The sequence below is a fragment of the Paenibacillus sp. J22P169 genome (assembly GCF_059691995.1).
In genome coordinates this window covers 57,672-103,741 of record NZ_JCAUAO010000015.1, presented here as the reverse complement: position 1 = coordinate 103,741, position 46,070 = coordinate 57,672, and the positions used below count along the sequence as shown (strand labels likewise).

Here is a 46,070-nt window from a genome sequence, read left to right as displayed (position 1 = left end):
TTAGGCACGCCGCCAGCGTTCGTCCTGAGCCAGGATCAAACTCTCCATAGTAGAAAGATGACTTGCTCATTTGAAGCTAGCGAGATTTTGCAATCTCTTTTATAGTCGATTGCTCGACTGTGCTTACTCACTCGTTGTTCAGTTTTCAAAGATCAATTTCTTTCGCTCACTGCCGTGTTACCGAAGCAGCGAGAAGTAATGTACCATGTAGACTTTTTAATTGCAAGTGTTTTTTTAAAATTCTTTTTTACAACCAATCTACATCCTCATTCCACAAGGATTTTCCCTCGAAAAGAATGGCGGAATAGCAATATACCATGTATATAAATGCATTGCAACCCTCGTTTGAAAAAAAGTTAAAAGAAGACGACCGCCCTTCAAGATACAAGGGAACAGTCGTCTTCTCTATTAAGCGCCAATTACAACCACTTACAAAGGCACCACGTTGCGCCAGCTACGCAACGCCGTAACATCTTCCGCGCCTTCGGCCGCGTAAGCTTCACAAACGAAGCCCGGGACTTCCGTGCCGTCCCGGAGTTCAACCTTGCCGATCCCGAGCGGAGCCGGGATCGCTGCCGCAAAGCCGCCGAATGCCTCGAGCGGCATCTCCCAAATCTCCAGCAGGATGGCAGCGCCACCCTGCTGTTGCTTAATCATCCCCGGCTTCGCAGGGGATGTCGGCAGCTTCACAAGGCTGTACTTCGCAGCGGATTCATCCTCCCGGATGAACCGCGCTCCACAGCCTTGCATCTGTTTCTCCAGCGGGTAGCCACGCATGTGCAGCCCGCAAACCGCAACAAGCGTCGTCTGCGCAGCAACGAGGCTATCCTCTTTTGCACTTGCCCCCGCACTTACACTAGCAGCAACCTCCGCCTTCGCCACATCAACAGCAGTGCCCGCCACGAACAACTCCGCTGCCCCACAAATCAATCCTTCCTCTTCCGCCAACGCGAAGAGCGTAATCCCAAAAGGCGTCTCCGGCGCCGCGTCGCCCGCAGGCACAGCAACCGCGCACAAATCCAGCAGATTGCAATGGTTCGTGTAGCGCCCCATATCACGATTTGTACTGATCGGGTCCGCAAGCACTTGCTCGCGCGTCCACGTGCCTCCACAGGTTGGCATCACTAGCACGGCATCCTGCAACAGCTTCCTAGCTGTCAATTTATACCCTTGAAGCTTATGCATCGCAACAAATACCGATGCCGCATCGTACTCAGCAGCCGAACCAGAGCGCAATATCTTCTCCGTCACCGGATAAGCTACGCCAGGATTCGCTTCAATAAAGCTGCCGAGAGCTGCCCAGCGTTCAGCCACCCAAGGCCCCTCATATAATATCGCTGCAGCTTGCGCGAATACAGCCGTATCAACTTCAACAATTTGAACCCCTGCACGAAGACAAACTTCCTTCAAGTGACTAACAGATTTCCCCCATGCAGCGCGATACTCATCAGCGTAAGGCCCATAGAAGCCTAGCTCCCCCGAAGGGAGACAAACCCGCTTAGGCAACGCCGCCGGTTTTCGCACCACGTTGCGGGACCAAGGATCTTCCGCGTGGACACCCCGTGCCACGCTGTCTACGATAAGCGCATCCGCCAACGTATGCGCGAAGACCGTGACACAGTCGAGGCTCGCACAGGCTGGCACGACCCCCTTGGTCGGCCATGCGCCGAGACTCGGCTTATAGCCGACTAGGCGATTCAGCGCTGCCGGCACGCGGCCGGAGCCTGCTGTATCTGTGCCAAGTGAGAAAACCACTTGGCCACGGGCTACACTGACGGCTGAGCCGGAGCTCGAGCCGCCACTGATCAGTTCAGGACGCAGCGCGTTATGCGCGTCCCCGTAAGGACTGCGAGCGCCGACTAAGCCCGTCGCGAACTGGTCTAGGTTCGTTTTGCCTACAGGAATGGCGCCTGCCGCAATCAGTCTCTCCACGACACCCGCATGCTCATCCGGCGTAAACGCATATTCCGCGCAGCCTGCCGTCGTTGGAACACCGGCAAGATCAATGTTATCTTTGATCGCAAAAGGAATCCCCCATAGAGGTGCATCCTCCATCGAGAGAGATGCCAATCGATCCAAGTACGGCTGTATCGCATCCATCGTCGGTGGCGTAATCCATATATTCATGTCAGCGTCAGTAATAGAACGCTCTACAATTGTCGCCATGACCTCCTGTGGAGATAAGGCGCCCGCTTCATACTTTTCACGCAAATAAGATATGGTTAACTCTTTTTCCAACTCATCACTAATAACCCGTTCTTCGTCTGTTCGCTCTCCCATAGCCTTCACCTCTCCCTTTACGCAGATTGTGCAATACCCAGAATTAATTGTCCGGCATGCACTTGGTCGCCTGGTTTAACGCCAATCATCGAAACAAAGCCATCACAAGGTGCGTGCTGCGGGAACTCCATTTTCATACTTTCGAGAATCGCCAGTTGGTCGCCCTTCTTCACTTGCTCACCCGGGGTTACCAACACTTTCCAAACACTACCTGGCATAATGCCACGCACAGCAACGGTTCCAGCAGGCAATTCATCTTCTGGTGCAGCATCACCTGTCTCCTGCTCGGAGACATATTCAGCAAGCCCCTTCGCTTTCCAACTCTCACGTTCTTCTTTGAACGCTTCACGCTGCTGGGTACGGAACGTATCCGTTGTTTCTTCTATAGAGCTTAAGAATTGTAGATATTCACCTAAATCAAACGTCGTCTCTTGAATGTCAGCCTCATAACGACCGCGTGGGAAATCCTCACGCAGTTGCAATAGCTCTTCCGCACTTACTTCATAGAATTGGATTTGATCAAAAAATCTCAACAACCAAGGCTTACCCGCCTGAAAGCTCTCCGTTGAGCGCAGGCGATTCCACATTTGAATGGTGCGTCCTACGAATTGATAGCCGCCCGGACCTTCCATCCCATACACACACATGTAAGCTCCGCCGATGCCGACGGCATTTTCTGGTGTCCATGTACGAGCTGGATTGTATTTCGTTGTCACTAGACGATGACGAGGATCAACCGGCGTTGCCACAGGAGCCCCTAAATACACATCCCCTAACCCCAGTACGAGGTAGTTCGCTTCATATACAATCTTTTTCACTTCATCTATTGTGTCTAACCCATTAATCCGTTGAATGAATTCAAGGTTGCTCGGGCACCAAGGCGCATCCGGGCGCACCCCTTGTTGATAACGTTCAATTGCCAGCTGTGTTGCTGGGTCATCCCACGACAATGGCAAACGCACAATACGCGATGGGACACGGAACTGTTCCAAAGGAGGGAGCGCTGCATCGATCTCAACAACCTTTTTGCACGCCTCAGTTACTGTAATTTGCGACGGATCAATATGAATTTGCAAAGAGCGAATCCCTGGTGTCAGATCAAGTACTGGAATTGAACCACTTTCCACGATCGCCTGCATCAAAGCCTGCACTTGGAAACGCAGCAGCAAATCCAGCTCTAGCTCACCGTATTCAACTAGCAAGTTCTGGTCACCGCAGCAGCGAATCGTGATCGGGAAGCGACGGTTCTCTACCTCATGGAAAAGTCGCGGATATTCCGGTGTAATCTCCTCATTAACAGCAGGCAGCTGCACTTGCACCAATTGCTCAAAATGTCCCTCGCCAATCGCACGCAGGTTGCTCTCTTGCAGATCACGCAGGGCTTCGGCTTCCGGAAGCGTCAGCAAGTGGAAGCGTATCGAGTCACCAGGGTGCAGCTGACCCAGCTTCCAGAACTCGGCTGACGCCGTCGTCACCGGACACACGAACCCACCAAGACTCGGCCCATCAGGCCCAAGCAGAATCGGCATATCGCCGGTCAAATCCAGGGTACCTATCGCATAGGCATTATCGTGAATATTCGAAGGGTGAAGTCCCGCTTCCCCGCCATCTTCACGTGTCCATAGCGGAGCAGGCCCTTTCAAACGAACCCCCGTCCGCGAGGAGTTAAAATGCACTTCCCAGCTTGTTTCTGTCAATTGATCCAGATATTCCGTGCGCAAAAACTCGCCTGTACAATGCGGTCCAGGAACAACACCAATCGTCCACTCGCGTGTCATGCCAGGGCGATGATCTGGTGCTAATTCAAACTCATCCTGCACACGTTTCTCGCCGCCTTCATTAACACCTAACACATCGCCCGTGCGAAGCGCGCGTCCACCATGACCACCGAAGCCACCCAACGTAAACGTGGATGAACTGCCTAGAAGCTTCGGCATATCGAGTCCGCCGCCGATGAGCAAATACGTACGCATGCCTTCTTTGGCCTCGCCAAAGCTCAGCACTTGCCCTTTCGATGCGAACACCGGACGGTACGTAGCGACCGTCTCCCCATCCAGCTCAGCTTGCATATCCGCACCTGTTACGCAGAACCACATGTCACTGCGGAACTTGTAGGAGCCGCCACGCAGGGTCATTTCAAGACCAGGAGCATCATCGGTATTGCCTAGCAGCTTATTCCCGATACGGAACGATAGCGGATCCATCGGTCCGCATGGCGGTACACCCACATCCCAATGGCGAATACGGCCTGGGAAGTCTTGCACGGTTGTTTGAATACCGCCATCGACAACTTCAAGCGCTCGTTCAGTTGGCTCAAAAGTATTAAGAAGCTGCGTAAACACGTTGCCGCTCAGGCAAGCCTCTTCTTGCAGAAGTGCACGCACGTACTGCAGGTTGGTTGTTAAACCGTACATGCGCGTTTCAGCCAGCGCTTCTACTAATTTATGGATCGCGTCTAAGCGGTCTTTGCCGTGGACAATGATTTTAGCCAGCATCGGGTCGTAGAGTGTTGTTACAGTTAGACCATCTCGAACCCACGTCTCATTACGAGCTTCGTTAGAAAATACAGCGCGATCCAACTGACCCGCACTCGGACGGAACTGTTGGAGGCAGTCCTCTGCGTAAATCCGCGCTTGGATACTGTGGCCTTGCGGCTTACGGATCAGTGATTGAAGATCATTCAGTTCCAATGCCGCTTCACGCACCATCCACTCTACGAGGTCAATCCCAAGTACTTCCTCCGTCACACCATGCTCAACTTGAAGGCGCGTATTCACTTCCAAGAAGTAAAACTCACACGTTTCTGGATCGTAGAGGTATTCAACCGTTCCCGCACTACGGTAGCCAACTTCTGCCGCCAAACGCTTCGCCGACCCAAACATCGCCTCACGTACGTCGTCCGACAGGTTTGGAGCTGGACTCTCTTCTATTACCTTTTGATTACGACGTTGGATAGAGCAATCGCGCTCACCAAGCGTTACTACCTCACCTAAGGAGTTGCCGAAAATTTGCACTTCAACGTGACGAGCACGGGCAATATATTTTTCGAGGAACATGCCCCCGTTTTTGAAATTCGTTTCGGCCAAATGGCGCACACCGTCGTAAGCCGCTCGCAGCGTCGCTTCGTCAGCGCATACACGCATGCCAATACCGCCGCCGCCTGCTGTACTTTTCAAAATAACAGGGTAGCCAATACGTGCTGCTTCTGTTAATGCTTCTTCTAATTCGGTGATTAGCGGAGTACCTGGCAGCATCGGCACGCCTGCTCTTTCCGCAATCTCACGTGCGGAGTGCTTCAGTCCAAACATCTCCATTTGCTCCGGAGTAGGTCCGATAAATACAATGCCATGCTCGCGACAAGCACGTGCGAAATCCGCATTCTCACTCAAGAAGCCATAGCCGGGATGGATCGCTTGGGCACCGGTTTCAAGCGCTGTCTGCAGGATCAGCTCCGTATTCAAGTAACTCGACTTCGCTGGCCCCTCACCGATCAGAACCGCTTCATCGGCTCCATCCACATGTAAGCTATCTTGATCAGCAGCTGTATACACAGCTACGGATTGAACTCCCAGTTTGCGCAATGTACGCTCAATACGTACGGCAATCGCGCCACGATTCGCAATTAGCACTTTTGTAAACATCGTAACCACTCCTTCGCATTTATCTTCGTTATTTATCCCAGATGAGCACCTGAATCGGTGTCGGGTTATAGGCATTACAAGGATTGTTAAGCTGCGGACAATTGCTGATCAGTGCCATGGTGCTGCCAATGGACTCCATTTCGACATAGCAGCCAGGCGCGGATACGCCATCATCGAACTTCAAACCACCATCCGGTGTCACGGGTACATTCATGAAGAAATTAATGTTAGGTGCCAAATCGCGTTTCGTATACACACCGTCTTGCCCAGCCAATTGAAGCATGAAAGTATCTCGACAATTGTGCATGGACAACTTATCGTGCGAATAACGCACGGTATTACTTTGTGCCGAGCACGAGCCGCCAACGGTATCATGACGTCCGCAGGTGTCAGCTACGATTTTCAGCAATTCCTTACCTGACTCAGCTCTCAAGATGGAACCTGTGCTTAAGTAAATGTTGCTTTGCCCTGTAATTGTCGCCACAGCACTGTAGTGATCCTCTGGATTCTCCGCATCATAGAACAATGTGTCTGCTGCCTGGTTGCCTTCCAGATCCACGATCCGCATCACTTGTCCTGGCTTCAGGACACGCATCCAGCCATCTCCTGCCTGAATGACTTCACTATATATCGCATCCTCCACTTGACGAGGGCTTTCCACTCGATTAAATACTGCCATACTACATGCCTCCTTCGCATTTTCTTTTCTAATAAGAGCCTAGCAGTGTGTGATATTCCCATGTATTTTCAAAAGCTCGGCGATTCTCCGGGCGATAATTCAAGCAAAAGTCGTCTTCATTGACAGGTGATGCTGTTAGCACTTCGATTTTAACAGGCACTGAAGGATAACTTTCTCTCGGATCAAGCGGATTCGGCGTATTGGACAAGACTACTAATGTATCTAGCTCCGTCCTTAGCGTGACTGTTGCCCCTGCTGGACAGTGATCTAAGCTAAGCCGCATATCCCCGTTGTCATCAACGACGACTTTGGAAAATAGATTCACCACCGGCATCATATCCCGCATACTCAGACCATTACGTACAAGCTCAACAGCGAAGTTCTCTTGACCGCTTCGAAGCCAATCATTGCGCAGCTCCTGATAATTCGTCGCTCCGTACTTGGCATCCGTTGTCGCACGGCTTGTGTATCCGCTAAGCGGATCATGCCAGCCTACGCTGTCTTCCACGATACTCACCATCGCACGGCCGTTATCGCTCATTAGTACATTCCCACGAGTCAAATGCGCCGTATGCTGCGCCTTCAACGTATCCGGCATATTGTAACGCTCCGTCAGATCCTCCGCGTGGTACAACTGGATCGACACATTCGCACCCGCTTCCAGCGCAGTCAAACGAATCAACTTTCCTTTGCCAATTACCCCTGACCATTTGCCTCCTGGCCCTATGTCCTTACTCCAAATGTTCCCCATGCTATCGCTCTCCTTCGCTTTTTGCTTAAACAAAAAGGGAGACATCACAAGACCCATTGTCTTGGTGATATCTCCCAGGTTTTTATCCTTCCGTGTCACTCTCTCACAAGAGTGGTTTACTCTCGGACCAGCCCGGTTAGTACCGGCGGAACCCTAGTAAACAATCGTATTCGTTTGTGTTACTAAACATAACATCGTTGATGATATGTGTCAATAACTTCTAATTATTTTAGTTAATATATGCAAAATACTTCTCACAACCCTAAATATGTGTTATATTAACTTACATAAATGACGAATATCTAACATCATCAATAAAACAGTTAACCATCTTATACATAAGTAAAGAAACATCACATACAAAGTTTTCTAGGGTTCCGCGGGCGGACTATTCCCCGGTCTGGACCAAGAGGAAACGCACAGCTAGCCCTGTGTTCACGGAGGGATAAAAGCCCGGGAGATATCTGTAACCTAGATATCGCCTTGGCTTTTTTGCATACAACCTCTTCTGTGTTCACATTAATCACTGATGAGGGAGTGTTATCGCATGACCAATGAAATCACACTACGTAAGTCTCTGAGCTTGTACCAAGTTGTTTACATGGGGCTCGCCTGGATGACACCTATGATTTATTTCTCCATCTATGGGATCGCGTATGAAAATGCACACGGAATGCTGACGCAAGCGTATTTACTCGCCTTCATCGCTATCTTCTTCACCGCGTACAGCTATGGTGTGATGTCGAAGGTTTTTCCTACTTCTGGCTCCGCCTACACCTACACCAAAAAAAGCATCCATCCCTATCTAGGCTTTCTCGTTGGCTGGGCTTTGCTCCTAGACTACTTCTTCTCCCCCATCATCGCGTGCTTAACCTTCGGCATTTACCTGCATGCTCAGTTCCCTTCCATTCCTGCTTATATCTGGATCATCGGACTTAACATCGTCCTCGGTCTTATTAATATCATTGGCATCAAATTCTCTGCGAATATCAGCAAATTGTTCGTCTGGATTCAAATCATCTTTATCGCTGTGTTCTGCTTCTTCCTTTTCCGCAACTTATCCGGCGTTGGTGAGATTCACCCACTTCAGCCTTTTCTGCAAACGGATGTGCCTTTCTCCACCATTCTCGCTGGCGCCTCTATTATATGCTTCTCTTTCTTAGGCTTTGATACAGTAACGACGATGGCAGAGGAAACAGTCAACTCTGAGAAAACCATTCCACGAGCTATTATGATCATCATTGTCGCGGCCAGCATTCTTTACTTAGTGCCGTCATTTCTAACACAGCTTGTTTATCCGCATCTGACGTTCGTCCATATCGATTCTGCTGGTTTTGAAATTGTAAAAATGGTAGGAGGAGCAGCACTGAGCTCTGTGTTCCTCACCGTTTTGATTCTTGCGATCTTCACTCAAGGTCTATCGTCAGTTACCAGCGTCTCGCGTCTCCTCTTCGTGTTAGGGCGAGATAACGTACTTCCTAAGCGCGTGTTCGCGTTCCTTCATCCGAAGTTCAACACACCTGTCATCAACATCGTGATTGTTAGTGTCGTCTCGTTGCTCGCACTCGTAATCTCCCTGGATAATGCCGTGAAATTCGTCAACTTCGGCGCATTAACCGCCTTCTTCTTCGTAAATGTATCTGTCATCGCGCAAAAGTACATGAAAGAGCGCCAACGCTCACCGAAGCAAACGATATTGTATCTTGTGCTTCCACTCCTTGGCGCCGGATTTATCGGCTATCTGCTATCGTTGCTGGATAAAGATGCGTTATGGATGGGCGTAACGTGGCTGCTGATTGGGGTTGTGTACCATCTCATTCAAAAGCGTACCGCTCAAACCAAAGACGCCGCAATTGCCATACGCGCAGCAGGTTCAACTCCTCTGAACTAATGTCGCGTAGAAAGCAGAAGAACCTGAGAAATTTCTCAGGTTCTTCTTTGTTTACGTTTAGGTTCACTGTTTAACCCAAGAATCACGACTCGGTTACATCGTATCTTACCCGCCATTTCACCGTACAAGGTACAAGTACCAACTCGCCGCAAAAAATCCCTAAATTCACTACTCCACCATACAAGCACTAATCCAACCCTCTACCACCAACTAGCTAGTCACTACCCTCGCAACACGAATAGCTGGATAAACCCCAGCTATTCACCTATCCTACCATACAAGCACCACTCCTACCGCCAACTAGCTAATCCCTACTCCCTGACACGCAAAAAAATAGCTGGAAAAACTCCAGCTATTTTCTCTCGTATTCCTGTCTACAAACGATTAACGGGAAAACCTCCAGTTAATTCTGATCATTTCCTACGTTAGCTACCAAGAGCGTAGAATTAACTACATAATATCCATCTAATCCCGATTATCACCCGATAATGGCGAAATTAGATGTAGTTTTTCCAGTTATTCGCCGGCGCAGTAGGTAGCCGCAACGCGTTCCGAGGTCTGCGGCCCGAGATTGGCGTCTGGGGCTCGGGGTCCGAGATTGAGAATCCCCCTTTCACCCTTCACGTCGGCCCTACTACTACTTACGATCCGCCGGGAACACCAACCCGATCTGCTTGCGCGCCTCATCCATGATCGCCATTGCTGCGCTGGAATTCGCATGCGAATTTGTCGGGGACTCCAACTCGCCCGCCTTAATCAGTCGGCTAAACTCCTCCGCCTCATAGCGCATCGTCCTTACACTCTGCTCCTGAGTCAATTCCTCAACGGAGCCGTCGCGGTAACGAATTTGCACCTTTTCCGGTTGGTTAATCTTATCGATGACCATCGTCGCTAGCTCACCTTGAATTTCAGCTGGCAGGTAGGAGCTGGCGATTTTGGAATGCTGAATCACAGCATCCATCTCTTTATAACTCAGCAATAAGCTGCCCTCGCCATCAACGCCCGATTCTAACATCACTGCACTTGCCTGAACTTTGTCCGGCGCGCCAAACAACACAACCAATGGATAGATACAGTACACGCCTAGATCCATCATGGATCCATTCGAGAACGCTGGATTAAACGCATTCAGCACGGTGCCCTGCTTATAGGCATCATATCTGGATGAATATTGGCAATAGCTCGCAAAATAACGTCTTACTTTCCCAAGCTTATGTAAATTCTCTTGTACGACTTTAAAATTAGGCATCAGCGTTGATTTCAACGCTTCCATGAACACAACCTTCTGGCTGCGCGCAGCGTCAATCATCGCCGCAAGCTCAGCACTGTTCGATGCCGCAGGCTTTTCACAAATCACATGCTTGCCATGCTTCATGCAATGAACCGCATACTCCGCATGCAGGGAATTCGGACTCGCGATATAGACAGCATCAAACGTATCACTTTCCGCAAATGCGTTCAAATCTGTATATCGATGCGCTGCATCGAACTTATCAGCGAATTCTGCTGCCTTTTCCGCCGTGCGTGAGTAAACAGCGGTCAATTCGAACTCTCCTGTTTCGAGCGCCGCGTGTATGAATTCCTCTGTGATCCAGTTCGTACCAATAACTGCAAATCGTATCATATTTCCCCATGACTCCTTCATCTAGCAATATTCTATGACTTACCCTATCAAATTCAACCTCCGAATTCAATTGTCATGCCTTTTCCACTTTCTTTACAATCACTGAAACTTCCCATAATGCTTGATTTTCACTTTCGTTTGACAATGAATCTCTACTTCGGGGTACACCTCGCGCCAGTCCATAGCTTTCCATTCCTTATAGGGGACAATATTTTTAATAGCATTTCCCAGACCGAGACTATCCACATTATACTTCTGCATATCTTTCAACATCGTCTCCATGTGCGAGGTGATTTTCTCTCCAATTTTGCCCTCAAGCGCATGCCGATCTTCTTCCTTACTGATTTTCAAATCTCCCATGTACTCCAGAATAGTCCCGCTTACTGAAATTTTGAAATCCACTTTGAACGAACTTCCGCCCGTGCGCGCTGCATGAACCTTCCGTTTGCTAATCAATGAATCGAATAACACAAACTCCTTAGCTTCACTCGCTTCACTTAGACGCATTGGCAAGGAACCTAATTTGAAATTATCGCTAAGCATGGCAAAATAAATCGATTCCTGCTCGTCTACCCTCATCAGGAAACGGTCATCTCGAAATAAGGCAATCCCATCTATCTTCACATGGTCGCCAGCATCTTTAATGATGGGAGCAACAGGATCAACACCATCATCATAATAATCTCTTGTAAAATCATATAAGGTGACCTTAGGAATACTCTGAAATCTCACTTCTGATTCCATCATTCGATCAATATATTGTGCTGTTCGCAGGTAATTGCTGTAGTCTTTGACTAATAAGTCATGAGCATCTCCATTTACGACTGTCACTTTGACCCGCGGTGAAACCGAAGGATCTCTCACTAGCGTATCGATATCATCCCAAAACCCTCGTCGTGCTAGTGTCGATCCGAACAAAATATTACGCATCTGGCCGCTGACCAGAACCAGTTGAGTCTGCCTAGAAAGGTCCACCTTTGCACCTTTACTGCTATCGGAAACAGTCGTCAATACTTCTCTCGGCTTTCGACCTTCATCCACAGCTAGAGGTATGCTATTAGTAACCTTAAGCATACCCCCAGGCATCAAATCAAAACTTGTTGTATGAGTTATCCCAATCCTCTCTAAGATCCGTTGGTCACTTCCACAGCCCGTGATCAAGAGCAGCAAACAAGTAATCAGCCATTGAAACCAAGTCTTAAGCAAGCTGTTTTCGCCACCTTTGAATAGAGAGAATGCCAATTAAACAGATCGGTAGGACAAAAGAAAAAGCAATATTCAAATAAGTACAAATAAACAACCATTTACCGACCTCATCCAACACACTTGGAATGAACGAAATTAGAAATGTGACAGCCATCAAATATAGCATGATCCGCGCAGACGAACTATTTTTGAAAATCCGCTGCATACTCAAACTCGCTGCCCACTGATACATCACAATTGTAATGAGAACCCTGAAGACAAGAAAGCTAAAGAGGATATTCTCCGCTCTCTCGATAAAAGGAAATTTAATATAAGCGAGTAAGTCAATGAAAGGAAACATGATTAACTTCAACTGCTGCAAGCTATAGAAGCCGAAGCAAATCAGGGTCACACCCAAATAAACGATAAAGCTGAAGAAATTAGCTAGCTGTACACTCGTGAAAAATCGCGTTTTCTGCTGAACATAAGGGAACAACAGCGTACAGAGCTCATACCCCAAGAAAGAACCATATAGATTAAATGCGCCCTTCCAGTGCTCTTTACCCTCATGAAATATATAATGCGTGTATCTCGTTAACTTCAAATCATTATAAAACGTAATTTCCAAAAGCATCAACCACATCACCAGGAAGAAAAATACTGTACTCGCCTTAGCAATTGCATAAATACCTTTGACGATCAATAGATATGCAAGCAGGCTGATGACGAACATGAAAACCATCGGATTTGCGGTTGGAAATGCTGTAACTTGGAAAATAAGAACATATTCTTTAGCAACTAGACTAGCCGTAAATGACCATGTAAGCGCCAAAATGACATATGACGGATAAACAACCCACCTAGGCAGGCAGCTTTCAACAATGGTGAAAATACTTGCTCCCTTTCCCATCTTCCATACGATCCAGATCAGATAAATATTGAACGCGACTAGCGCAGCGATGATGACTAACATGAGCCAACCGTTATAACCAAAATATTCAGCTGCAATACGTGGTAAAGCAAAGATCCCCACACCGACTTGTATCATATGGATCAAAATGAAGATATGGAAACCGTTCAGCTTCTCATTCACGCACGGATCATCCTTATTTTCTCATTTTATTCTTCTTGGAATTGGTCGTTTTCACCTGACTCGGCCGTGTTGTCAGCATAGAGAAAGGACTACGAATAAAAATATCCTTCCAATCACTCCATTTTGTAGGTGCAAAGGGTGACAAATAGGATGTCCCTAAGCTCGTTAACCCACATAAATGGATCACAATATAGCCGATTCCCACCATCAGACCGAAATTCCCCCATATGCCCGCCAGCAAAATTAAACCAAAACGGATGAGACGAATCGATGCACTCATAACATAACTCGGAATAACAAAAGACGATATCGCCGATGAAGCAACTGCAATGATGAGAATGTTACTCGTAAGCCCCGCTTGAACAGCCGCTTGACCAATAACAATACCGCCAACGATACCGATGGTTTGTCCAATTTTGGTCGGCAAACGGGCCCCCGCTTCCCTCAGTAGTTCTATCGTAACCTCCATCAACATCGCTTCGATTACGGGAGGGAACGGCACTTTACTTCGCGATTCTCTTAAAGTTAAGATCAACGCCTCTGGGATCATCTCATAATGATACGTGGTCACGGATACATAGATGGCTGTAAAAGTAATGGTAATCACGAAGGCGATAAACCTGAGCATTCGGGTTGCAGTCCCGATCGACCATCTCTGATAATAGTCATCCGCAGAAGAAAAGAAGTCGAAGAAAGCCGTCGGAGCGCTAACCACTGCGGGACTCCCATCTACAATTGCCAGAATGCGGCCTCCAACCAATTTGGATACAGCCGTATCAGGGCGCTCCGTAATTAGGAATTGCGGGAATAATGAATACGGAAAATCATCGATATACTGAGAAAACATGTTGCCATCGTAGACAGCATCAATCTCAATCCCTCGAATACGACGTACAAATTCGTCCACCAGCTCCATATTCACAATACCTTTGATATAAAGAACGAATACGATGGTTTTGGTGACTTCACCAACTTCTAGCTTAATTACTTTCAAATGTGAGCTTTTCACCCGTCTTCGCACTAAAGAGAGATTCGTACCCGCCGTTTCTGTAAACGAATCATGCGGCCCTGTAATAATGCTCTCCGTTTCGGACTGCTGCACCCCCCTTGATTCAGGACCATAAACAAAGAATAAGTACACCCTTCCATTATGAAAAATAGCCACTTGCCCAGACAATACACCAATGACAATTTCCTTAGGGTCATCCGATTCTTCAAATTGAGACTGCTCCAAAATGGGGCTTAAATCATCCGTTTCCATATTCGATAATGGATCAATGACTTCCCGAGACAATTGCGTGTGATCAATCATATGGGGAATATAAACAATATCAACTTGGATACTAGGTATGTTTCGATGAAACACATCCATACAATCCTCAAATTGCTCTAGAATATGAGCTAATGATATCGACTCATCCGTATTGGCAGGCTCAGTTAAAGCAGGTATCTCAAACCGTTTAGGCTCTCTGTCCATTTTCCGCGAAAAGGAAAATAATAAACGATCCCATATGGCCATGCACGATCCCCTCCACCTAGAGCTTTCCTTTATTCTGAGCAGTTCTGCTTAAAATATTCCATTTCGCCCAAAAGTTGCGCTTTGGTATGTGTCTTGACACGAAACCAAATGGTTTCGTATAATGAGACATGTAACCAAACGGTTTCACATTGACGAAGTCGATGGAAAAGTGATTTTACGGGAAAACTAGGTGGATGGACATCCATTTGAAGGGAGATTGTCTGATGCAAGAAGAATTGCTGAAAAAGTTGCGATATAAGCAGGGACGAGCTCTCGTTATGGAGGCACCCGAAGGCTATGCACTCGGTGTCGAGGATGATGCGGAGCCGAATGGAACTTATGATTTTGTTCAGCTTTTTGTTAATAATGCTGCAGAAGTGGAAACATGGATCCATAAAGCGATTGCCTATTTGAACGAGGACGCCTTGTTCTGGATCACGTATCCTAAGCAAAGCTCGAAGATCAAAACGGATATTAACCGTGACAGCTTATTCGGGTTAGTCGGCGATTTAACAGACTATCGAGCGGTCAGCAATGTTGCGGTGAATGATACATGGTCAGCGCTGCGTTTTCGTCATAAGAGTAAGGTAAAAAGTAAATAACTATACTGCCACTGGAGGCCTTTTACTATGGAAAATCAAATACAATCCCTGCCTGATATTAAACAAACACTCGTCTTTAATGCACCTATTCAAAAAGTATGGAATGCTGTAGCCACGTCTGAAGGCATCGCAGTCTGGTTCATGCCAAATAATTTCATGCCGGAAATCGGCTATGAATTCCATTTGGAAGCTGGCCCTTTCGGTAAATCCCCTTGCAAGGTTACAGAATTAGATCCCCCGAATCGCCTAAGGTTCTCTTGGGGCAAGGACTGGTTCTTATCGTTTGAATTGACCGAGTTAGATGGCAAAACACAATTCACCCTCACCCATGGCGGCTGGGATATCGACAAGGTTACCGAATTCGGCCAACCGCATGATACGGTTCGCGATACGATGTCACAAGGCTGGGCAGGCATCGTCCAAAGGCTATCTGCTTACATCGAGGCTTAAGATGGCTATTCCCGCGCAAAAGCATGACGTCTTCCAGGCCATAGCCGATCCCACACGACGACACCTGCTGCAGCTTCTGGGAGATCAGGAAATGCCTGTCACTGTCATCTCCAGCCATTTTCCGATGAGCCGTACCGCAGTGTCTAAGCATCTTCGCATTCTAGCTGAAGCTGGCTTAGTGAAAGAACGCAAGGTTGGCCGCGAGACCCGGTACCGATTGGAGGCCGAGCCGCTGATGGAGCTCAAGCGTTGGTTATCGTATTACGAGCGCTACTGGGAAAATAAACTTAACGTGCTTAAACGTTTCGTTGAGCAAGATGAAAACACAGAGGGACTCTCGTATTCTCGCCTAGAGGTTGTGGACCCGGAGCAATAAAGTAGTGAGCCTCCCGTGAGGGAGGCTCATTTGCGTTTCGCGGGTTGTGGTTGCGGCGGAATCAGCTGCGACGTGGTGTGACGGGGTGTGGCGGACTGTGAGATGGATTAGATGGAAAAACTCCAGCTAATTACGGCGTATTCCTCTGAAATCACCAAATAGATGGAATTTATGTAGTTAATTCATAGGAATTCGGCGTATTGACCAAGTATCGAAGAAATTAACTGTAGGAAATACAGTTAATCGTTTAAAAGAGCCTATTCCCCACAAATTAACGGGAGGAAATCCAGTTAATTGCAACCTTCCCTCGGCGCACGAACTCCCCCTTTAAGTAACTAATAAAAAGTAATCTACTTACTTGACGAGAATAAAGCAAAGGCGTATCATTAGTTACATAAAGTAATTAAATATAATTAAGTACATTAACTATAAATAAGGAGATGTTCGCCATGATTTCACCGATTTTTGTAGGGCATGGTTCACCCATGATGGCTCTTCAAGATACCGCTTGTACGCAGTTTCTACTCGATTACGGTACAAAGTTGTCACCCAAAGCTATCGTGATCTTCACCGCGCATTGGGAAACTGAAGTGCTCACCATTTCCGCAACGAATGAGGTTTATGACACGATTTATGATTTCCGCGGCTTTCCCGATGAGCTGTTTCAGATCAAATATCCAGCCAAAGGTGACGTTGCTCTTGCTCAATCAATCGCGGAGCGCTTTAAGGCGAAGGGCATTCCTGTTCAATTCGATAGCACGCGCGGCTTAGACCATGGCTCATGGGTACCGCTGTTAAGGATGTTCCCTACAACACCTGAATGCCCCGTCATTCAAATTTCGGTGAATCCGTACTTGCCGCCAGCCGAGCAGTACCGGATCGGCGAAGCATTGCGCGGTCTGGATCAGGAAGACATCCTGATCATCGGCAGCGGCGCGACGGTCCATAACCTGCGCGCGTTGAACTGGGAAGCCACGGAGCCCGACGCTTGGGCGGTTGCGTTTGACGATTGGCTGGCTGCCAATATGCAAGCCCAGAACTTAGAGGCGTTGTTCAACTACGCCACAGAAGCTCCCAATGCGAAGATGGCGGTGCCGCGCCCAGAGCATTTCATCCCGCTTTACATCGCGATGGGCAGCGGCGACCCGCAGCGACCTGTCGAGATCATTCACCGAAGCTACGAAGTCGGCTCATTGAGTTATTTGGCTGTTTCATTTTAAGGACCGTCCCGCATGAAATTGGCAATGTTGCACAAGCTAACAAAACCAATTTCAACAAACAGAGGTGCTCTGGTATTGGCTTGGACATGGACAACTCGCATCATTCAAATCTTGTTAGCGGCAGCTTATATCATGTTCGGGGTTCTGAAGCTGTCCGCCCATGACCTGCAAACGGAAGTCTTCACATCGACATATGGGTATAGTGTAACCTTCATGTACATCGTCGGAGCCGTCGAACTCATCGCGGGCATCGGGCTTATCATCGGCTTATGGCAGCCGCGGACTGCCTTAATCTCTGCGGGCGTCATCGGCATGATCATGGCCAGCGCGATGCTGACGCATATCCGCTCCCATGAGGGGATGCGCACCTCGATACTACCGCTAATTTTCCTCCTCATGGCGATATTCGTCGTTGTGAGCAGCTCGCGTGGCGTGCAACGAAAACGTGAGTGGATTTAAAGTTTAAACCAAAAAGCGTGTGAGCCACCGGCCCGCACGCTTTTACTTTACCTTTTGCCACCTACTCTGGCTTCGTGGCTTCCTGCTCAACCCTTTGCATAAACGCCTGCACCACTTTGTTGTTGCTCTGCTTGCTGCCCAGCTTCAACATGGCTCTCCCGACAAAATTGACCCCTTTATTATGACCCTCATATATAAATTTCGTATTCTCCTGATCGATCTTAACTAAAGTAAAGGTAAGTTTAATCTCAAAAGCTTTCCCCAACACAAAGCTAATCGTCTTCCTCTTCTCATTCGCTCGATCTTCATACGCTAATGTTTCCACGATATACGTTTCCACACGTTTGCCTTCCCGATAGCTCTGCTGATGCTTGGCTCCCGCTTCTTTTTCACTCTTCTCAATGAGCGTATGCTCCTCTACTTTCGGCATAATTCTCTTGATATTTCTGTCCGAAAACAGTGCCCAGACTTTCTCGATTTCAGCCTTAATCACGATTTCTTCTTTCCATTCGATCATGTGTCCTCATCCTTCCCCGATGCCAGAAATTCATCGATTTCTCTAGCTTGAGCTTGAAGCTCTTCAACTTGGCTTTGTATCTGTTTTCTTTTCTGAACTAATAACTCGTCCAAATGGGCGAATGACTCATCCTCCATCACGGAACGCATTTCTTGTATCGTAAAGCCAAGTTTTCTCAATTTGATTAATAGGATTGCAAGAAAGTAGCTCCCATCATCGTAATACCGATAGTTGTTAATTGGATCAATCGATGCAGGTTCGAGTAGTTTAACTTCAGCGTAATATCGTAAGGTATCTTTGCTTAACCCCGTCATCTCAGAGAATTCACTAATCTTGTACATCTTTGCCCTCCCACCAAAATAATAAACCGTTGGGTGCACTACAGGGTCAATAGGTGGAATGAGTAATATGCTTATGTGCCATACTTCCACCAGCTCTATTTACTATGTTTTCCATCGCAAGCCTCCCCTGATCCGCAGAACAGCTAATATATAAGCAAAAAAAGAGACCCACAGCAACGGGCCGCGGGTCTTAAGTATATATATATTTAAAAGGGGGTCGAATTTCATTATAGGCCTCGAACCTTAAGGCGAGATGAAATTCAGATGTCATTTCCGTGACAAATGATTCCCTACATGTTACAGCTTGCACGTATTCTATTTACCCTAACTCATGCCGCGCACTATACGCTCACAAGTCTACTTCGCCTTGATTGGAATATAAATATCCATCTCCACAAGCTCATGCAGGTTCGAATGACAACGCTCATCATAATATTCAAATTCGGCGCTTCCCGCATGCTCATACCCCGAGTGAGGGAACCATTCCGAGAAGATCGCCTGCCATGTAGTCTGAATCGATGCTACAAATTGATCCTGCTTCACCTTTGGAGTCGTAAACACGGCATAATTTGCTTCCGGAAATTCGCGGCATACTAGATTCGCAGGAACGTTCTCGAAGCTCGTCGCCTCCATCCCAATGATGTAGGTCAAATCCCCGCTCTCCAAGTCGAAATCTGCACAGATCCCAAGCTCAACAGGCAGTCCTGTGTGAACACGGTTCGGAATGTGTTGCCCTAGCCCTTCTTGCATATACTTCTGCCAGAATGCCGGGATATCGCGGTGATTCTGCCCTTCCTTGCACGAGGTCTTCAATTCATATCCAATCAGCTTAAACCCAGGCTTTGTTTTCAATGCGTAGTTCATAGATATTCCTCCTAAATAGGGATTAAATTTCCGATCCAACACGTTCACTTTGGGATAGTTAGGTGGTCGTATGCCTTGCTTGCGATAGGCAAGCGGTGTACGTTCGAACACTTTTTTGAATGCCCGCGTGAAATTTTCATGGGATTGGAAGCCATTGTCGAGGGCAATATCGATCAATTTCTGCTCCGTATGTGCGATTTGATAAGCCGCTCTCGCTAATCTTCTTTTGCGAACATATTCCATCACCGCATCTCCCACCATGGTTTGGAAGACGCGATGGAAATGGAAGGCTGAGAAGCAGGCTACCTCGGCTAAACACTCAACGGACAGCGGTCCCGATAGATGTTCCTCAATATGATCCAGCGTCATCTGAATCCGCGCCTCATAATCGGTGTCCATCGCTTGCCCCCTTCAACTTAGTAATCTCAGTGTACGCTATTCGGAACTACGCTTCTTGATATTTCTTGCTCCTTATTTCCAGCTGCCTTTAGAAGGAACGGCATACGTCTTGTACTGATTCTTCCCATTAATTTCAAGGAGATTCAGCTGCAGACCGTAGGCACAACCGCCATCGATTCCGATTTTGTCCGTATCGAACCACACATCCGCTTTCCCATGAATGTCCTTCGTCGTCGTATGCCCAAACACTACAGGCTTCTTAACAACCGTCTTCTGCCCCAAAAATGGCGCACGAATCCAGATAAAGTCCCGCTCCGGCTGTGTTTTCCAGTCTGCATAAGCAGGATTAAGGCCAGCATGTACAAATATATGCGTATCATTCTCGTAATAAAGCGGCAGCTCCCGCAAAAAGGCAAGGTGCTCGCTGCAATTCGCTCGAATGCGTTCTTTTGCTGTTTTCAAATCAAAGTCCCTAACTCCGCTAAAGCTTTGAAACGTCTGTATGCCACCATGCTCAAAAAACTTCATTTCCGTCAAGTCATCGGTCCCGCCCATCACTTCCAAAAAGCGCTGATCATGATTCCCTTTGAGCGCTATCGCACCTTTCTCACGCACTAGGAACATCACATGCTCCACAGCCTCCCGACTCGCTGGTCCCCGGTCGACATAGTCTCCAAGCAGAACAAGCTGATCCTCTTCCGCATTAAACTTTACTTTATCTAATAATTCCTTAAATTCGTCGGCACAGCCGTGGATATCACTGACAGCTAGTAGTCGTTTCATTACTTGTCTCCCCCGATGCTGCGCTCCGTATCCAATCTGTCTTTTTTACGGGCATCTATTTGATTTAGAATGATTTGAATCTATTATTCTATTTTAACATAGTCGTCACCTCTCTTGAACGATTGGTAACTTAATAGAAAAGAGGACGTCCTAATAGACGCCCTCCCCAAGCTTAATTAATTGATAAACTGAACAAATTGCAAGAATCTCTTCAGCATTACCGCGGCTTCCGCTCTCGTGGCTGGAGCTGCCGGGACGAATTCTGTTTCGGTTACGCCATTTACAATGCCAGCACTTACCGCACCAGCTACGGCCTCTTTCGACCACACGCTCAATCCTTTGCTATCTGTAAATTTATCCAATTGCTTGAGGTCAACTACGGCTGACTTACCAGCAACTTTCATTGCTCGCGTGATCATGACCGCCATCTGCTCTCTCGTGATTTGTTCATTCGGTCTGAAAGAGCCATCTTCAAAGCCCTCAATCAAGCCAGCTTTAGCCGATGCGCCTGCTGTCCCCGCAAACCAACTGTTTGCAGGTACATCCGTGAAACGCGTTGATGCCTCTTCGTTTAAGCCTAGCGCTCTAACCAGAAGGGCCGCAAATTCGGCACGCGTAATGTGATTGTTAGGTCCAAAAGTGGTATCCGAAGTGCCTTTGATCACCAATTTGGAAGCCAACAATTCTACCTCGCTCTTCGCCCAGTGTCCTTTCACGTCTTCGAACGTTTTGAAAGATTGAACGACTGCGTAAATACTGTTACCTTGACGTTTGATCGTGACTTCTGTCTTGCCATCTACTGTTGTAACAATTGCAGGAACGAAAGTCATCTCTCCGGTTTCCGGATTATACATGACAACAGTTAACTGATTGGATTCTACGGTTTGAACAAGCGTAATCTTTCTCGGCACGTAAGTATTTCCAAAATTATCTACTATCGTCGACTTACCATTGCCTTCTGCAGTAATGGTAAAATCAACCGCTCCGGAAAGAAGTGATAACCCTGCCTCTTTGGCTTTAGCGTTAATTAAATCTGCTGCAGGACCCGTAACTTTTTCGATAGAGATATTGATTGTTACATTGCTTACGTCGGTACCAAGCGTCTTAGCTATACCTGTAAGATCCAACGACTTGGCAGGAAGATTATAAGTTACTTCATTGCTTTTAATAGATAATACCGTATCTGGCGCATCTTTCAGACCTGCCGATAAGGCGTCTGCTTCAATCTGAACCTTCGCTGCTCCTTCACTGCTTTTTACTTCAATATTAATTTTTTGATCTTCGGATTCTTTGGTTTTGAGCGCATTAAAAGCTTTGCTGAGCGTACTTCCATCCACCGTAACTACAGCTACGGTTTTTCCGTTGATCGTTTGAATAACCGGTGCGATTGTCACTTGAACACCATCATCGTTACTGATTGGAGCAGCAGGTGCCGTAGAGCCTCCAGTTGAGTTATCAGCTTTGCCAGGCACTACACCTACTACATTCGAATATTGACCTTCACCTACAGCGTTCGCTGCGTTTACCTTGTAATAATAAGTCGTGCCGTTAGTTAATTCGCTATTTGTGTACGTTGCACTTGTAACGTTTGTTGCAATTTTTTCATAGGAGCCGTTTTGAGCCATTCCACGATAAACGTTATAATACGTAGCTCCAGTAACGGTATTCCAACTTAAAATCGCTTTTGCGTCACTTGCACTGGCTATTAAAGCCGGTGCAGAAAGCGGTGCAATAAATTGAAGGAAAGTGCCCAAGATAATGCTGCCGTCTTCATTTCTCGTATACGATTCAACAGGTACTAAACTTGTAATGTTGGCATCTGTCAGTTGAATACCCGATTTGTTAACGGACTTAGAACCGTCAAACATGAAGTTATTGTCAGCTTTTAATTCCGCCGGGTAACTATCTTTGACAGATACCGTTTTTTGATAGGATACAAAACCATTGATTGTGAAATCAGTAGGTATGCCTGCATACGTTGTAAAGCTTAAGTTGCCTTTGGCATTGTTAAAGCCAATATTATTTTCAGCTCTGACACCTGGATTACTATTGCTTGTAAAGCCATTGGCACCATTGCCAAAAGCGATGCTGTTTCGAATGAGATGAGGTACGTGAATGCCTTCTCCACCAAGCTTGAAGCCATTCTTGTCGCCTTCACCTTTACTGCCAATCGTTAAAGTACCGTTATTATAAGCAATGCTATCCTCAATCGTAACAGCGCCTATCGCACCTGAACCCACTTTGGTATAAAGATCCCAACCGTCATCGATGTTATTGTGCGCAATATCACCTCTGAAAACATTGCCTACACCCGCTGTCAGTTTTGCAGCAAAGCCATCAGCATTGTTATTCGATGGATCTATATTATCGAAGGATTCATTGTTCAAAATCAGATTGTACGAAGGCCATGTCGATTTATCCGTGGATCCATCTGTGCTGCTGATCTGCAGTCCCGTGTCACCATTCGAATAGAATCGACTGTTCTCCACGATGTTGTAATTCCCGCCAACCGTAAAGCCTTTTGTATTGCCAGCCGAGCGTTTAAAATCAATCCCTTTAACGTACCAGTAATCCCCGCTTAATACAACGCCCTCAGATTTTCTAGCAAAGTCAATGACAGGTTTTGCCCCCGGAGCGGCAATGAGCGATTTCTTGGCATTGGCCGTACCATCGTTGCCATTCTTAATGTCTAACTTGGTCTTGCGAACATATCTGCCATCCTGCACAATGATCTTCTGACCTGCACTTACATAAGCAATAGCCGTGTCAAGATCTAGCGGGCTGGAGATGGTACCTGTTCCTGCACTTGTACCCGTTGGAGAGACATAAATGTCTCCGCCTTGACCAAACGTTTTCATGGTGACAGAGAAGGTTTTCACCAATCGACCATATGAGGTTAGAAGCTGTGTATCGTCTGGTATGAAAGTAGCGCTAAAATTCGTAGTTGTGTCCACCGCAACCGAAGTTTTCAGCGTAATCATTTTTCCAGCTTCAACAGTTCGATCTAGCGCAATCACGTCTTCACCTTTTTTGATCGTGACCGTACCGTTAACATTTGGCTTTATTGTTAAGTCATAGTCTGTCTTTGAAGTTTTATCCAAGGATAGGATTTGTAGATCAGGTGTAACTGCGGTTTGGGGTCCTACAACCTTAGGTGCATCCGCTTCTGCCGCTGTTACTTTCAACTTGATGTTGCTTACATCAATCGTCGCAAGTCGAGCTGCGAAGAACCCAACGTACATCTTGGAATCTTGGACGTTCATGATGTCAGGAACAAAGAACTGTGGAGGATTAATACCATCATTCAAATTCCCTATAAAACCACTATTTGTTTTTGCGAGCGTAAGTTTATATGGTACAGCAGGGCTAGTAGTAGCTGTCGCAGGTCTTTCATTTTTTAGCATAGTACTTTGAATCCCTTTGCTGCCTGTGCCATCCTTAGCTTCGACACCTGTTCTAACAAACAATTGAGTTCCAATCGGTTTGGTTGTTCCTCCACTGTACCCACCAACGGCTGCAATATTAGAAGCAAATACACTAGAATCACCAGGTGCTCCAATAGCATCTCTAGCCATAATCCCAAAAGATTCTTGGCCATCATATGGATTTTTAGCAAAAAGAGTCACTTTAATATCTGCCGATAACTCGAAGTTATCTTGAACGGCATCAAGTTCCGTATAGTAGAAGGATATACCATCATGATCACCGGTAACTTTTCCGCCGCCTTCTAGTGCTACAAGGTTTACAGTTCCATTTGCATTAGGCGTTATAGTATTGCTGACTGCAGTTGCAGATTGTCCGAATCTTATAGCGTTCCATTGTGTTTGCACAGGTGCTCGTACGACCACTTTATATGTAATTGGAGCAATACTTGTATCTGTAGGAACAACTCGTATCTCATACGTTCCTACGCTATTTTTATTATAAGCGGAAGAATCAATGGAAAAGCTCGTTAGAGTCTCTGTATCCAGATTATCGTATACTTTGGACACGCTTAATCCAGTCGTGACTAGATCTTCACCGATTAGATAAGTCGTTTTAGGATATTGGCTGACTTTGATCCCTGTTAATGCTTTTTGTATAACCGTAACGCTGGAAGAAGCTTGTTGTCCTCTATACGAAATGACAACTTGCTTTAACCCTGCAGTACTCGTATCAAGTACAGCGGAATATTCGCTAGACATCAGTCTTACTCTCGAATCACTATATTTCGCATAAACAACCATTCCGTTAGGTTTGAAAGCATCACCGAGATAATAAAGCGTTTTTTGCGGTGGTTGTGCGATTTCTAAACCAGTGAGCAAAGCATCTCTCACCGTCACGTTAAAGGTAGTCGTTTGTGCAGGAGTCTCCGTCGATCTGATCGTAACGGTTTTTGTCCCTGGGGTGTCGAACGTATACGTAGCTCCTGTAACTGTAGCATTCGGAATCGAGACTGTATATTTATCGCTTGTAAGATCAGATCTGCTACCTGAATCATATCCAGCTGTAACGACTAGACCCTCTGGATCAAATTGATCACTTGTGTAATATACCGTTTTAGCAGGAACTAATGTCGTATTCAATGCCGTAACGGTCAAAGGAGAAATGGTGAGGTCAATCGTTTTGACGGCACCGTTATAGTTGACTGTAATCGTATTGGTTCCAACTTTACTGCTGTCAAACCCTGTAACGATATAATCATTAGGTGATAATACCTCATAAACGGAACCTGTTACTGATTGTACGATTAATCCAGTTGCATCAAAACTTTGATCCTTCAAATACTGTTTCTTCATAGAAGTCGTGTCAAGTGTAATTCCACTAGCTGCCGCCTGAGTACCCACGCTAATGTCAAAATTACTAAAAATGATTTCAGCGTCTCTAGCTACAAATAATCCTGCATATGCTGTATTGGAAAGTAAATCAAGAAATACGGTTTGACTTTGCCCATTAATCGTTAGTCTATACGCGTTCCCTGATTTTTTAATCGAAATATCATATTCTTCACCATCAATAGGATCATTGACACTTGTGAAATTCGTTCTGCTTTGAGCACCTGGTTTGGCAGGGTTTGCGCCTGCGACATACCCCGATTTGTAAACGACCTGTGTAACGGTAGAAACAGGAGTGCCTGGAACAGTGGCTGTAGGAGCGACTGCATTAACTCCAACTCCACCGACTGCCACATAATTTGATGTTATAGTTGATCCAACAGAACCGACGTTCCCTCTGACCATTAACCCAAAAGCGGCTTGGCTGGAGTTGGTGTTAGCTGGATTGGTAAAACTCACTACTTTTGCTTTCGTACGAATCTCAAAGTTTGACTCAGTTGTTAAGTCTATCTGTTTATAGTAAAAAGACAGCCCCTCGCTCGCACCATCAATTTTCCCTCCGTTAGCAGCTTTTAGTGTAACGGACCCATTTGAATTTGTTGTTATGGAATTTTTGTCAGTAGTCGTATTTGATCCAAATATAACTGGTGTCCACGCTGCCCCAATAGCCGCGGCAGATCCGCTAAAAGGAACCATCGATAATAATAAAACTAACGACAAGACTGTTGCTAACAACTGTTTTTGTTTTTTCAAGTAACATTCCTCCATTTGCTCGATACTGTATGCGCTTACTTTTATACTAAGATGAAGGACGCCAACTGGCGCCCTTTCTCCTTAACTCACTCCTACGAGCGAATTGTCTCTTTCTCTTCTTCCAAATAACCAGACTCCATAGACTGTCTGCCTGTGAAGAACACTTCCTCCGAACGAGCAACACGCACAACCGGTGTATCCGAATGCTTCTCCTTCATCGCGAGTGCATGCACCTCAACACTCCGTGCATCTTCCAACCGCAGGGCAGGACCCTGCCGCGTTTCGATACGCACATGGTGAAGCTCCAATTCCGCAACATGCTTACACAACATGCCGTCGCCAGCCATGATTAACTTCTCGCGAACCATATCAGGTTCGTCCCCCTGCTCCGCAGGATCTATCGTCATCTCGATATGAACCTGAGATAGCTGCACGTCGCGAATCGGCATTTCCGGCAATCCATAGAGGAAACCAGCAGCAGCACGAGTCCGCTTCGAGGTTACTTGATGAATTCGTATATGTTCAATCACTGGTGTACTTTCGGTCACCGGAACAGCATGAGGACTGCTGATCAGTGGATTGCTTTCGTCAACGCCGTGTCGGTAGAACGAGTTGATCGTTAACGGACAGAACACATCTTCCATGTAAATGTTGCTGATCAATATGTTCTTGATGTACCCGCCGCGGGCGCGGTTTGTTTTCATCCGTATACCGCGATCGGTCCCTGTGAAGATACAATTGGAAATAACCACATTGCGAATACCGCCAGCCATCTCGCTGCCAAGCACGACACCGCCATGCCCTCTCAGCATCGTACAGTTGGTAATCACGATATTCTCTGACGGCTTGCCCACCCGTCGCCCATCTTCATCAATGCCAGATTTAATGCATAAGCAATCATCGCCAACATCGAAGAAGCAATCGGAAATACGGACATTTTGGCACGAGTCGATATCCAATCCATCGCCATTAGGCGTGTCATTCGGGTTCTTAATGGAAACCCCGTGAAGCTGAACATCCGTACAATAGACCAGATGTGTATTCCAGAAGGGCGAGTTTTGCAATGTAATGCCTTCAAGCCTAACACCTTCGCAATCGATCAACTGCAGCAGAGGCGGCCTCAGAAATTGAGTGGGCCATTCCACGATATTGCTTTTCACCGTTTGTCGTAGCTCGTGATTTTTCACTTTAAGCTCTTGGGTCTGAGCGGATTCGAACGTACCGCCTTTGCGAATCTCTCGATACGCTTGCCACCAAGCGCTGCCTTGCCCATCGATAATGCCATCACCCTTGATAGACACCTTCTTCAAGCCTCTCCCATAAATGAGCGGGGAGTACCCGTAGCATTCGTAGCCTGACCAGCGCGTCTGCACTAGTGGATACTTGTCGAATTCGTTGATAAACATCAGCTTTGAGCCCGTCTCAAGCTCCAATGTCATGTAGCTGCGCAGCTCAATCCTGCCCGTGAGATACGTCCCAGCTGGTACATAAACCGTACCGCCCCCCTGAAGGGAGCAGGCCTCAATCGCCGCTGCGATAGCCTGCGTGTTATCCGTTTCGCCGTCTCCGACAGCGCCAAACGTCGTGATGTGATAAATCGCCATAAGTCGCTCCTTCGGATCTTTACTTAATCAACGCCTGAACTTCAACGCATGCCATGACAAAAGCTCCCACACCATGCAGATCATTCTCACTCGTTGGTCGCGTTACGTAATTCTCGTAGTCTCCCGCAGACGTACCAATACAGATCAGCGGCAAAATAACCCTACCTTGCTCGTCAAATTTCAATGTACGCAGCAAGCCTTCATACCCTTTCACAGCTGCTGCCGCGCATTCGCGGCCAACAACTCCAAGATTCACGGCTTTGGCAATCGTGTAGACGAACAAACTTGTACAGGAGCTCTCAAGCCAGTTATCCGGCTGATCGCCTTTGTCTACCACCTGATACCAGAGACCGCTTTCCGCGTCCTGGTAGCGGATCAACACATGCACGAAGTCGTGCAGCGAGCTGACCAGCGCTTCACGCCCTGGCTCGTCGGCCGGCAATTCGTCCAGGAATTGCGCGACGGCTAGGCCGTACCAGCCGAGCGAACGTCCCCAGAATTCCGGCGAGCAGCCGGTTTGGGGGTTCGCCCACGGCATGCGGCGGCTTTCGTCCCACGCATGGTACAGCAGACCCGTGCGCTCGTCTTTCATGTACTTGCGCATGAGCTGCTCCTGGTGCAGCACGGTTTGGCGCAAGCTTGGCTCGCCGAAGGCGTTCGCGTATTTCAGCGAGAATACGCCGGCCATGTATAAACCGTCCAACCACATTTGGTTGGCGTATTTGTCTTTGTGCCAGAACCCGCCCTCGGAGGTGAGGTTCAGCGTTTTGAGCAAGTTGCGCAGCTTATCCGCAGCAATGCGGTACTTAGGCTGGCCTGTGCGCTGCTCGATGCGGAACAGCAGCAGCCCAGCTTGCATCGCGTCGAGCTCGTCGCGGGCGAAATAGAGACTGCCGTTGTCGTCGACTAGACCATCGACATAGCCTTGGATATACGCGTCATAGCGATCATCCTGCCCTGCTTGTGCGAGCATTTCCATACCGCAAAGGAAGACGCCTTGATGGTAATGCCAACGCCCCGAAGGCGGAAGCTCCATTGGTCCATGCGTGTCCATGATCGAATAGCAAGCAGCTTGTGCCCACTCTAGTGGCGTTTTCGTCTGAACAGGAGCCATGATGAGGTTCCCCCTTTCCTAATTAGAAAATAATTTATTTAAACGTTTCAATTTTGATTCATTACGTGGAATGTCGGCCCTTTGGTCAAGGGGGGCGCCTTCTTGCCAGCTAACTGATAGCAGACCGAACGAATCAACAAAGCTTGTGTGCCAGCGTTCATATCACCTTCCACTTCGCCACCCCCGATATGAACAGCCTTCGGCATGCCGGGGTAATATTCGCCTTCTTTCACCTGCGCTACATTAGGCGCTGTTGGCGAATGAGCTAGTTCACGGGAGAAGCCACCGTCTACACGAAGCAGGCGCTTCATATTCGATAGTGTAATGGCTATGATCTCTTGTAAATCTTCTGCCGGAATGGGTAACTTCATATACGACAATAAGTGAATCGGATTACGTATATAGCACATATCCACCGCTTCCTCATGCCGTAAGGCATAGAGGATACTCTGGTAAATTCGTTCCTCTCTTGGCAGCTGCACGCCAAAATGGTCATAGAAAATGTGCAGCTTAAACGTGCCTGAGATCCGCACATAATAGGATCCTTCCCCCCATAAACCGGTAAAAGGATCCTGTTTTTTTGCGAAGAAATGGAATGCTGTTTGCGCAAACTCAGCTCTGCGGCTCGCGGGCTCGACTTGCTTCACATACACACTGGAGGTGGAAAGGCGATCACAGCCTCGCCAGCTGTTCGGTAATTCAACCGACTCCAGCCAAGTGAGATAGTCTTCAGGTGAGGACATATACGATGGCGCTTGCTGCGCCTCGTATGGCAGTGCATGAAGCGGCTGCCCGCCAAGCTTGCGCAATGCATTCAAGCTATAAGAAATAGCGCGGGCAACCATCACTTCATCTTCACGCATCAGCGGATTGTCATCATAGAAGTAGCCTGACGATGCCTCTTGCTTGCTTTGAAAGAAACGGATACACCCACGCTTCATGTCTGTGGACATGGTATTCAACCAATCGCAGCGTTCCAGAATGTTCAACGCTTGCGCAGTGGATTCAATGTCTGGAGCGCCGCCCAGCATTCGTCTGGAGCTTGCGGCGTAATAGAACCCGCCGCTTTCCGCATCCATTTGTCCGCTAAGCCACGCTCCAAAACCATCAAACAATTGATCCATTTCGGCAAGTAGTTTACTGATTTCCGCACTTTGATCATGTTTCATATCTTGTTGATCTTGTTCTTGTTCTTGTTCTTGATCTTTTTCTTGTGCTTGATCTTGTTCTTGTGCTTGATCTTGTTCTTGTTCTTGTTCTTGTTCTTGTTCTTGATCTTGATCTTGATCTTGATCTTCTTGATCCTGTATCTGATTTTTCCCATCTGTCATGTGCATTTCCCCGCTTATGTGTTGTGCTGTCTTGTCCATTCACAGACTACCCCTTAATGGATCCGATCATCGCACCTTTAGCAAAATGCTTCTGCAAGAACGGATACACAATCAGAATCGGAATCGTAGCTACCACGATAACAGCCATTTTAATCGACTGTGCCGGTGGTGGTGTGGCGCTATCCAAGTCCGAACTTACGTCCAATCCGCTGGCAAGAACGACAATTTGGCGCAGCAAGACTTGAATCGGCCATTTGGCACTTTCATTGATGTAAAGAATCGCACTCAAGTACGTGTTCCAATAGGTTACCGCGTAGAACAACGAGATCGTTGCAATCGCAGGCATCGATAATGGCAGAACGATACGGAATAGGATACCGAAGTCGCTGCAACCGTCGATTTTCGCCGACTCTTCGAGTCCTTCAGGAATGTTTTGGAAGAAGTTTTTCAAAATAATTAAGTTAAATGCACTGACTGCTGTTGGAAGAATCAACGCCGCGTAGGTGTCGATCATACCAAGCTCCTTTACGACGAGAAACGTCGGGATCAAGCCGCCATGAAACAACATTGTAAAAACAACGAGGAACATAATAATTTTACGTCCATCCACGTCTCTGCGTGCCAAGCCATAAGCCATCAATGCTGTGATGAACATACTGATCACCGTGCCGACAGCCGTCGTCCCAATCGAGACCGCCATGGCTTTAAATATGGTATTCGTTGAAAAAATAAAGCGATATGCCTCGATACTCCAATCCGTCGGAATGAGGACGAACTTCTTAGTCGCCATTTCCGCACTCGTCGTGAAGGAACCTGCCACCACGTGCACGAACGGGATGATCGTAATCAATCCGATGATGGTTAATAACAAATAGTTAATGATACCGAACATTCTTCCGGCTAATGTTTTATCTTCTACCACGACTTCAACCTCCTAGCTGCTTTACGTTCTACCCAAGCCTAGTAAACGCCTTCTTCGCCCATTTTTTTCGCAATCCGATTCACAATCATCACGAGCACAAGTCCAATGAATGATTTGAACAAACCAATTGCTGCGCTGTAGCTGAATTGCCCTTGTTTAAGACCCGCTGTATATACATAAGTATCAATGATCTCAGCAACTTCTCGGTTCATGGAGTTAAGAAGCAAGTACACATGTTCAAAACCGAGCTCGAGAACCGCACCAATTTTCAAAATTAATAAAACAATAATGACACTTCGAATCGCGGGCAACGTAATGTGCCACACTTGTCTAAGACGTCCTGCACCATCCATGCGAGCAGCTTCATACAATCCAGGATCAATAGAAGCAATCGCCGCCAAATAAATGATTGTTCCCCAACCTGCTTCACGCCAAATAACTTGTAAAATATAAATCGGTCTGAACCATTCTGGAGCTAGTAAGAAGTTCACTTTTTCTAAACCGAAATACGAAATCAACTCATTAATAATACCGCCGTCCATAGTCAACATAACAAAGCTGATGGAAACGATAATAACCCAAGACATAAAGTGAGGCAGGTAAACAATTGTTTGAAACACTTTCTTGAACAGATCTCCTCTAACCTCATTCAACATGAGCGCCAAGATAATCGGAATCGGAAAATAGAACAAGAGATTCATACCGAACAAGATTAACGTATTGCTCAAAATATTCAGGAAATCCGGCTCTGTAAACAAGCGCTTGAAATGCTCCAACCCGACCCATTCACTCCCAGTAACGCCTTTGAAAGGCTTGTAGTTCTGAAAGGAAATGATCAGTCCATACATCGGGATATATTTGAAAACGATAAAATACAAAATCCCCGGCAGCAACATGACATAAATCCATTTATTTTTCCAAAGACGTCTGCTCAGTTCACTGCTTGACTTCCTAGCGACAACACTTTGCGACACATTCACTTCTTGCATAGGACTTCTTCCTTTCCTTAAAAGGAGAAGACTGCCGCGATGCAAGCAGCCCTCTCGCCTTGACTTGTCAGACACTGTGTTGCTGAATTACTTTTTAAGTGCGTTGTATTCTTCGATGATTTTGCTGCCACCACGAGCTTTCCAATCTTCAATCGCTTTATCAAAGCCTGCTTTATCGATTGTTCCGTAAATGTATTTGTTCGTTGCATCAGTGATAACGGCTTGCGCTTGAACACCTTTTTCAAGGTTTGTTTTGGAATCAAGTGCAGCTACTGGATCTTGAACAGCGAACTTCAGGTTCGCGATTTTCAACTCGTCTGCTTTTCCTTGTGCAGGGATCGTTGGGATACCCAAGTATCTACCGGATGTATCTTCATCACCAATCGCTGCATCTGTGAATGGCTTCACTTCGCGTGTCCATTTTTCTTCATCCAGCTTCTTCGCTTTGTTATCTGTCAAGCTGTAGTTCACATCTTTAATGCCCCAGTTTGCCATGTTGGCTACTTCAGGTGTCATCATTTTGTCGAAGTAAGCTAGTACTTTACGAAGATCTGCTTCTGTTTTGTTCGCAGATTTCGGGAACAGTACTACGTTTGCATAGCCAGGTAATGCCCATGCTGCGAATTTGCCGTCAGGTCCAGCTACCATACTGTGAACATCAACCACTGCTGTCGGAACGTTTTTGACCAAGTCTTTGTTCAATGTCGAAACGTCCGTCATTGCTCCGATGTACATACCTGCTGCACCGCTAGTGAACAGCTTTTGTTGATCCGTTTTACTTGTCGCTGCGAAATCTTTGTTGATGTAGCCGCCATCACGCATTTTCTTGAAATAATCCATCGTTGCTACATATTGTGGGAACATGAATTCTGGAGCTAGCTTGCCGTCTTTCACGCCCCAGTTATTCGGAGTGCCTTCCCAAGCAGCTATTGTTTTAAATGCACCGTAGATCAGATCGTTACGATCTGTAAGTCCGATGGTATCTTTTTTGCCATTTCCGTCTGGATCATTTTCCGTAAACGCTTTCGCCATTGCGAACAATTCATCTAGATTTGCAGGAGGTTTCAGACCCAACTTATCTGCCCAATCCTTACGGTAGATTAGACCTTGACGAGCGATGTCTACACCGCGGTACAAGGAGTACAATTTGCCATCCACTTTCGTATTGTCATTCGTTGTGGATTTCAATTTGCTAAGGTTCGGGAAGTCCTTCAATAGAGGCCCGATCTCCCAGAACTGTCCGTCACGGATCGCTGATTTCATTTGAATGAACGTCGCTTGGTTTTTCAAATACGTTGCTTGTGGCAGTGCACCCGTTGCGAAAGTCGTATTCAGCTTCTCTTCATACGTGTCTGCCGGGAAGAATTGATACGTCAGCTTCGTGTTCGTCAGCTTTTCAAGTTCTTTAATAATCGTATCCGGTGGTGTTTGAGCCGTATTCAGTGGTGCCATGATCGTAATCGCTGTCGGCGTGTTATCCGTAGGTTTCGGTGTTGCTGCTGCAGGTGCTGTCGTTGTTGTTGCTGCTGTTGTTGAAGCAGGCGTTTCTTTATCTCCGCATGCTGCCAAAGCAAAGCTGGAAACGAGAAGTACGCTTAGTGGAATCGTAACTAAATTTCTCTTCATATCGGTTTGACCTCCGTGAAAATGTTGTGTGCTACAACTCACACATTACACGCTTGTAACTAGGTACCGAAACAATCATTTACTCATATAACCCACGTCTGACGCGGGATGTGAGATGATGATTATCGGGCGAGGAGATGATTATTGAGGAAGCCTTGATCGACGCGGATTGTGTCTTTAGGTGCAAAAAAGACCGTCTAAGTGCGAATTGCACTTAAACGGCCATTTCTAACCTTTGGATTATTCTAGATATGTAAATATAATCCCGGTCATGAGTGAAATCAGGCCAACCACGACCAATGCCCTATAATTATTACGCTCATCTTTGCTTCTTTCTTCCCATTTCCTCCGGTAAAAGAATCGAAAAAATAGCAGAAGAATGACGACTAGAATGAAAAAGCCGAAGAAACCATTCATGTCTAACCTCCTAGCTTCGTGTCACGCAACTGAAACTATCTATGTCAGACCGCTCACCTAAGTGTCGCGCCACTGATTAACTGGAAAAACGCCATCAAATTTCACCCTAATGCGCCCTAGTTCCCATTTAGATGGATTTCCTACAGCTAATCTGAGCCAATATACCCGATTGCCCATAAGTAGCTCAAAATAACTACCTCTTTTCCATCTAATTGAGCATTTGATTGAAATCTGCCGAAATTAGCTGTAGAAAATCCAGTTATCCAGTTATCCAGTCCCCCGCAGCGTGCCCCGATATACAGGTAATTGACGACTACCCCTTCTTCGCAAACGCCTCATTATACTCCGTTATCATCTGATTCCCGCCGCCGCGCTTCCAACGCTCAATCTCTTGTTGGAATGCCGCTTTATCCAGCTTGCCTAGGATGTAATTGTACGTCGCGTCGGAGATGATTTTGTACAGCTCGACGCCTCGTTCGTCGTAGGTCTTGGACTCCAGACCTAATGTCGGATCCTTGACGACATATTTCTCATTATCCAAGCTAAGCGTATCCGCCAGCTGAGACAAAGATTCACTTTCCACAACGGGAATGACGTTCGGGTTGTTCAGATCTGCGATCATCAGCGCATACAGCGCGTTAACCTCATTGACGCGAATCTTCGACGTCTCTTCGGAGAGCTGAATTTGCCCATTTTTGGCCGTATAATGCCGTCCCTCCAAGCCATACTTCATCAGATTGGCGACATCCTTATCCATCGTCCGATCGAAAAACTGCAGCATCTGCTTGAGTTCCGCCTCGGTCCGAATTGCCTTTTTAGAAAACAAATATAAAGCACTATAATTAGGAATGGACCAAATATGAAACCCTTGCGGCCCTTCAATATGGTTCACCAACGTCAGTCTTGCCTCAGGATTCACTAACTGCACCTCATCGGACAGACGCTGCACATCCTGCATACTTCCAATATACACGCCAGCTGTTCCACGAATCAGCTTATCCCGCTGCACTTCTTTGCTCGTCACGGCAAAATCAGAGTTAATTAGCTTCTCCTCATACAGCTTCTTCATGAAATTCATCGCATCTACATACGCCTGTGTTTCAAACTCCGGTACGAGCTTGCCTCCCGACATACCCCAATTATTCGGTGCTCCAAAATAGGAGCTGACCGTCTTGAACGAACCGAATACCAAGTCATTACGGTCTGTCAGCCCTATCGTATCATCCTTACCGTCACCATCAGGATCACCGTAAGTGAAAGCTTTCAGAACCTCATAAAGCTCATTTAAATTCGTTGGCTTTTTCAGCTTCAACTTGTTCAGCCAATCCTCACGAATAATAATACCCTGCCGAGAAGAAGGACGCTCGGTGTATAAGCCATAGATTTTGCCATCCACAGCCGCCTGTCCCAAAATCTCTTTATTTAGCTTTTTCAAATTCGGATATGCCGCCAAATAGGGCCCAATATCCCAGAATGCGCCGGAACGAATCGAATTTTTCATCAGCATATAGTCTGTGTATTTAACATAAGTCGCCTTTTTCAACGAGTTTGTTGTAAGGGCCGTATTCATTTTATCTGTATAAATGCCATCTGGAACCCAATTCAATTCCAGCTTCGTTTGCGTCAAATTCTCAATCTCTTGGACAAGCTCAGGTATCGGCGGATGTGGAAAATGAAGAGGTGCCATGATAGAAATAACAGGTCTGGCGCCTTTGTCATCTTTTTCTTTTGGTGTGTTGTCGCTCTGACAAGCACTCATCAACATAAGGATAATTAGTAGTATACTCACTCGTCCTGCCCATTTGAACCACTGGCCCCTCAAACCACTTCTCATGCTAGCTCCCCCTTGCAACAGCTGTGTTTCAACGGCAAATATGAGATAATGATTATCTCATTTGCAGATGATTATTGATCTGAACCGTACTCTTGACTACAATACATAGATAGTCTGACGAATGATTCTTCGAATAGATAAGGTGTTGGATGCGATGCGCTCTTTAAGTTTTCTTAGTAAAATGACGATATTCAGCTTCCTGCTGAGTACGCTGCCTGTGATCTTTATCGGTGCTTTCGCCTTCGTAACGTCATCCAGTGAGATCCAAAAAAATGTCAACGAAGGAAAAATGCAGTTAATCACCCAAATTAACTCCAATGTAGAGCAGAAATTAACCACTGTCAACCATACACTAAATCAGGTCATCAATTCCACCGTTCTCAAAAAGGCCATGGAAATGCCCCTGACTGTAACCGATTTCATGATGTACGATGATTTACGAAGCGAAATTCGATATATGCAATCTTTTGACACGAGACTGGAAGATGTTCTCCTGATTAATGCCAAACAGAACTGGATGATCAAAAATTCAGGGCTCTATAAATTTGACAACTATCCGTTTGCCGATAAATTGATCTCACTGATGAACGCACAAGATAATAGCACTTGGACCCTAAATCCTTCCGAGTGGTTTTACACCGAAGAGAATGCCCGGAGTGTGACCTGTGACTATAGTATTTCGCTTGTTAAAAAGCTGCCGACCACTGGACTCGATAAATTCGGTCTCGCTTTAGCTAATATCCCTGCCTGTTCCCTGCAGGATATGATTCAAAGTGATACGGAACACCCCGATGACATTGTCATCATGGATGAACAGAAGCGAATTGTAATGAATCGGGACCCTGGTCTGATTGGAAAATCAATCACGGCCGCCGGTCTATCCGACCTGACACCGCTTGAAGAAGAAGCGAGCGGACAGTTCCGTGCCAGCATTCACGACAAACCGTATTCCGTCACCTACCTGCGTTCGAACTTGAACAATTGGACTTATTTATCCTTGACCTCGATCGACAGCTTAACAAAGGAATCAAGCAAAATCGGAACCTACACCATCTACATTTGCGTCCTGATGTTAATTCTGGCGTTGCTGCTTGCATGGCTGGTTTCGCGTAAAATGTACTCACCTATTCAGCTTCTCCTGAATCAAATCGGGGGCTTGGTGAGCGGGAATCAGAAACGCAAAGCAAATGAGTTCCAGATGATCAGTGAGCATGTGCATACGTTGTTCCAATCAAAATCGCAGCTCGAAAAAGAAGTCCATCAGCATATCGGACAAGTTCGCACCTTCTTCCTGATCAAGGCTTTCCAAGGACATATTAAGCCCGCTGAGTTGGTAGAAAAGCTAGCACAATTCGGTTACACCGAACATATCACCTCTTGGAAAACGATGTCGGTCATCACGATCCAAATCGACGCCATCGACCATACCCGCTATGAGAAAAAGGATATGGAATTGCTGCTCTTCGCCGTACACAACATGATGGAGGAGCTCATCCCTTCGGAACAGCGCTTAGCGCCGATCCTCATTGATCAGACTATCGTTACTTTGATCGGAAGCGCGGACTCGGTTGATAGTGATTTTCGCACGATGGTGTACGGCCTAACCGAGCAGGTCCAGCAGCATATTTATAACTTCCTGAAGCTGCATATCTCGATCGGGATCTCCCTCCCGATTCATGCCTTCACCCAGATGTCACTGGCCTACAAAGAAGGGCTAGAAGCCTTGAAGCATCGCATCAAGCTCGGCGAGGGTATCATCATTCAGTATGAGAATATCAACTCAGGGAAGCATTACTTGAATTTGAACTATCCGAAGCCTCTGGAGAACGAACTCATTGACAGCATCAAGCTAGCTGAAAAGGATAAATCCCGCGAGCTGCTGAAGCAGCTGCTGCATGCCGTCTTCGCAGCGCAGCTCTCCCCGCAGGAGTATCAGATTCCGTTGGCTCGGCTGCTTAACAACCTGCTCATGATGATGCAGGAATCCGGCATCGCCTTGAATCAGATTCATCCGAACAAAGGCTCATTGTTCGAAGAAGTGCTCGGCCTGCATACTACAGCCGAGATCGAGGACTGGTTCTGGACAGAGGTCATCTATCCGCTGATCCGTATTTACCGCGACCGGCAGGATGCGCAGTACCACAACATTTCCGAGAAAATCATCGATCTCGTTCAGCATTATTACGACACGGACCTGACGCTCGAGGAATGTGCCTCTCGCTTGCATTATAATGCCAACTATTTGAGCAGCATTTTCCGCAAGGAAACGAACTGCTCCTTCAGTGACTACTTATCGAACTATCGCTTCAATATGGCGAAAAAATGGCTTTCCGAAACCGATATGCCGATCAAGGATATCTCCTCGAAGCTGCGCTACAACAACTCGCAGAATTTCATCCGCTCCTTCCGCAAACAGGAAGGACTCACGCCGGGTCAGTACCGGGATAAGCAGAAAGAAGGCTTGCCGCCTAGTACGTAGGGCGTTAAGCTGAAAAGCAAACAGCCTGCGAAGCCACCACATTGTAGTTGGTGGTTTCGCAGGCTGTTGTTTGTTTTGGGGGACTGCTCCGAGAGGAGCTTGTCCAATTACGAGCTGCTTCACATCGGTTTCTAAGCGGAAACGACTTGGCTTGCTTCGACAGCTGTTTTGAGCGCAGCACGGTTGTCCCACAGGAAGGAGAGAACCTGATTACGCTCCTCGAAGAACAATTCTTCCGCGTCCTCGTAATCTTTCCCTACGCCATGCACACTGAAGCGTTCACCTTCATAACTCATTAAGGTCCATTGACCTCCACGTTTTTTATCAGCAAAAACAAGGTAAAGCTTCTTCCCTGCTGCATCCCACTCTGCGAAGTTTGAAAAGTTGTCCAAAATCAAGCTGATGTCCTGTTTATTCTTAATTTGCATGATCTTATCTCCTTTTCGCTTTTTTAAAATCGTACCCGAGTTTCCGTGAGAAGTTTGTCACACTTTAGGGACGAATTGTAGGAATTTTTGTCGAAGGGGAAGTGGATGGTGTGGTGAAGCGTCGTGGAGTGCAGCTTCTGGCTGGTAGTGGCGCCTTTAGCTGGAAAAACTACAGCTAATTTCGGCGGATTCACCGAGAGTCTCCGATTAGATGGATTTACTACAGCTATTTTCTGGCGTTTTGGCATGGGAACTGAAAAACAATAAAAATAACTGGAGGAAATCCAGTTATTCGACTCAACGCTTGGTTTTTCCGAGAAATAGCGGGAGAAAATCCAGTTAATTGTATGTTCGGGGTTCCGGTTCCGGGTTCGAGGTCCGGGGGCGGCCGAGTACCCCTAGAAACTAAAAAAAGCGAATCCCGAAAGATTCGCTCGCTCAAACACACTATTACAGCCCCGCCGCGGCATAGACCTTGTCGAAGCCAGCTTTGGACCGCTCCACCAGGCTCTCTGGAGAATCTGTCGGCGCTTCGGCCGTCAGGATCTCCTGCGCCACAGAGCCGGTATAGCCAATCCGCTGCAGTCCTTGCAGGAAGCCTGCCAAATCAATAACGCCCTCGCCCGGGTACACACGTCCGTTGTCGAGTGCTTCCTCTACCGGCACGTCCGGCGCATCGTTGATGTGCACATGCACGATCTGATCGACGCGGAGCTTCTCGATATCCGCGACGGTCCCACCGTTCGTGTACCAGTGGTACGAATCGAACAGCAAGCCCACGTTGCGCTCGCCGATCGCATCGATCCAATCCAGCGTTTCATCAATCGTCCAGATGAACGGATGCTTCCATCGCGTCCGCAAATGATGCGGACCGACGAACTCCAGCCCTAGTCGGATGCCGTAGGCGCCTAGGATTTGGGCGCACGTGCGCAATCTGCGCGTCGCGAGCGCCATGAAGTGCGCTGCTCCGAGGTCCGTCGAGGGCAGCACATACGTGCAGCAGCTCGTGCAGCCGAGCGCTGCTGCCGCTTCCGCGGCTTGGGCCAGCTTCGGCAGCCCCTCGCGGAACACCTCCTCCGTGGAACGCCATTCCACGGGCAAACCGATGGAACCGACGACGAGGCCGCGACTCGCTAATAACTCCCGCGCACCAGCGACGGTGTGCGTCTCTACAAGACTCAAAGCGTCGATGTCGACCGCTTGGAAGCCATATTTTGCCGCTAACTCTATGAATTGCTCATTGCTCTCGATTTTACCAAGCCCTGCTCTTGTTAATCCTCTAAGCATCGGATCATCCTCCAAATGGTTGCCAGTTCTTTGGCTATTCTCTGCTTGCTCTTATGGCTGTTCTTGGCCTCTCTGTTGCCTGTCTTACTGTCAGCCTTGAGTTAATTCCAGTTCAGCTTAACCTCACTACCTGTACGCGAAGATTCATAGATCGCATCCAAAATCAAATTGTTCGTATAACCAGAAAGCGCCGATGTGATCGGTTGCTTACCTTCACGAATACAAGCTAGGAAATGTTGGCTGAGGCGTTGGCGCTCACCTTCATCATTCTCAGGCTTTTTCAACTCAGTCTCGATCGCACGGTTGAATTTCTCAGTCAACAATTTACCTGTAGGCCCCTTGTAGCTTGCTCCGCCATCCGAGCCCATGAGGTGCACGAATGGTGTATTGTCTGTATCCATATGAACCGCCCAACTCACTTCCAACGTCAACGTGCTGCCATCCTCCATACGAATCAGTGCAGTTGCCAAATCCTCTACGTCGTACGTTCCGTTCCAGTTCGGCTTGCCCCATGTGCCAATCCCTTTGCGGCGCGGGCCGAATTCCGCATACGTTGCACCAACAACAGATACCGGTTTCGGATTCCCCATCAAATAGAGCGCAAGATCCAACATATGAACGCCGATATCGATCAAAGGACCGCCACCTGACTCGTCCATTTTCGTGAACCATGTGCCCCAACCTGGAATGCCTTTGCGACGGAACCAGCCCGTTTTTGCTGTATAAATTTTGCCTAACTCACCAGCTTCAACCTGCTCTTTAATTTGCATAGGAACGGATTCCCAGCGCATTTGGTGACCGATCATGACGATCGTGTTCGTCTTTTGGCTTGCTTCATATATTTGTTTAGCCGCTGCAGCGTTAATGCCCATTGGCTTCTCGATAAGTACGTGTTTGCCCGCTTCAATCGCTTGTACAGCAAGGGAGGCATGGTATTGATTCGGTACGCCGATAATGACGGCATCGACATTCGTGCTTTGAATAAGCTCCTCCGGCGTAGCTGCCACGTGGGCAATCCCGTACTCTTGTGCTTTCGCTTCAGCCAAAGGTAAGTAAGCATCTGTGATCGCCGTGATTTCGCATTGATCCGCCAGCTTCGAAAACTCCCGAATATGAACCCCGCCAATATTGCCTGCACCAATAATGCCAATTCTAATTTTGTTAACGCTTTCCACGATTCGTTCCTCCTCATAAGTACACGCTGTTGACCCTGCTTTTATGATAAAATAAGTTCCATAAGAAGTCGTACCGTATATTCGGAAAACGTCCCATTTTTTCGAAGGAGCCCTGATCGATCATGACGTATTTTCCAGATTATCTGAAAACGTATCCTAACATGCATTCTTCATTCCCTTTTCACCTTAGTCAAAATACCATAGAGCATGGTTTTCGAGCACATCGCCATGATTTTTTAGAGTTCTCCTATGTGATGGAAGGTCTCGGCGCTGAAACGATAAATGATGTGAAGCATGTGATGGCGCCTGGCACGTTTACCTTTGTGCTGCCTTATCAGGTGCATGAGATTTTTACGGATCCCGGTCAAAAATTAGTGCTTTTCAACGGGATGTTCAGTATGGACCTCCTCATGGAGCCTGGGAATGATCAGGGGTTGTCTGATTTATTTAATGATGCTAATGATCTGCCTGCTTATGTGCAGTTCGAGGGGGCCGAGCAGCTTCTAATGGCTGCGTTAATTGAGGATATGTACAAAGAGTATCGCGGGGATGAACGGTACAGACAAACCCTGTTGAAGGCCAGATTAAAGGAAATCTTGATCCGGTTTGATCGGCATCGGTTTCAGCATGCTGGACAGGAAGCAGCTGCTGCGGCGAGCTCGACTGCCAAAAAAGCCAGCCATACCGTGTGGCCGATTATTCATTATATCCATCGGAATTATCAAGAAGATTTGGCGTTGTCTGATCTCGCAGCTCGCTTCACGATGAGCGTGTCACGTATCAGCGAAGTGATTAAGCAAACGACAGGTCAAACCTTCGTTCACTTCTTGCACGATCTGCGCCTGCGTCATGCCTGCAGCCTGCTGGTCTCCACCGACATGAGTGTCACGGAGATCGCATTGGAAGTCGGCTATGGCTCGTACAAAACCTTTTCGCGGATTTTCCGTGAAAGTAAGGGCATCGTGCCGAAGGAATACCGAAAAGTTGAGCATGGGCGAAAGGTGACATAGACAGGGGTTCTACACCTATAACAAAAAAAGAGACCCACAGCAACGGGCCGCAGGTCTAAGGTTTATATTTAAAAGGGGGTCGAGATTTAGTATAGGCTCGTTTCCTTAAATCTACCTGAAATTCAGATTTCAGCCATGTTACATTTACATGACGGCTTATTGCCGATCGTTTATGACTTCAGCACCCTGTTCGAAACATCGCTGATCTGCTTCAATTCTTCATCCGTCAGCGTGAACTGCATCGCTTTCACATTTTCCTCGGCATGGTGCGTTTTCGATGCGCCGGGAATGGCGAACACCGTCTCCCCATGCGCATGGATTAGCCAGTTCAGCGCAATCTGCGTTGGAGATGCATCATACACCTGAGCGAGCTCTTCAAGCTTATCGATTAGCGGCTTCGACTTCTGCAGCCCTGCATTGCGGAAAGCAGACGTGAATTTACGCGGACCCTTGATCGCTTTAACGAGCGAGGGGTTCTTGTGGAATTTGCCGCTTAATATGCCTTGCTCCAACGGCGAATACGCAATAATGGCGATGCCAAGCTCCTGCGCGGCGGCCATGATGCCATTGTGCTCGATGCGGCGATCCAGCAAGCTGTATTTGACTTGGTTAGAAATTAAGCGAAGTCCTTGCTCCCGCAGGACACGGTCGGCTTCACGCATTTTATCAGCAGAAAAATTACTGACACCCACGTTCTTGATTTTCCCCATCTTCACCAGTTCAGCCATTGCGTTCATCTCCGCCCGTACCGATGAGAAGGAGAAAGGCTGATGCACCTGATGCAGATCAATCGTCCGATTCTCGAGTAAGCGAAGACGCTCATCGATGGTCCCGGTAATGCTGCTCGCTGTACGCAAGAAAGGCCACCACTTCGTTGCGATATGCGCTCCGTCAGCCAAAGGACCTGCTTCGCGCAGCGCTTCTGCCAGCATTTGCTCGGATTGACCTTGTCCGTAGACTTCCGCTGTATCAAACCAATTGATCCCGCCCTTGAGACTGGTTTGAACAATGCTGCGCACATCGTCTTTCTTCAGCACCGGCCAAAACTTGCCGACCATCCCCTGACCATTACTGAATTGCCAGCAGCCTAGCCCTAGTGGCGACAATGCCAACGTTGAGCTGCCCAGTTGCCGAAGTACCGCTTTCCCCATCATATCTATTCACCTATTCCTCGCAATGATGTGATTCTCCCATTGATTATACACGATATCATTCGGTATCACCCAATCCTCACGAGGGCGCTCAGAATTAGCTTTTTCAACGAGAAAACTCAAGCTGTCGAGAAAATCTCGACGGCTTGAGTTTATAATTAATCGCTAATCAACCTATTGGTAATCCTTTGCTTTCTTCACCAATTCATCGTACGCCGCTTCCGGTGTAATTTTGCCGAACATCACTTTCTCACCAATATCCTTAAAATCCTTCGCTGTGTAGTTACTCCAGCCTTTAGCGCCAGGATTAAATGGTTGCGCATCCGGAGCAACATTCTTGATCAGCTCGATTTGCTGTTTATCTGCAGGAGTTAGCTTCGGTGTCAAGTAATCGAGAACCTTTTTGGAAACGGGTACGCCTCGCGTTGTCGTCAAAATATCTGCTGCTTCCGTATCGTTCACAAACCAGTCGATAAATGCTTTGGATGCTTCGATGTTCTTGGAGTCCGCACTGATGGACCAGAACATGGACGGCTTCAGAAAGCCGCTGGCTTGAGCGCCTTTAGGCTGCGTAACAAACTTATAAGCTCCCGGTTTCACACCATCAAAGCCAGGCAACAAGGCCGCGAAGCTGCGTTTAATCAAGACCGTATCGTTGTTCATCAAATCCATCTTCGCATCGGATTCTTTATCTGTCGTTGCAACGTCCGGAGGAGGAACAACGCCTTCTTTTCGAAGGTCCGCATATTTCTTCGCGTACGTAATGTACGTATCTTTGTCCAAATTAAATTTGCCGTCTACGGTTACCGGGTAGCCTTTGCCTTGGCTGATTTGGTAGGAAGAATAAACGGTGTAATCACTCGTCGCATCCATTAATGCATATTTATCTTTCTCTAGCTTCGCTTTCGCATCTCTGCCGAATTGGAAATATTGATCCCATGTCCAGCCATTGGCCGGAGGTGTGATGCCGAGCTTGTCCACCGCATTCTTGTTGAATAGCATGCCCGTAGCGTTATTTCCTAGTGGAATCGCATACAACTTATCTTTATATTTACCGGAATCGACTAGAGATTTATCAATATCCGCAACATTGATACCTTTGGACAGGTCCACGAGCTGGTTTCTGCCGCTATACTCGGCTAGCCAAGCTGGGTCCATCTGGATCACATCAGGCGCATTCTTCGCCGCAGCTTGGGTGGCTAACTTATCCGCATAGCCATCAAAGCCAGAAAATTCTGGTTCAAACGTTACGTTCGGATGTTTCTTCGTGTAAGCATCAAGTGCCTTCAAGGTCGCATCGTGTCTGGCTTGTGAGCCCCACCATACAATACGCAGCTTCACCGGCTTATCGCTCGCTGCTGCTGTTGTTGCTGCTGCACCGCTGCTCGGTTTTGCAGCTTCGTTCGTTTTGGTTTCGGCACCACAAGCGGCCAGGCTTACAGCTGTAAGTGCTGTAACGGTCAGTAAACCCCATCTTTTTATCTGCTTGTTCATCGTTCTATTAAACCCCTTCCCAGGTCCATGTGTCAAAGCCTTTCCGATAAAAGGAACGAAGGCACCGTAGCAGCTCCATTCATTCAGCAGCGCTTCTAGCTTCATTATATTAATGGAAGAACACAATCAAAATAAGGGTAATGAACACATTTCTACCACAATCGAGCACAACCTATTTTTTTCCGAGCTCGCTGGGATTCATACCGTAATGCTTTTTGAAAATGGAGCTGAAGTAAGCCACATTTTTGTAGCCTACCATTTCTGCTATCTCGTAAATCATGTGCTTGCCTTCTGCCAGCAGTACTTTGGCTTTCTCCAGCCTTACACGGATCAGATAGTTCGTGAAGGTTTCCCCTGTCGCTTTCTTGAACATCCGGTTCAAATAATTGCGGGTTAGATATAGCTGTTTGGATAAATCCTCCAAAGCGATATCCTCTGCATAACGCTCATGCGCATACTGAATCATGAAATCGATGGCTTCCTTATGCTTGGAGTGTTCACTCCATCCACGTTGTGAGGAGATACCGGAGATTTTGTTCTCGAGCCAATCCCGGAGCTCTTCGATCGTTGAGATCTTAGAAATTTCCTGGCTTGCCGGCAAACCGGGGAACAGGTCGTCGAGTACTACGCCGGTGCTGTATAACGAATAGGCGAGAATCGTCCATAGCTCTGAGCATAAGTATTGTAGATACGCCGGCGAAACGGAAGACATCTGGCGGAGCTGCGCCAAGTAGGCATCCACAATCGCGAGCGTCTCCTCTTTCTTGGCGTACACGATAGCCTCGGCCAGCTCCTGATAAAACTTGATGGGTCGTATCGTGAATTCAGGCTCTGCCCCATCCGGGATAGACAGGCGAGTCCCCTGATCTTCGGTCAGCGTTTGCTGCAGTAGATCTAGGAATGCCTCTTCCGTTGAGTTGGAGAGCTGTCTCCAGTCCGCCTGTACGCTGCCAATTCCGATACGGATA

At 47.2% G+C, this 46,070-nt stretch carries 35 protein-coding genes and 2 riboswitches (1 of these 37 only partly in view); of the genes, 8 read left to right on the top strand and 27 right to left on the bottom strand.

Features of this window, described 5'->3' with window-relative positions:
• Positions 1-429: 429 nt before the first annotated feature.
• From atzF to AC58QG_RS34380, 4 genes are read right to left on the bottom strand one after another with little or no spacing between them, the layout of a single operon-like run.
• Positions 430-2,280 carry an allophanate hydrolase gene (gene atzF, locus AC58QG_RS34395; protein WP_497366506.1) on the bottom strand — a complete coding sequence of 617 codons (1,851 nt, stop codon included), beginning with the start codon at positions 2,278-2,280 and terminating at the stop codon, positions 430-432.
• A 17-nt stretch (positions 2,281-2,297) separates the two neighbouring features.
• Positions 2,298-5,921, bottom strand: coding sequence for an urea carboxylase (gene uca / locus AC58QG_RS34390; RefSeq protein WP_497366505.1), 3,624 nt, complete (start codon positions 5,919-5,921; stop codon positions 2,298-2,300).
• 28 nt (positions 5,922-5,949) lie between these two features.
• On the bottom strand, positions 5,950-6,600 hold the full coding sequence (locus AC58QG_RS34385; RefSeq protein ID WP_497366504.1) for an urea amidolyase associated protein UAAP2: 651 nt from the start codon (positions 6,598-6,600) through the stop codon (positions 5,950-5,952).
• A gap of 28 nt (positions 6,601-6,628) precedes the next feature.
• Complete coding sequence (locus AC58QG_RS34380) at positions 6,629-7,351, bottom strand: urea amidolyase associated protein UAAP1 (protein ID WP_497366503.1); 723 nt, start codon at positions 7,349-7,351, stop codon at positions 6,629-6,631.
• A gap of 69 nt (positions 7,352-7,420) precedes the next feature.
• Positions 7,421-7,519, bottom strand: a riboswitch (guanidine-I (ykkC/yxkD leader).
• Between the two features lie 190 nt (positions 7,520-7,709).
• Positions 7,710-7,813: riboswitch (guanidine-I (ykkC/yxkD leader) on the top strand.
• 85 nt (positions 7,814-7,898) lie between these two features.
• Between AC58QG_RS34380 and AC58QG_RS34375 the strand changes: the two genes are divergently transcribed.
• The gene (locus AC58QG_RS34375) at positions 7,899-9,242 is read left to right on the top strand and encodes an APC family permease (protein ID WP_497366502.1); all 1,344 of its coding nucleotides are present in this window, start codon (positions 7,899-7,901) and stop codon (positions 9,240-9,242) included.
• A 637-nt stretch (positions 9,243-9,879) separates the two neighbouring features.
• Here AC58QG_RS34375 and AC58QG_RS34370 read toward each other — a convergent pair.
• From AC58QG_RS34370 to AC58QG_RS34355, 4 genes are all read right to left on the bottom strand, one after another.
• A complete protein-coding gene (locus AC58QG_RS34370) occupies positions 9,880-10,866 on the bottom strand; it encodes a Gfo/Idh/MocA family protein (RefSeq protein WP_497366501.1) in 987 nt (328 codons plus the stop codon).
• A 99-nt stretch (positions 10,867-10,965) separates the two neighbouring features.
• Positions 10,966-12,072, bottom strand: coding sequence for a Ger(x)C family spore germination protein (locus tag AC58QG_RS34365; protein ID WP_497366500.1), 1,107 nt, complete (start codon positions 12,070-12,072; stop codon positions 10,966-10,968).
• On the bottom strand, positions 12,065-13,144 hold the full coding sequence (locus AC58QG_RS34360; protein WP_497366499.1) for a GerAB/ArcD/ProY family transporter: 1,080 nt from the start codon (positions 13,142-13,144) through the stop codon (positions 12,065-12,067). Before AC58QG_RS34360 ends, AC58QG_RS34365 begins: the two co-directional genes overlap by 8 nt.
• Before the next feature lie 13 nt (positions 13,145-13,157).
• A complete protein-coding gene (locus AC58QG_RS34355; protein ID WP_497366498.1) occupies positions 13,158-14,663 on the bottom strand; it encodes a spore germination protein in 1,506 nt (501 codons plus the stop codon).
• A 224-nt stretch (positions 14,664-14,887) separates the two neighbouring features.
• On the opposite strand from AC58QG_RS34355, the gene AC58QG_RS34350 reads away from it, so the two are divergent.
• The 5 genes from AC58QG_RS34350 (at position 14,888) to AC58QG_RS34330 (ending at position 17,770) form a co-directional block, all read left to right on the top strand.
• Positions 14,888-15,265 (top strand): hypothetical protein, encoded by a 378-nt coding sequence (locus tag AC58QG_RS34350; protein WP_497366497.1) that lies wholly within the window; start codon positions 14,888-14,890, stop codon positions 15,263-15,265.
• Positions 15,266-15,292: 27 nt separating this feature from the next.
• A complete protein-coding gene (locus AC58QG_RS34345) occupies positions 15,293-15,715 on the top strand; it encodes an SRPBCC family protein (RefSeq protein ID WP_497366496.1) in 423 nt (140 codons plus the stop codon).
• A 1-nt stretch (position 15,716) separates the two neighbouring features.
• A complete protein-coding gene (locus tag AC58QG_RS34340; RefSeq protein ID WP_497366511.1) occupies positions 15,717-16,091 on the top strand; it encodes an ArsR/SmtB family transcription factor in 375 nt (124 codons plus the stop codon).
• A gap of 449 nt (positions 16,092-16,540) precedes the next feature.
• Entirely contained in the window at positions 16,541-17,311 is a 771-nt protein-coding gene (locus AC58QG_RS34335; protein WP_497366495.1) for a DODA-type extradiol aromatic ring-opening family dioxygenase, read from the top strand.
• Positions 17,312-17,386: 75 nt separating this feature from the next.
• Positions 17,387-17,770 carry a DoxX family protein gene (locus AC58QG_RS34330; protein ID WP_497366494.1) on the top strand — a complete coding sequence of 128 codons (384 nt, stop codon included), beginning with the start codon at positions 17,387-17,389 and terminating at the stop codon, positions 17,768-17,770.
• 61 nt (positions 17,771-17,831) lie between these two features.
• On the opposite strand, the gene AC58QG_RS34325 is transcribed toward AC58QG_RS34330, so the two are convergent.
• The 13 genes from AC58QG_RS34325 to AC58QG_RS34265 all read right to left on the bottom strand — a co-directional run bounded on the left by AC58QG_RS34325 (position 17,832) and on the right by AC58QG_RS34265 (position 36,078).
• Positions 17,832-18,287 carry an SRPBCC family protein gene (locus AC58QG_RS34325; protein WP_497366493.1) on the bottom strand — a complete coding sequence of 152 codons (456 nt, stop codon included), beginning with the start codon at positions 18,285-18,287 and terminating at the stop codon, positions 17,832-17,834.
• Entirely contained in the window at positions 18,284-18,628 is a 345-nt protein-coding gene (locus tag AC58QG_RS34320) for a MerR family transcriptional regulator (protein WP_497366492.1), read from the bottom strand. Before AC58QG_RS34320 ends, AC58QG_RS34325 begins: the two co-directional genes overlap by 4 nt.
• Positions 18,629-18,985: 357 nt before the next feature.
• A complete protein-coding gene (locus AC58QG_RS34315; protein WP_497366491.1) occupies positions 18,986-19,891 on the bottom strand; it encodes an AraC family transcriptional regulator in 906 nt (301 codons plus the stop codon).
• A 72-nt stretch (positions 19,892-19,963) separates the two neighbouring features.
• Positions 19,964-20,674 carry a metallophosphoesterase family protein gene (locus tag AC58QG_RS34310; protein ID WP_497366490.1) on the bottom strand — a complete coding sequence of 237 codons (711 nt, stop codon included), beginning with the start codon at positions 20,672-20,674 and terminating at the stop codon, positions 19,964-19,966.
• A gap of 176 nt (positions 20,675-20,850) precedes the next feature.
• The gene (locus AC58QG_RS34305; RefSeq protein WP_497366489.1) at positions 20,851-26,241 is read right to left on the bottom strand and encodes a right-handed parallel beta-helix repeat-containing protein; all 5,391 of its coding nucleotides are present in this window, start codon (positions 26,239-26,241) and stop codon (positions 20,851-20,853) included.
• A 92-nt stretch (positions 26,242-26,333) separates the two neighbouring features.
• Positions 26,334-27,845 carry a glycoside hydrolase family 28 protein gene (locus AC58QG_RS34300; protein WP_497366488.1) on the bottom strand — a complete coding sequence of 504 codons (1,512 nt, stop codon included), beginning with the start codon at positions 27,843-27,845 and terminating at the stop codon, positions 26,334-26,336.
• Positions 27,846-27,864: 19 nt separating this feature from the next.
• Positions 27,865-28,959: a glycoside hydrolase family 88/105 protein gene (locus tag AC58QG_RS34295; protein WP_497366487.1), complete on the bottom strand. Its 1,095-nt coding sequence runs from the start codon at positions 28,957-28,959 to the stop codon at positions 27,865-27,867.
• A gap of 47 nt (positions 28,960-29,006) precedes the next feature.
• Positions 29,007-30,329: a hypothetical protein gene (locus tag AC58QG_RS34290; protein WP_497366486.1), complete on the bottom strand. Its 1,323-nt coding sequence runs from the start codon at positions 30,327-30,329 to the stop codon at positions 29,007-29,009.
• Positions 30,330-30,336: 7 nt separating this feature from the next.
• Positions 30,337-31,212: a carbohydrate ABC transporter permease gene (locus AC58QG_RS34285; RefSeq protein WP_497366485.1), complete on the bottom strand. Its 876-nt coding sequence runs from the start codon at positions 31,210-31,212 to the stop codon at positions 30,337-30,339.
• Between the two features lie 38 nt (positions 31,213-31,250).
• Entirely contained in the window at positions 31,251-32,201 is a 951-nt protein-coding gene (locus tag AC58QG_RS34280) for an ABC transporter permease (RefSeq protein ID WP_497366484.1), read from the bottom strand.
• 87 nt (positions 32,202-32,288) lie between these two features.
• Entirely contained in the window at positions 32,289-33,827 is a 1,539-nt protein-coding gene (locus tag AC58QG_RS34275; protein WP_497366483.1) for an extracellular solute-binding protein, read from the bottom strand.
• A gap of 240 nt (positions 33,828-34,067) precedes the next feature.
• Positions 34,068-34,244, bottom strand: a complete 177-nt coding sequence (locus AC58QG_RS34270) for a hypothetical protein (RefSeq protein WP_497366482.1) — start codon at positions 34,242-34,244, stop codon at positions 34,068-34,070.
• A gap of 313 nt (positions 34,245-34,557) precedes the next feature.
• Positions 34,558-36,078, bottom strand: a complete 1,521-nt coding sequence (locus AC58QG_RS34265) for an extracellular solute-binding protein (protein WP_497366481.1) — start codon at positions 36,076-36,078, stop codon at positions 34,558-34,560.
• Positions 36,079-36,199: 121 nt separating this feature from the next.
• On the opposite strand from AC58QG_RS34265, the gene AC58QG_RS34260 reads away from it, so the two are divergent.
• Positions 36,200-38,557, top strand: a complete 2,358-nt coding sequence (locus tag AC58QG_RS34260; protein WP_497366480.1) for a helix-turn-helix domain-containing protein — start codon at positions 36,200-36,202, stop codon at positions 38,555-38,557.
• A gap of 131 nt (positions 38,558-38,688) precedes the next feature.
• On the opposite strand, the gene AC58QG_RS34255 is transcribed toward AC58QG_RS34260, so the two are convergent.
• From AC58QG_RS34255 to AC58QG_RS34245, 3 genes are all read right to left on the bottom strand, one after another.
• Positions 38,689-38,985, bottom strand: coding sequence for a hypothetical protein (locus tag AC58QG_RS34255; protein ID WP_497366479.1), 297 nt, complete (start codon positions 38,983-38,985; stop codon positions 38,689-38,691).
• Positions 38,986-39,435: 450 nt separating this feature from the next.
• Positions 39,436-40,272, bottom strand: coding sequence for a sugar phosphate isomerase/epimerase family protein (locus tag AC58QG_RS34250; protein ID WP_497366478.1), 837 nt, complete (start codon positions 40,270-40,272; stop codon positions 39,436-39,438).
• Positions 40,273-40,373: 101 nt separating this feature from the next.
• Positions 40,374-41,447, bottom strand: coding sequence for a Gfo/Idh/MocA family protein (locus tag AC58QG_RS34245; RefSeq protein WP_497366477.1), 1,074 nt, complete (start codon positions 41,445-41,447; stop codon positions 40,374-40,376).
• Between the two features lie 122 nt (positions 41,448-41,569).
• On the opposite strand from AC58QG_RS34245, the gene AC58QG_RS34240 reads away from it, so the two are divergent.
• Positions 41,570-42,457 (top strand): helix-turn-helix domain-containing protein, encoded by an 888-nt coding sequence (locus tag AC58QG_RS34240; protein WP_497366476.1) that lies wholly within the window; start codon positions 41,570-41,572, stop codon positions 42,455-42,457.
• A 170-nt stretch (positions 42,458-42,627) separates the two neighbouring features.
• Here the strand turns inward: AC58QG_RS34240 and AC58QG_RS34235 are convergent, their stop codons facing one another.
• The 3 genes from AC58QG_RS34235 to AC58QG_RS34225 form a co-directional block, all read right to left on the bottom strand.
• Positions 42,628-43,611, bottom strand: a complete 984-nt coding sequence (locus tag AC58QG_RS34235) for an aldo/keto reductase (RefSeq protein WP_497366475.1) — start codon at positions 43,609-43,611, stop codon at positions 42,628-42,630.
• 171 nt (positions 43,612-43,782) lie between these two features.
• On the bottom strand, positions 43,783-45,102 hold the full coding sequence (locus AC58QG_RS34230) for an ABC transporter substrate-binding protein (RefSeq protein WP_497366474.1): 1,320 nt from the start codon (positions 45,100-45,102) through the stop codon (positions 43,783-43,785).
• A gap of 172 nt (positions 45,103-45,274) precedes the next feature.
• Positions 45,275-46,070: the 3' portion of a response regulator transcription factor gene (locus AC58QG_RS34225; RefSeq protein ID WP_497366473.1), read on the bottom strand. The gene runs 815 nt beyond the window's last position; only the last 796 of its 1,611 coding nucleotides appear in the window; the start codon falls outside the window, past its right edge; the stop codon is at positions 45,275-45,277.

Coding starts and splice junctions, on each gene's coding strand:
- AC58QG_RS34265 (WP_497366481.1), bottom strand. CDS start 36,078: ATGAGAAGTGGTTTGAGGGGCCAGTGGTTCAAATGGGCAGGACGAGTG.
- AC58QG_RS34260 (WP_497366480.1), top strand. CDS start 36,200: ATGATTCTTCGAATAGATAAGGTGTTGGATGCGATGCGCTCTTTAAGT.
- AC58QG_RS34310 (WP_497366490.1), bottom strand. CDS start 20,674: ATGAAACGACTACTAGCTGTCAGTGATATCCACGGCTGTGCCGACGAA.
- AC58QG_RS34240 (WP_497366476.1), top strand. CDS start 41,570: ATGACGTATTTTCCAGATTATCTGAAAACGTATCCTAACATGCATTCT.
- atzF (WP_497366506.1), bottom strand. CDS start 2,280: ATGGGAGAGCGAACAGACGAAGAACGGGTTATTAGTGATGAGTTGGAA.
- AC58QG_RS34290 (WP_497366486.1), bottom strand. CDS start 30,329: ATGGACAAGACAGCACAACACATAAGCGGGGAAATGCACATGACAGAT.
- AC58QG_RS34335 (WP_497366495.1), top strand. CDS start 16,541: ATGATTTCACCGATTTTTGTAGGGCATGGTTCACCCATGATGGCTCTT.
- AC58QG_RS34280 (WP_497366484.1), bottom strand. CDS start 32,201: ATGCAAGAAGTGAATGTGTCGCAAAGTGTTGTCGCTAGGAAGTCAAGC.
- AC58QG_RS34250 (WP_497366478.1), bottom strand. CDS start 40,272: ATGCTTAGAGGATTAACAAGAGCAGGGCTTGGTAAAATCGAGAGCAAT.
- uca (WP_497366505.1), bottom strand. CDS start 5,921: ATGTTTACAAAAGTGCTAATTGCGAATCGTGGCGCGATTGCCGTACGT.
- AC58QG_RS34370 (WP_497366501.1), bottom strand. CDS start 10,866: ATGATACGATTTGCAGTTATTGGTACGAACTGGATCACAGAGGAATTC.
- AC58QG_RS34355 (WP_497366498.1), bottom strand. CDS start 14,663: ATGGCCATATGGGATCGTTTATTATTTTCCTTTTCGCGGAAAATGGAC.
- AC58QG_RS34230 (WP_497366474.1), bottom strand. CDS start 45,102: ATGAACAAGCAGATAAAAAGATGGGGTTTACTGACCGTTACAGCACTT.
- AC58QG_RS34275 (WP_497366483.1), bottom strand. CDS start 33,827: ATGAAGAGAAATTTAGTTACGATTCCACTAAGCGTACTTCTCGTTTCC.
- AC58QG_RS34255 (WP_497366479.1), bottom strand. CDS start 38,985: ATGCAAATTAAGAATAAACAGGACATCAGCTTGATTTTGGACAACTTT.
- AC58QG_RS34325 (WP_497366493.1), bottom strand. CDS start 18,287: ATGATCGAATGGAAAGAAGAAATCGTGATTAAGGCTGAAATCGAGAAA.
- AC58QG_RS34270 (WP_497366482.1), bottom strand. CDS start 34,244: ATGAATGGTTTCTTCGGCTTTTTCATTCTAGTCGTCATTCTTCTGCTA.
- AC58QG_RS34385 (WP_497366504.1), bottom strand. CDS start 6,600: ATGGCAGTATTTAATCGAGTGGAAAGCCCTCGTCAAGTGGAGGATGCG.
- AC58QG_RS34340 (WP_497366511.1), top strand. CDS start 15,717: ATGGCTATTCCCGCGCAAAAGCATGACGTCTTCCAGGCCATAGCCGAT.
- AC58QG_RS34315 (WP_497366491.1), bottom strand. CDS start 19,891: ATGGACACCGATTATGAGGCGCGGATTCAGATGACGCTGGATCATATT.
- AC58QG_RS34235 (WP_497366475.1), bottom strand. CDS start 43,611: ATGATGGGGAAAGCGGTACTTCGGCAACTGGGCAGCTCAACGTTGGCA.
- AC58QG_RS34320 (WP_497366492.1), bottom strand. CDS start 18,628: ATGTACAAGATTAGTGAATTCTCTGAGATGACGGGGTTAAGCAAAGAT.
- AC58QG_RS34375 (WP_497366502.1), top strand. CDS start 7,899: ATGACCAATGAAATCACACTACGTAAGTCTCTGAGCTTGTACCAAGTT.
- AC58QG_RS34300 (WP_497366488.1), bottom strand. CDS start 27,845: ATGGCGATTTATCACATCACGACGTTTGGCGCTGTCGGAGACGGCGAA.
- AC58QG_RS34350 (WP_497366497.1), top strand. CDS start 14,888: ATGCAAGAAGAATTGCTGAAAAAGTTGCGATATAAGCAGGGACGAGCT.
- AC58QG_RS34295 (WP_497366487.1), bottom strand. CDS start 28,959: ATGGCTCCTGTTCAGACGAAAACGCCACTAGAGTGGGCACAAGCTGCT.
- AC58QG_RS34345 (WP_497366496.1), top strand. CDS start 15,293: ATGGAAAATCAAATACAATCCCTGCCTGATATTAAACAAACACTCGTC.
- AC58QG_RS34380 (WP_497366503.1), bottom strand. CDS start 7,351: ATGGGGAACATTTGGAGTAAGGACATAGGGCCAGGAGGCAAATGGTCA.